At 32.7% G+C, this 57,671-nt stretch carries 51 protein-coding genes and 4 tRNA genes (2 of these 55 cut by a window edge); 15 read left to right on the forward strand and 40 right to left on the reverse strand.

The genetic code is table 11. The features are described 5' to 3' along the window. Both OA93_RS08610 and aroC read right to left on the reverse strand, forming a co-directional pair. On the reverse strand, nucleotides 1–299 hold the beginning of the coding sequence (locus OA93_RS08610; protein WP_039112769.1) for a dicarboxylate/amino acid:cation symporter. It extends 994 nt beyond the left edge of the window; 299 of the gene's 1,293 nt are visible here — the first part of the coding sequence; it begins with the start codon at nucleotides 297–299; the stop codon falls past the left edge of the window. Between the two features lie 58 nt (nucleotides 300–357). Then, a complete protein-coding gene (gene aroC / locus OA93_RS08615) occupies nucleotides 358–1,416 on the reverse strand; it encodes a chorismate synthase (RefSeq protein WP_039112770.1) in 1,059 nt (352 codons plus the stop codon). 189 nt (nucleotides 1,417–1,605) lie between these two features. Here aroC and OA93_RS08620 point away from each other — a divergent pair, with 189 nt between their 5' ends. Continuing rightward, on the forward strand, nucleotides 1,606–2,430 hold the full coding sequence (locus OA93_RS08620; RefSeq protein WP_039112771.1) for a UDP-2,3-diacylglucosamine diphosphatase: 825 nt from the start codon (nucleotides 1,606–1,608) through the stop codon (nucleotides 2,428–2,430). Nucleotides 2,431–2,557: 127 nt separating this feature from the next. Beyond that, on the forward strand, nucleotides 2,558–3,043 hold the full coding sequence (locus tag OA93_RS08625; protein WP_039112772.1) for a hypothetical protein: 486 nt from the start codon (nucleotides 2,558–2,560) through the stop codon (nucleotides 3,041–3,043). A 50-nt stretch (nucleotides 3,044–3,093) separates the two neighbouring features. Here OA93_RS08625 and OA93_RS08630 read toward each other — a convergent pair whose 3' ends face one another. The 8 genes from OA93_RS08630 to OA93_RS08665 form a co-directional block, all read right to left on the reverse strand. Beyond that, nucleotides 3,094–3,519 carry a protease complex subunit PrcB family protein gene (locus OA93_RS08630; RefSeq protein ID WP_039112773.1) on the reverse strand — a complete coding sequence of 142 codons (426 nt, stop codon included), beginning with the start codon at nucleotides 3,517–3,519 and terminating at the stop codon, nucleotides 3,094–3,096. A 23-nt stretch (nucleotides 3,520–3,542) separates the two neighbouring features. Continuing rightward, nucleotides 3,543–4,694 carry an N-acetyl-alpha-D-glucosaminyl L-malate synthase BshA gene (gene bshA, locus OA93_RS08635; RefSeq protein WP_039112774.1) on the reverse strand — a complete coding sequence of 384 codons (1,152 nt, stop codon included), beginning with the start codon at nucleotides 4,692–4,694 and terminating at the stop codon, nucleotides 3,543–3,545. Between the two features lie 289 nt (nucleotides 4,695–4,983). Further along, nucleotides 4,984–5,430: a hypothetical protein gene (locus OA93_RS08640; protein WP_039112775.1), complete on the reverse strand. Its 447-nt coding sequence runs from the start codon at nucleotides 5,428–5,430 to the stop codon at nucleotides 4,984–4,986. A 149-nt stretch (nucleotides 5,431–5,579) separates the two neighbouring features. Then, nucleotides 5,580–6,062, reverse strand: a complete 483-nt coding sequence (locus OA93_RS08645) for a hypothetical protein (protein ID WP_039112776.1) — start codon at nucleotides 6,060–6,062, stop codon at nucleotides 5,580–5,582. 116 nt (nucleotides 6,063–6,178) lie between these two features. Beyond that, on the reverse strand, nucleotides 6,179–6,970 hold the full coding sequence (locus OA93_RS08650) for a (Fe-S)-binding protein (RefSeq protein WP_035620482.1): 792 nt from the start codon (nucleotides 6,968–6,970) through the stop codon (nucleotides 6,179–6,181). Between the two features lie 139 nt (nucleotides 6,971–7,109). Then, the gene (locus OA93_RS08655; protein ID WP_039112777.1) at nucleotides 7,110–8,444 is read right to left on the reverse strand and encodes a (Fe-S)-binding protein; all 1,335 of its coding nucleotides are present in this window, start codon (nucleotides 8,442–8,444) and stop codon (nucleotides 7,110–7,112) included. Between the two features lie 9 nt (nucleotides 8,445–8,453). After that, nucleotides 8,454–9,413, reverse strand: coding sequence for an MlaD family protein (locus OA93_RS08660; RefSeq protein ID WP_039112778.1), 960 nt, complete (start codon nucleotides 9,411–9,413; stop codon nucleotides 8,454–8,456). A 51-nt stretch (nucleotides 9,414–9,464) separates the two neighbouring features. After that, the gene (locus tag OA93_RS08665) at nucleotides 9,465–10,619 is read right to left on the reverse strand and encodes an N-acetylmuramoyl-L-alanine amidase (protein ID WP_039112779.1); all 1,155 of its coding nucleotides are present in this window, start codon (nucleotides 10,617–10,619) and stop codon (nucleotides 9,465–9,467) included. Between the two features lie 82 nt (nucleotides 10,620–10,701). On the opposite strand from OA93_RS08665, the gene OA93_RS08670 reads away from it, so the two are divergent. Continuing rightward, complete coding sequence (locus tag OA93_RS08670; protein WP_039112938.1) at nucleotides 10,702–13,407, forward strand: putative LPS assembly protein LptD; 2,706 nt, start codon at nucleotides 10,702–10,704, stop codon at nucleotides 13,405–13,407. Between the two features lie 49 nt (nucleotides 13,408–13,456). Continuing rightward, nucleotides 13,457–13,837 (forward strand): RidA family protein, encoded by a 381-nt coding sequence (locus tag OA93_RS08675; protein ID WP_039112780.1) that lies wholly within the window; start codon nucleotides 13,457–13,459, stop codon nucleotides 13,835–13,837. On the opposite strand, the gene OA93_RS08680 is transcribed toward OA93_RS08675, so the two are convergent. From OA93_RS08680 to OA93_RS08705, 6 genes are all read right to left on the reverse strand, one after another. After that, a complete protein-coding gene (locus OA93_RS08680; RefSeq protein WP_039112939.1) occupies nucleotides 13,818–14,192 on the reverse strand; it encodes a methylglyoxal synthase in 375 nt (124 codons plus the stop codon). The two genes, OA93_RS08675 and OA93_RS08680, sit on opposite strands and share 20 nt — an antisense overlap. A gap of 164 nt (nucleotides 14,193–14,356) precedes the next feature. Then, nucleotides 14,357–14,731, reverse strand: coding sequence for a methylglyoxal synthase (locus OA93_RS08685; RefSeq protein WP_039112940.1), 375 nt, complete (start codon nucleotides 14,729–14,731; stop codon nucleotides 14,357–14,359). A gap of 14 nt (nucleotides 14,732–14,745) precedes the next feature. Then, complete coding sequence (locus tag OA93_RS08690) at nucleotides 14,746–15,597, reverse strand: N-acetylglucosamine kinase (RefSeq protein WP_039112781.1); 852 nt, start codon at nucleotides 15,595–15,597, stop codon at nucleotides 14,746–14,748. 136 nt (nucleotides 15,598–15,733) lie between these two features. Next, a complete protein-coding gene (gap, locus tag OA93_RS08695) occupies nucleotides 15,734–16,738 on the reverse strand; it encodes a type I glyceraldehyde-3-phosphate dehydrogenase (RefSeq protein ID WP_039112782.1) in 1,005 nt (334 codons plus the stop codon). Nucleotides 16,739–16,830: 92 nt separating this feature from the next. Further along, entirely contained in the window at nucleotides 16,831–17,817 is a 987-nt protein-coding gene (pfkA, locus tag OA93_RS08700; RefSeq protein ID WP_039112783.1) for a 6-phosphofructokinase, read from the reverse strand. Nucleotides 17,818–18,108: 291 nt separating this feature from the next. After that, nucleotides 18,109–22,548: a translocation/assembly module TamB domain-containing protein gene (locus OA93_RS08705; RefSeq protein ID WP_082001798.1), complete on the reverse strand. Its 4,440-nt coding sequence runs from the start codon at nucleotides 22,546–22,548 to the stop codon at nucleotides 18,109–18,111. Between the two features lie 227 nt (nucleotides 22,549–22,775). Here OA93_RS08705 and tsaD point away from each other — a divergent pair, with 227 nt between their 5' ends. From tsaD to OA93_RS08745, 8 genes are all read left to right on the forward strand, one after another. Further along, entirely contained in the window at nucleotides 22,776–23,798 is a 1,023-nt protein-coding gene (tsaD, locus tag OA93_RS08710; protein ID WP_039112785.1) for a tRNA (adenosine(37)-N6)-threonylcarbamoyltransferase complex transferase subunit TsaD, read from the forward strand. A 3-nt stretch (nucleotides 23,799–23,801) separates the two neighbouring features. Continuing rightward, nucleotides 23,802–24,515: a 16S rRNA (uracil(1498)-N(3))-methyltransferase gene (locus OA93_RS08715; RefSeq protein ID WP_039112786.1), complete on the forward strand. Its 714-nt coding sequence runs from the start codon at nucleotides 23,802–23,804 to the stop codon at nucleotides 24,513–24,515. A gap of 71 nt (nucleotides 24,516–24,586) precedes the next feature. Continuing rightward, the gene (locus OA93_RS08720) at nucleotides 24,587–25,225 is read left to right on the forward strand and encodes a DUF4159 domain-containing protein (RefSeq protein ID WP_039112787.1); all 639 of its coding nucleotides are present in this window, start codon (nucleotides 24,587–24,589) and stop codon (nucleotides 25,223–25,225) included. A 10-nt stretch (nucleotides 25,226–25,235) separates the two neighbouring features. Next, nucleotides 25,236–25,730, forward strand: coding sequence for a TrmH family RNA methyltransferase (locus OA93_RS08725; protein ID WP_039112789.1), 495 nt, complete (start codon nucleotides 25,236–25,238; stop codon nucleotides 25,728–25,730). A 158-nt stretch (nucleotides 25,731–25,888) separates the two neighbouring features. Next, nucleotides 25,889–26,845, forward strand: coding sequence for a zinc metalloprotease (locus OA93_RS08730; RefSeq protein WP_039112790.1), 957 nt, complete (start codon nucleotides 25,889–25,891; stop codon nucleotides 26,843–26,845). Between the two features lie 128 nt (nucleotides 26,846–26,973). Then, nucleotides 26,974–28,065 (forward strand): AI-2E family transporter, encoded by a 1,092-nt coding sequence (locus OA93_RS08735; protein ID WP_039112792.1) that lies wholly within the window; start codon nucleotides 26,974–26,976, stop codon nucleotides 28,063–28,065. A gap of 2 nt (nucleotides 28,066–28,067) precedes the next feature. Beyond that, entirely contained in the window at nucleotides 28,068–29,246 is a 1,179-nt protein-coding gene (locus OA93_RS08740) for a class I SAM-dependent methyltransferase (protein ID WP_039112793.1), read from the forward strand. 4 nt (nucleotides 29,247–29,250) lie between these two features. Next, nucleotides 29,251–29,817 (forward strand): hypothetical protein, encoded by a 567-nt coding sequence (locus OA93_RS08745; protein WP_039112794.1) that lies wholly within the window; start codon nucleotides 29,251–29,253, stop codon nucleotides 29,815–29,817. Nucleotide 29,818: 1 nt separating this feature from the next. Here OA93_RS08745 and OA93_RS08750 read toward each other — a convergent pair whose 3' ends face one another. Next, nucleotides 29,819–30,472 (reverse strand): M15 family metallopeptidase, encoded by a 654-nt coding sequence (locus tag OA93_RS08750; protein WP_039112795.1) that lies wholly within the window; start codon nucleotides 30,470–30,472, stop codon nucleotides 29,819–29,821. Between the two features lie 78 nt (nucleotides 30,473–30,550). Here OA93_RS08750 and OA93_RS08755 point away from each other — a divergent pair, with 78 nt between their 5' ends. Continuing rightward, the gene (locus tag OA93_RS08755; protein WP_039112797.1) at nucleotides 30,551–31,126 is read left to right on the forward strand and encodes a hypothetical protein; all 576 of its coding nucleotides are present in this window, start codon (nucleotides 30,551–30,553) and stop codon (nucleotides 31,124–31,126) included. 78 nt (nucleotides 31,127–31,204) lie between these two features. Here OA93_RS08755 and OA93_RS08760 read toward each other — a convergent pair whose 3' ends face one another. From OA93_RS08760 to OA93_RS08815, 12 genes are all read right to left on the reverse strand, one after another. Further along, a complete protein-coding gene (locus OA93_RS08760) occupies nucleotides 31,205–31,666 on the reverse strand; it encodes an SRPBCC domain-containing protein (protein WP_039112798.1) in 462 nt (153 codons plus the stop codon). A 4-nt stretch (nucleotides 31,667–31,670) separates the two neighbouring features. Continuing rightward, on the reverse strand, nucleotides 31,671–32,147 hold the full coding sequence (locus tag OA93_RS08765; protein ID WP_039112799.1) for an SRPBCC domain-containing protein: 477 nt from the start codon (nucleotides 32,145–32,147) through the stop codon (nucleotides 31,671–31,673). Between the two features lie 240 nt (nucleotides 32,148–32,387). Next, nucleotides 32,388–32,690: a hypothetical protein gene (locus OA93_RS08770; protein WP_039112800.1), complete on the reverse strand. Its 303-nt coding sequence runs from the start codon at nucleotides 32,688–32,690 to the stop codon at nucleotides 32,388–32,390. Between the two features lie 108 nt (nucleotides 32,691–32,798). After that, on the reverse strand, nucleotides 32,799–33,437 hold the full coding sequence (locus tag OA93_RS08775; RefSeq protein ID WP_039112801.1) for a hydrolase: 639 nt from the start codon (nucleotides 33,435–33,437) through the stop codon (nucleotides 32,799–32,801). A 55-nt stretch (nucleotides 33,438–33,492) separates the two neighbouring features. After that, nucleotides 33,493–34,131 (reverse strand): isochorismatase family protein, encoded by a 639-nt coding sequence (locus tag OA93_RS08780; protein WP_039112802.1) that lies wholly within the window; start codon nucleotides 34,129–34,131, stop codon nucleotides 33,493–33,495. A 40-nt stretch (nucleotides 34,132–34,171) separates the two neighbouring features. After that, nucleotides 34,172–34,696 carry a YceI family protein gene (locus OA93_RS08785; protein WP_052259411.1) on the reverse strand — a complete coding sequence of 175 codons (525 nt, stop codon included), beginning with the start codon at nucleotides 34,694–34,696 and terminating at the stop codon, nucleotides 34,172–34,174. Between the two features lie 30 nt (nucleotides 34,697–34,726). After that, nucleotides 34,727–35,602 carry a pirin family protein gene (locus OA93_RS08790; protein ID WP_039112803.1) on the reverse strand — a complete coding sequence of 292 codons (876 nt, stop codon included), beginning with the start codon at nucleotides 35,600–35,602 and terminating at the stop codon, nucleotides 34,727–34,729. A gap of 7 nt (nucleotides 35,603–35,609) precedes the next feature. After that, complete coding sequence (locus OA93_RS08795) at nucleotides 35,610–35,900, reverse strand: GNAT family N-acetyltransferase (protein WP_039112804.1); 291 nt, start codon at nucleotides 35,898–35,900, stop codon at nucleotides 35,610–35,612. Nucleotides 35,901–36,175: 275 nt separating this feature from the next. Further along, nucleotides 36,176–36,742, reverse strand: coding sequence for a Crp/Fnr family transcriptional regulator (locus OA93_RS08800; RefSeq protein ID WP_205625774.1), 567 nt, complete (start codon nucleotides 36,740–36,742; stop codon nucleotides 36,176–36,178). 332 nt (nucleotides 36,743–37,074) lie between these two features. Beyond that, complete coding sequence (locus tag OA93_RS08805) at nucleotides 37,075–38,106, reverse strand: hypothetical protein (protein WP_039112806.1); 1,032 nt, start codon at nucleotides 38,104–38,106, stop codon at nucleotides 37,075–37,077. Continuing rightward, the gene (locus tag OA93_RS08810; protein WP_039112807.1) at nucleotides 38,097–39,335 is read right to left on the reverse strand and encodes a hypothetical protein; all 1,239 of its coding nucleotides are present in this window, start codon (nucleotides 39,333–39,335) and stop codon (nucleotides 38,097–38,099) included. Before OA93_RS08810 ends, OA93_RS08805 begins: the two co-directional genes overlap by 10 nt. Nucleotides 39,336–39,576: 241 nt before the next feature. Then, complete coding sequence (locus OA93_RS08815; RefSeq protein WP_039112808.1) at nucleotides 39,577–39,804, reverse strand: TolC family protein; 228 nt, start codon at nucleotides 39,802–39,804, stop codon at nucleotides 39,577–39,579. A gap of 263 nt (nucleotides 39,805–40,067) precedes the next feature. Here OA93_RS08815 and OA93_RS08820 point away from each other — a divergent pair, with 263 nt between their 5' ends. Beyond that, nucleotides 40,068–42,008, forward strand: a complete 1,941-nt coding sequence (locus OA93_RS08820; protein ID WP_039112809.1) for an oleate hydratase — start codon at nucleotides 40,068–40,070, stop codon at nucleotides 42,006–42,008. 155 nt (nucleotides 42,009–42,163) lie between these two features. Here OA93_RS08820 and OA93_RS08825 read toward each other — a convergent pair whose 3' ends face one another. The 11 genes from OA93_RS08825 to OA93_RS08875 form a co-directional block, all read right to left on the reverse strand. After that, nucleotides 42,164–43,441: a RidA family protein gene (locus tag OA93_RS08825; RefSeq protein WP_039112810.1), complete on the reverse strand. Its 1,278-nt coding sequence runs from the start codon at nucleotides 43,439–43,441 to the stop codon at nucleotides 42,164–42,166. A 445-nt stretch (nucleotides 43,442–43,886) separates the two neighbouring features. Next, a complete protein-coding gene (locus tag OA93_RS08830) occupies nucleotides 43,887–44,792 on the reverse strand; it encodes a carbohydrate kinase (protein WP_039112811.1) in 906 nt (301 codons plus the stop codon). Nucleotides 44,793–44,909: 117 nt separating this feature from the next. Then, complete coding sequence (locus tag OA93_RS08835) at nucleotides 44,910–46,601, reverse strand: RagB/SusD family nutrient uptake outer membrane protein (RefSeq protein ID WP_039112813.1); 1,692 nt, start codon at nucleotides 46,599–46,601, stop codon at nucleotides 44,910–44,912. A 21-nt stretch (nucleotides 46,602–46,622) separates the two neighbouring features. Then, the gene (locus OA93_RS08840) at nucleotides 46,623–49,727 is read right to left on the reverse strand and encodes a TonB-dependent receptor (protein WP_039112814.1); all 3,105 of its coding nucleotides are present in this window, start codon (nucleotides 49,725–49,727) and stop codon (nucleotides 46,623–46,625) included. A 232-nt stretch (nucleotides 49,728–49,959) separates the two neighbouring features. Next, nucleotides 49,960–51,567, reverse strand: coding sequence for a glycoside hydrolase family 32 protein (locus tag OA93_RS08845; RefSeq protein WP_039112815.1), 1,608 nt, complete (start codon nucleotides 51,565–51,567; stop codon nucleotides 49,960–49,962). Beyond that, on the reverse strand, nucleotides 51,554–52,888 hold the full coding sequence (locus tag OA93_RS08850; RefSeq protein ID WP_039112816.1) for a sugar porter family MFS transporter: 1,335 nt from the start codon (nucleotides 52,886–52,888) through the stop codon (nucleotides 51,554–51,556). Before OA93_RS08850 ends, OA93_RS08845 begins: the two co-directional genes overlap by 14 nt. A gap of 224 nt (nucleotides 52,889–53,112) precedes the next feature. Then, entirely contained in the window at nucleotides 53,113–55,857 is a 2,745-nt protein-coding gene (locus OA93_RS08855) for a substrate-binding domain-containing protein (RefSeq protein ID WP_039112817.1), read from the reverse strand. A 401-nt stretch (nucleotides 55,858–56,258) separates the two neighbouring features. Next, nucleotides 56,259–56,332: transfer RNA gene (locus tag OA93_RS08860), tRNA-Arg, on the reverse strand. 117 nt (nucleotides 56,333–56,449) lie between these two features. Continuing rightward, nucleotides 56,450–56,523 (reverse strand) — tRNA-Arg (locus OA93_RS08865). Nucleotides 56,524–56,554: 31 nt separating this feature from the next. After that, nucleotides 56,555–56,629, reverse strand: a tRNA-Pro gene (locus tag OA93_RS08870). Between the two features lie 18 nt (nucleotides 56,630–56,647). Further along, nucleotides 56,648–56,731 (reverse strand) — tRNA-Ser (locus OA93_RS08875). Nucleotides 56,732–56,970: 239 nt separating this feature from the next. Here OA93_RS08875 and OA93_RS08880 point away from each other — a divergent pair. Then, a protein-coding gene (locus OA93_RS08880) for an acetyl-CoA C-acyltransferase (RefSeq protein WP_039112818.1) crosses the window boundary here: on the forward strand, nucleotides 56,971–57,671 show its 5' portion. Its footprint extends 478 nt past the window's final position; 701 of the gene's 1,179 nt are visible here — the first part of the coding sequence; its start codon is at nucleotides 56,971–56,973; its stop codon lies beyond the right edge, outside the window.

Genomic DNA, 57,671 nt, shown 5'->3' on the forward strand with positions numbered 1-57,671 from the left:
GCTGTAAAAAACCAAGCCAATGCTTTTCCTCCAATTCTACCTACTGTTTTTATATCTCCCAATTTAGCAATACCAACTACCAAAGTGGTAAATACTAAAGGCGAAATAATCATTTGAACCAAGCGAATAAAGATAGTAGCTAACATCTTTATCTTATTACTAAACTCTACTGCCGCATCATGCGAAATATAATTATGCAATATAATACCCAGTGTTGCACCAAGAAACATTGCAATAAGAATTTGCCCAGTTAAGCCTCTGAAAAAAGATGTTTTTTTGATTTCTGTATTATTGTTCATCAAGTGTTTTTTGTATTATTAATTAAATATAAGACGCTCGCCTGTCTTACGTATCTCTCTAATATGTTTTATTTATCAAATGGAAATCTGCAAGAACTATTGCAGCCATAGCTTCTACAATTGGTACAGCACGAGGAACAACACATGGATCATGGCGTCCTTTACCAGTCATAGGAGTAATATTTCCTTTGTTATCTAATGAATCCTGTGTTTGCATAATTGTTGCAACAGGTTTAAAGGCAACTCTAAAATAGATATCCATTCCGTTACTAATTCCACCCTGGATTCCTCCCGAAAGATTTGTCTTAGTAGTTCCGTCAGGATTATATAAATCGTTATGCTCGCTTCCTTTCATTTCAGAACCCGAAAAACCACTACCATATTCAAAACCTTTTACAGCATTGATAGAAAGCATTGCTTTTCCTAATTCGGCATGCAATTTATCAAAAACAGGCTCACCTAAACCTACAGGCACGTTTTGAATCACGCAAGACACAACCCCACCTACAGTATCACCTTGTTTTCTTATATCTCTAATATATTCTTCCATAGTCGCCGCAGCAGCTTCATCTGGACAACGCACAGGATTACTTTCTGTTTTAGAAAAATCTAATTCCTGATAAGGAGTGTTTAAATGAATTGGTCCTACAGACGAAACGTAGGCATTGATTTTAATAGTAGGTAACATTTGTTTCGCAATCGCTCCAGCAACAACTCTACTGGCAGTTTCGCGGGCGGAGCTACGACCTCCCCCACGGTAATCACGAAAACCGTATTTTTTATCATAAACATAGTCAGCATGACTAGGTCTGTAGTTATCTTTTATATGAGAATAATCGTCTGATTTTTGATTTGTATTCGGAATAATAAAACCAATTGGAGTACCAGTGGTTTTTCCTTCAAAAACTCCAGATAAAAATTGTACATCATCTGGTTCCTTCCGTTGGGTTACTATTGCAGATTGTCCAGGTTTTCTTCTTGACATCTCAAACTGTATTGCTTCTAGATCTAATGTTATTCCTGATGGACAACCATCAATAATTCCGCCTAAAGCTTCCCCATGCGATTCTCCAAATGTTGTAATTTTAAATAGTGTTCCGTAGCTATTTCCCGCCATTGTAATTAGTTTTGAGCAAATGTAAGTTTTATGAATTAAATTAAAAAATTTTAAATTGGTATTATTATCTAAAGGTTAATTTGCATTATCATCACGATTTCTTAAAATTGAAGAACAATTGATAACTATTTATTAAAAACAAATCGGCAGCAGATTCTTTAAATTTGTTAAACACCAAATCAAAACCAATTGAAAAAAAGAAATGTTGAAGTTGTAGTAATATCAGATGTTCATTTAGGAACTTACGGAAGCCATGCCAAAGAACTAAGCAACTACCTATCAAGCATTAAACCAAAAATTTTAGTATTAAATGGCGACATAATTGATGCATGGCAATTTAGGAGATCTTACTTTCCAAAATCCCATTTAAAGGTAATTCAGAAAATTATCGGCTTTGCTTCCAAAGGAACTAAAGTGTATTATGTAACAGGTAATCACGATGAAATCCTAAGAAAATTCAGCGAAATGACTATGGGAAGTTTTGCCTTAGTCGATAAATTAATCTTAGAATTAGATGATAAAAAAGCCTGGATTTTTCACGGAGACGTATTTGATGCCTCTGTACAACACTCTAAATGGATTGCAAAACTAGGCGGAATAGGTTATGATTACCTAATTTTAACCAATCGATTCATAAACTGGTGCTTATCTAAGATTGACAGAGAACCTTATTCTTTTTCTAAAAAAATTAAAGCCAGCGTAAAAAAAGCTGTTAAACATATATCCGATTTTGAAACAACTGCAACAGATTTAGCCATCGAAAAGAAATACGATTACGTAATTTGTGGACACATTCATGAACCAAAAATTGAAAGAAAAGAAAATAAAAACGGATCAACACTTTATCTAAATTCTGGAGATTGGATAGAAAATTTAACCGCATTAGAATACCATAAAAAGCGATGGAAATTATTTCATTATTCTCAAATGAATTTCTCTGAAGAAGAAAACCTTTTTGAAATGGAAGATAGTTTAAGTAGCCAATTAATGACCTCACGCTTTATCCCTAAATAATTTTATCCTGATTTGCATCAAGTATGATTCAGCAAAGCAAAAATGTGAATTATGAAACATTTAATATAATTTCTATAATTTTAACATTTTGTTTATACAATAACTTTGTCTGAATAAATACTTACTTATGAAAAAAATAATTTTGTCAGCTATCATGTTGCTAGGATTAGCATTTACAGCACAAGCACAAGACATTTCTAAAAATGCGCTTGGATTACGTTTAGGGGATAACCACGGATTTGGAGGAGAGATTTCTTACCAGAGGGCATTATCTAAAAATAATAGAATTGAAGCCGATTTAGGTTGGAGAAATAGCAACGATGTAGATGCTTTTAAATTAGTAGGACTATACCAATGGGTATGGAACATAGACCAAGGTTTTAACTGGTACGCAGGTGTCGGTGGTGGTATTGGCAGCTGGGATCATGATTACCATGGCTATAGTGACAGTGGAACTTTCGTATTTGCAGCTGGAGATATAGGTATTGAGTACGGATTTAAAGAAGTGCCAATTTTACTTTCACTAGACGCAAGACCAGAAATTGGTTCTGGATATTACGATGATGATAATTTTGGATTTGATATTGGATTAGGAATCAAATTTCAATTTTAATAAATGTATTTATAAAAAATCCTGTCATACTTAATGACAGGATTTTTTTTTTATTTAATGATAATTTCTTTTTTCGAATTTATTTTTACCACAGCATAAGGATAAGTAATCACTTGCATTACCATACTATCGGGTGCAGGAGCAGTTTCTTTAACAGTTATAATAATATTTTTATCTGTTTCCTCTACTTTTTCAACTCCTATAGAATAACCTCCAGTATTTTTCTCTCCCATATTCAGGACAATATAATTTGCTTTTTTTATATCGTCTTCTTTTATTTTTCCTTTTAAGCTCTCATCACTGGTCAACATCTTGATTTCATTAGGTTCGCTCAATATTTCAAAAAAATGAATATTTCCACCACCATCACTTTGCTGAGTCAAAACTTCATACAAAGCAGTATTTTTATCTCCAGATTTTGTTGCCCCACAAGAAATTACAAGAACTGAAACAAATAAGACTAGTATTTTTTTCATTGTTAACTTTTTAAATTAATATTTTACTGTACTCCTTTGTGATCTTTATAATCGTTAATCGCTTTTTGATATAATGCTTCATACTTTGGCAAAATATTCTTAATATCAAATTTCTTCGCAACCTCCAGAGCATTCGCTTTAAACACATTTAAAGTCGCATCATCCTTAAGAATCTTAAGTGCGTTCACAGCCATTTCTTCAACATTACCTACATCGCTTAAATACCCCGAATAACCATCAAAGTTTACCTCAGGCAAACCACCCGAGTTACTAGAAATTACAGGAACACTACAAGACATTGCTTCAAGCGCTGCCAAACCAAAGCTCTCTGTTTCAGACGGTAATAAAAATAAATCCGTAAAACACAAGATTTTGTCTATTTCGTTACTATTCCCAAAAAAGATTACTTTATCATAAATCCCTAGTTCCTGGCATAAAATCTCGGCTTTCTCCTTTTCAGGCCCATCACCTACCATCATTAATTTTGCAGGAATCTCTTTTTGGATATTATAAAAAATCTTGATAATATCCGGGATTCTTTTTACTTTTCTAAAATTACTAATGTGTGTAATAATACGTTCGTTTTCCTTTGCCATAACATAACGATGACAAGGAGCGTCAGGATCTTTTTTAACCTTATCCAGTTCGATAAAATTAGGAATCACCTTTATCTTATTCTTAATGTTAAACAATTTTAATGTATCATCTTTCAAACTCTGAGAAACCGAAGTCACATAATCTGATTTGTTAATACTAAAAGTTACTGCAGGTTTATAAAACGGATGATTCCCTACCAAGGTAATATCCGTTCCGTGAAGTGTTGTAATCATCGGGATATGAATCCCTTCATTTTTAAGCATTTGCTTCGCCATATAGCCTGCATACGCATGAGGAATTGCATAATGTACATGAAGCAATTCAATCTTATACAACTTTACCATATCTACCAATTTGCTTGACAAAGCCAACTCATACGGCTGGTAGTGAAACAAAGGATATTCAGGAACATTTACTTCGTGATAATGTACATTAGGATTCAAAAGTGCCAACCGAACAGGCTGACTATAAGTTATAAAGTGAATTTCGTGACCACGTCTTGCTAATTCAAGACCGAGCTCTGTTGCTACAACCCCGCTCCCACCAAAAGTAGGATAACAAACTATTGCTATTTTCATGTATTAATTTTAGTCTTACGAAAGTACTTAAAATTAGTGTTGAATTGAAATTTTAGAATGTTAGATTTTTCAAAAAAAGGTTCTGAGGTTCTGAGATACTAAGGTTCAAAGGGACAAAGGTTTTCCGTAGAGGCTCTCAGCAGTACGTCTATCTCACAGAGTTGCAAAAGAACAAAGACAACGTTGCTACATAAACTAACCACATCGTAACCGCAAACTTATCCTCCTGACGCAGGAAGGATCTCTGCTAGACAACGACCTTTGTCAAAATTTTGAACTTTGACAAAGATTATTCAAAAATTCGATTATTAAAATTCGGTATTTTTTCAGCACTATTAAACTCCCAACTACCGTAAACGAAGTCTTCTAATTGCTGCAGTAACTGTTTATCAATTATAATTTCTGTTGTTTCTAAAAAAGCCAAAATACCCGTATACCCAATAATCGTAGGGTTTGTATCTGTAACTGGTTTACCAACTACTGCATTTATAGTAATTTTCCAGAACTCAGAACTACAAGAAAGAGCGAACTCCAAACCTGCTATTAATCCTTTCTTCCAAGTTTCCATTCCTTCACGCCCCACATCTATTGAATGATTACTATATCCAATTCCAGAGTAATTTTCTATAATTTGGTTTTTAATCTCATCTTTTTCAATACTTAAGTTAACTATTGCAAAATATGGTCTACCATTTTTATATTTCATCCAACGATAATCTAAGCCTTGATTTTTCATTTATAATTGAGTCAATTTTACGATTACACTAAATTTTATTTATAAAGTCTAATTATTACAGACAAAGAAAGTCTAGTTTCATTTTATCTCAAAAAAAAAGGCATAAAATCTAAATTTTATGCCTTTTGTAATTTATCTATAATAAAGATTTAAAAGAATCTACTATGCCAGCTATCTGCTGCTGGAACTTCCCACGATTCATTAAATTCTTCAATATTGTTTACCAAATTATTAAAAACGATAGTGTTTTCAGTAACTGCTTTGTCTTTCACCATTTTCTTAAAATCAATCAATGGCTTGTGAGCAATATGTTCTCCTAATTTAAAAGTAACATTCATCTTATCTAGCAAGTCTACATTGTATTTTTTCTCAAGACTTTGGATAAACTCTACCGATGAATCGATAGAACATCCTGTTGCAGCTTGTACATCTTGATCTACAGCAATAATTATAAATCGGTTGTACTTAAGCAAGTATGATGATTCTAAACTAGTTCCGTGTGCTGCCCAAGATTCAAGGAAACCTTGTAAAGCAGTTTCGATTTCAGAAAATTCTTCGTCCGAGAACTTTCTATTGGATTGATAAATCCAAATCTTTGATTCTCCAGGTAAATTTTCAAAAGGAATATACATTTTTTTTTATTTTAGATTTTAAACAGTTAAAAGTTTCATGTTAAAAGTTCAAAACCTTAGAACTTCAGAACCTTTGCAACTTTGAACCTTTTTTTAAACTTTGAACCTTTCCTAAACTACAAATCCTGTGCATTAGCGATTAACTCGGCAATGTCCATTACTTTAGTTTCAGCTTCTTTTTCTTTATTTTTGATACCATCCGTTAGCATTGTATTACAAAACGGACAAGCAGCAGCAATAATATCTGGTTTTACTTCCAGAGCATCTTCAGTACGTAATACGTTTACTTCTTTGTTTCCTGGCTCTGCATCTTTAAACATTTGCGCTCCACCAGCTCCACAACATAATCCGTTTGCTTTAGAGCGTTTCATTTCGACCAACTCAATATCAAGTTTCTCAATTAATTCTCTTGGTGCTTCGTATATTTTATTAGCTCGTCCTAAATAACATGGATCATGAAACGTAATACGTTTTCCTTTAAACTGTCCGCCTTCAATGGTTAATCTACCATCATCCAGCAATGATTTTAAGAATTCTGTATGGTGTACAACTTCATATTTTCCACCAAGTTCAGGATACTCATTTTTTATTGTATTGAAACAATGCGGACAAGCGGTAACTATTTTTTTTGCTTCATAAGCATTCAGAACTTCGATATTCATCATAGCTTGCATCTGAAACAAAAACTCATTTCCAGCACGTTTTGCAGGATCTCCAGTACAACTTTCTTCTGTACCAAGAACCGCAAAAGAAACATCTGCACGATTTAATATTCGTACAAAGGCTTTTGTGATTTTTTTTGCTCTATCATCAAAACTTCCTGCACAACCTACCCAGAATAAAACTTCTGGTTGTTTTCCTTGGGCTAGCATTTCTGCCATTGTTGGCACAACTAAACTTTCTGACATGTTCTTTTTTTGTTTAATCGGTTAATCGTTAAGTGGGCAATCGTTATAAAACAAATCTACCTTCAAACTTTCACTAAAAACCGAAAAATTATTTTATTCTATTAATTAAACGAATTACCGATTAACCAATTAAACTTTTTTAATTTTCGTTTTTCCAGTTCAATCTATCTTGCTGATTGTACTGCCATGGTGCTCCATTATTTTCAATATTCGTCATCATGGCGTTTAAAGGCATTGGCGCAGCACTTTGCTCCATAACCAGGTAACGACGCATATCCATAATAATAGATAACGGACTAATATTTACAGGACACTCTTCTACACATGCATTACATGATGTACAAGCCCATAATTCTTCCGGAGTGATATAATCATTTAATAAAGACTTATTATCTGGAACAAAAACTCCTTTATTAGCATCTATATTTTTTCCTACTTCTTCTAATCTATCTCTTGTATCCATCATAATTTTACGAGGAGACAATTTTTTTCCAGTTTGATTTGCAGGACAAGATGAAGTACAACGACCACATTCTGTACACGTATAAGCATTTAATAACTGAACCCAGTTTAAATCCTGAACATCACTTGCACCAAATTTAGCTGGTGCAGCATTTTCATCTGCCGGAGGTGCCGCTGCAAATGGATCAGCGTTAGGATCCATCATTAATTTAACCTCTTTTGTAACCGATTCTAAATTATCAAATTGTCCTTCTGGTTTCAAATTAGCAAAATACGTATTTGGGAAAGCCAATAAAATGTGTAAATGTTTAGAGAAGTACAAGTAGTTCATAAAAATTAAGATACCTATAATATGCAACCACCAAAATACTTCAAACAACAATACAACCAATTCGTTTGACAATCCGTTAAACATTGGTGCTATAAACTGACTCACAGGAAAACTTCCTGCTTTATGAAAAACTCCTCCAGGAACATTTTGCAAATGAAAGTCAGAAGCATTCATCAATAAAAACAATACCATCAATACAACCTCAAAATACAAGATGTAATTTGCATCATTTTTAGGAAACCCGTTTAAATCTGGATTAATAAATCGCTTTAGTCGAACAATATTTCTTCTTATCCAGAAAACTGATACTGCAACCAGAACTAATAATGCTAATATTTCAAAAGAAGCTATCAATACATCATATACTGGTCCTAAATATGGCGCAAATACTCTGTGCGTACCAAATAAACCATCAATAATGATTTCGAGTAATTCAATATTTATAATTATAAAACCAACATAAACAACAATATGCAATACTCCTGCTATTGGTCTTTTTACCATTTTAGACTGACCAAGGGCAATCATAGCCATGTTTGTCCAACGTGCTTTTGGATTGTCTTTACGATCTACATCTACTCCAAGCTTTATGTTTCGGATGATTTTTTTTACGCTAGACGCAAAAAAACCAAAACCAATTATAAGAAGAATGGCAAATAAAATATTATCTAAATAACTCATATCTTAAGCTTATTTTTTAGAAATCGAATCGTTTACTGGTGCTACGTATGGTTTGTTTTTCTTACCAAAAAGAGAAACATTTACATAACGTGTTGGCGACAAACGCACATCTTGCAACAACAACTCTAACTCTTTAGAAGTTGCTTGTAGGTTATTATAAAGCGCTTCGTCTTTTAGTAATTTACCCATTGTACCTTTACCTGAATTTAATCCATTCATTATACCATCAACTTTAGCCAATGTTTGGTTTAAATTTCTAACCGTTTTTCCTAGATCTGCTTTATTTAATGAATCTGATATTTTAGAAAAATTCCCAGAAACTTTATTAAAGTCAGTTACAATACCGTGAATTTGGTTTTTGTTATTATCTAAGATTGAATTTACACTAGCTGAAGCTTTATGAAATTGAGCCATAGTTTCGCTTAATTCTGCCAAAGTCTTTTTTAAATCTTCTTGCCCTTTTTGATCAAGAATATTGTTTAATCCAGAAACTAGTTTATCTATATTAACTAACATCTTCTCTACTTTATCCTGAACCGGAGCTAATTTATCTGCCAAACCTGCTGTTAAACCAAGTTTAGTAGTTCCTTTTAACATTTGCCCGTCTTCTGCTGGTTCTTTATCATTAAAGTTTGGAATGATTGAAATTTGTTTTCCTCCAATAAATCCAGGCTCATATATAGATGCAGTACTAGATTTAGAGATTGGAAAATCAGTTTTTAACTGTAATTCCACTAATAATTTTCCTGTAGCTTCGTTAATTTTTATACCGTTGATTTTTCCAATTGCTAAACCATTTAGAGTAACAGGTGCAGATGTAGCTAATCCTTCCACATTGTCATATTCAACATAAAATGTTTTGTAGTTTGTAAAGAGGTCTTTGCCTTTTAGAAAGCTGTACCCCCAAATAAATAATAAAATTGATGCGATGACTAAAATAGCCGTTTTAATTTCTCTTGTTAGTTTCAAAATTGTAAGTGTTTGTACAAATTTAATATAAAAATATTGAACTTGTAATTATTATTTAAGCGAGTCTTGGATACTAATTTTTTCTCCATTTTTAAATGCAATCAAAAAAGCAGAGTCAAACCCCTTATCTTTTGCTTCTTGCAAATATTTTTTTGCTTGATTATAATCCGCTGTTTGCTGGTAGGTGTATTTATAAACATTATTCTCATATACTACAGAAACTCCAGATAATCCCTTAAAGTTAGATGGCGCCAATGGAGTCTTTTTTATACTAGCCAAAAGTTGTACCTTATATATAGAACCTGTTAAATTAGGTTTTACTGTATTTTTTTGAGCTGGCGCAGTATTTACATTTCTTACAGGTGTAGAATCTTTAACTGCATTTTCTATCATCTTAGTAGATGGTTTTTCATCAACAGCATCGGCAGAACCAGTACCGAAATATTCTTTTTTATAACTGATAATAGCATCAGCAATTGCTTTTGCATATTCGTTTTGTCCAGCATCCGAATTTAAAATATCTCCTTCTGTAGGATTAGAAATAAAACCTGTTTCTACCAAAACTCTTGGCATATATGCTTTATGAAGTACCATAAAAGGAGCTTGTTTTACTCCTCCATGACGCAATTTTTTCCCGAGAATATCAAAACCTTCTTCTATTTTACTTGCTAATGCAATACTATAATCTAAATATTCTTCTTGCATTAAAGTCATTCCGATCATAGATTCTGGCGAATTAGGATCAAAACCTTCGTATTTACGTTTGTAATCTTTCTCTAAGGTAATAACGGAGTTCTCTTTTTTTGCCGCTTCAAGATTCGAAGCAATTTTATTCATACCCATAACATAGGTTTCTGTACCAAATGCAGCAGTATTTTTATTTGCATTACAATGTATAGACACAAAAATATTAGAATTTGCTCTATTAGCAATATTGGCTCTTTCGACCAAATCTATAAAAACATCCGTCTTACGAGTATAAATAACATCAACATTCGGATAAGACTCTAGTAATTTACCTACTTTTAAAACTATAGCCAAAGCAATATTTTTTTCAATTCTTCCGCTATAAACCGCTCCAAAGTCATGATCTCCGTGACCCGCATCCAGTGTTACTTTAAACACATTGGACTGACTATAAGCAGAAATCGATATTATAGTTAGAAATAAACTAAATATTACCCTAATTTTGCTAAATATATTCATAAATTTAAAAGTTAATTTTAATAAAACACAACTGTTATAATTTTTTCAATTGATTATTTTTGACAAAAAATTATATGTAAGTTTGACATGTCAAAAAACAAGCCATATTTTTACAAAAATAGTATTTAAACCTTTGCATACAAACTTATTTAATATCGTTTTATTATCATTTTTCCTAACGCTAGGATGCGGTAATCTATATTCTCAAGAAACAAACAAAAAAAAGAAAGCTGCAAGCGCTAATAAACAGCCAGATAGCATCAAAACTGCAACTATTGATACCATAAAGGTAGATAGTATAAAACCCAAAAAAGCTTTTTTGGATGGCAAAGTAAAATACAAAGCCAAAGATTACGCAAAGATTGATCAAAAGCGTAAACTTATCACCTTATATAATGAAGCTGAATTATATTATCAAGATGTCGAACTAAAATCGGGTATCATTGTTTTGGATTATGAAAAGAATGAAGTTTATGCAGGTCGATTAAAAGATTCTGCTGGAGTTTATACTCAATATCCAAATTTCAAACAAGGCGCAAGTGCTGTAGAACCCGATTCTATACGGTTTAACTTTAAAACTCAAAAAGCTTTAATTTGGAATTCGAGATCTGAACAAGGTGAATTTAGAATAAAAGCTGGTATCACGAAAAAAGAAAACGACTCTGTTTATTTCTTAAAAGGAGCTCGATTTACTACTGCAAAAGATGTAGATAATCCTGAATACTATTTCCAAACCAATAAAGTTAAATTTATTCCTGGAAAAAAAGTAATTACTGGTTTAACCAATATGGTAATTGCCGATGTACCTACTCCTATCGCCTTACCATTTGCCTATTTCCCGATGACAAACGAAAAAAGTGTTTCGGGTTTAATCCTACCAAGTTATAATGACTCTAACACTCGAGGATTCTCATTACAAAATGGAGGTTATTATTTTGCTTTAAGCGATAATTACGACTTAACAGTCCTGGGAGATTATTACACCAACGGAAGTTATGCCATGCGATTTGAGTCGGCATATGCAAAAAGATATAAATACAGAGGTAATATTAATGTTCGTTTTGAAAACCTGATATCTAGTGAAAGAGGATATCCAGATTACTCTAAACAAAACATCTACAACATTCAATGGTCACACTCTAAGGACACAAAAGCAAGTCCTAATTCAAGTTTCTCTGCTTCGGTGAATATGGGTAGTAGTAAATACTTTAAACAATCTATCAATCAGGCAAACATTGGGTCTAGCTTAAACAATACTTTAAGTTCATCTGTTTCTTACAGCAAAAACTTTAATACGTTACCACAAATACGTACATCGATAACTGCCACGCACTCGCAAAATACGCAAACGGAAGTTATTAATATGACGTTACCAACACTAGAAGCAAGTGTAGACAGGATATATCCATTTGTTGGTAAAAATGGAGTTAAAAAAGGTTTTATCAAAAACATTAACTTTCAATATAACCTGAGCGGAAAAAATAGTATCGTAACAACCGATTCTCTATTTTTTAAACCTCAAATGTTTGATAATGCAAAAATTGGAGCTAAGCACAGCATTCCTATTAGTACCAACTTTAAAATATTTAAATATTTTAGTGCCAGTACAACTGCCAATTATCAGGAAGTATGGCAAACAAAAACTGTCGAAAAACATTACGATACTGACCAAAGTAAAGTAGTAGAAAATGTTGTAAATGGTTTTGATGCCTATAGAACCTACTCTTTTAGTTCTAGTCTTGGTACAACAATATACGGTACTTTTAATTTTGGCGAGGACAAAAAGATAAAATCGATACGCCACGTAATGCGTCCGTCTGTTTCTTACGGATACACACCAAGTTTCGAGAAATATTACGATACTTATGCTACTGATGCTACTGGTACTATAACTAAAGAATATAGCCGTTTTGAGGGTGGTATTTTTGGTGCTCCGGGTAATGCTAATTCTAATATTATAGGATTTGATTTAAGCAATACTTTTGAAGCTAAAGTTACAGACAGAGACAGCACAAAAACAGAGCCTAAAAAAATAATGCTGCTTAACAATTTAAACTTCTCTACGAGTTATAATTTTAATGCCGATGGTATAAACTCATTTGCATGGCAACCAGTTAGAGTTAGTGGAGGAACACAACTTTTTCAAGACAAAATGAATGTCAATTTTGGAGCTACTTTAAACCCATATGCAATTGACAATTCCGGGAGACAAATAAATAAATTCAATATTGATAACGGAGGAAGTTTATTCCGAATGACGAGTGCCAATATGACTTTAAACTATTCTATCTCAAATAAGGACAAGGATAAAAAGAAGAAGGACGAGAACAAGCAAAGTGAGAGAAATGGTGGTCGTGAAGATGACTTGTTTGGAACAAATACCGACTTAAACGACCAACGTAAAAGTCAGTTTGATGGATCTGAAGAAGATGATAATGCAATAACTGAATTCTTTAATGCAAAACTTCCTTGGGATATGACACTTGCTTATTCCTTAACTTATGGAAATACTGCCAGAGAAAATAAAATCATCGGAAACTCTATAATGATTTCTGCTAATATGGATATTACTCCTAAATGGAAAGGTGGTATATCTACAGGATATGATTTTGTACAAAAAGGAGTTACTTTTACCCAACTTCGTTTTGAAAGAGATTTATTAAGCTGGAGAATGGATTTTAACTGGACTCCTCTAGGCACAAATTCTAACTGGAATTTCTTTATCGGAATAAAATCGGGTGTTCTTAGTGATATCAAATGGAACAAAAGAAGTACTAATAACAGATAATATTATCTTGTTACAAACAAAAATACATTTAATTTAAATTGAGATAATCATGAAAAAAATCATTTTTACCGAAAATGCACCAGCTCCAATTGGACCATATAGCCAAGCTATTTTAAAAAACGATACTCTTTATGCTTCTGGTCAAATTGCTATTAATCCTCAAACTGGAGAATTAGTAACAGATAACATTCTTGATGAGACAAAACAAGTAATGGAGAACATAGCTGCAATTTTAAAAGCTGCTGATATGACATTTGAACATATAGTAAAAGCAACCATTTTTATTATGGACATGAATAATTTCGCTGCAATAAACGGCGTATACGGAGCTTATTTTGACGAAAAAACAGCACCTGCGCGCGAAACTGTTCAAGTAGCTTGCTTACCTAAAAATGTAAATGTAGAAATTTCTATAATTGCAATACGATAGCATTAAGTAGTAATTGTGCCGAGGCTTCATTTGTAGCCAACGGCACATTATGTACATCGCACACCCGCACAAGCATATTAATATCTACACCATGTGCATGACTCGCTAGTGGATCTTTGAAAAAGAAAACTATCTGGATTTTACCCTCTGCTACTCTTGCTGCAATTTGAGCATTACCTCCCATAGGCCCAGGAAGCATTTTAACTACTTTAAAGCCTGAATTCTCAACATTCCTTCCTAATATTCCTGTTGCTATAAGCTTCATTCTTTCGTCCTGCAAAATGATTCTATTTTTATCTAAAAACTGAACCATGTCTGCTTTCTTCTTATCATGAGCAATAATCGCGATTACTATATATTTTTTCATGAATTAACACTAAATTTAGTATCAAATTTACGCAAAAAAAGACAACTAAAAATCTAAATCAATAAATACCAATCAATTACACAAAACAAGAAACAAAAAAAACCGTTTCAAATAATTGAAACGGTTTTTATATATTTTTAATATCTTGATTTTTATAATTGCAAAGCGATGGCATTTAATAATAACTGTGCAGATGCTTCATTAGTTGCCAATGGTACATTATGTACATCACAAACACGGATTAACATATTAATATCAACCTCATGAGCATGGCTTGCAAGTGGATCTTTAAAAAAGAAAACCATTTGCGTTTTACCCTCTGCTACTCTTGCAGCAATTTGAGCATCACCTCCCATAGGACCAGAAAGCATTCTTCGAGCTTTAAAACCAGCGTTTATAGCCTTGCTTCCTGTAGTTCCGGTAGCGATAAGTTTAATATTTTCCTGAAGTAAGAGCGTTTTATTTTTATTCAAAAACTGAACCATATCAGCTTTCTTTCCATCGTGAGCAATAATAGCAATCTCCATACTTTTCATGTATCTTATTTATTAGAAATATGATATGCGATAAGTCCATCGATTGGACGTCTCAAAACATTACCTAATTGCAATTCATATTTATCAAAAGTTTCTTGTAACTCATCTTTCAAATAATAAGCAATAGAACCTACAAAATGAACTGGAACTTCTTTACAATTATCAAATTGTTTGATGTAATTCTTAACAAATGATTTCATCCCTTTAAAGATGATTTTTCTACAAAATTCTGAATCTTTATGTTTGATTAAGAACTTTGCAAAAGTTGCCAAATAAGCATTTGGATTTGGCTCTTTATATAATTTGTTTTTAATAAAATCTGGATCCATGTTGTATTCTTTTGCAAATTCAACTGCTAAATCCTGAGGCATTTTATTAAAGTAATATTTTCTAATTAATTCTTTTCCAAAAACATTACCACTACAATCGTCCATCGCGATATAACCTAATGATTGTACTTTTTGGAATAATTCTTTCCCATCAAAATAACTACAGTTAGATCCTGTTCCTAAAATACTAACAATTGCTTTCTCTCCTCTTGGGGTAGTGGCATATACTGCTGCATACGTATCTTCGTGAACATCTACGATTGCATTAACGAAATATTCCTGAAAAATTTGTGATAGAGAAATTTTCATTCTATCTGTACCACAACCTGCTCCATAAAAGAACAAATGTGTAGCTGTATTTTTATTCTGTAAAATATCAAAACGATCATTTAATCGGGTTACGATTTCATCTCCATTAAGAATTTCAGGATTTAATCCTAAGGTTTGTGTTGTGAATAATATCTTGCCATTATCATCAATTGCTATCCAATCTGCTTTAGTAGATCCACTATCAACTATTAATTTCATTTTATTTTATTTAGTTTTCGGTTTAGTTTTTCATCTTACAATATTAAGTGTAATTATTTACATTATTGGAGAGTCAAACAAAATAATAAAAATCCCGCTATCTATTCAATAACGGGATTTTGAAATGTATATAAAATTATTTAAGACCTGCGATATGCACAGATAAATCAATTAATTTGCTAGAGTATCCGTACTCATTATCATACCAAGATACAATCTTGAAGAAAGTTGAATTTAAACCAATTCCTGCATTAGCATCAATGATAGAAGTTCTTTTATCAGAAATAAAATCTTGAGATACAACTAAGTCTTCAGTATATCCTAAAATACCTTTCATTGTAGTTTCAGAAGCTTTCTTTAAAACAGCCATAATTTCTTCATAAGAAGTTTCTTTAGCTACTTTTACAGTTAAATCTACTACAGAAACGTCAGCAGTAGGAACACGGAAAGACATTCCAGTTAATTTTCCATTTAAAGATGGAATTACTTTTCCAACAGCTTTAGCAGCTCCAGTAGAAGAAGGGATGATGTTTATGCTAGCAGCACGTCCACCTCTCCAGTCTTTTCTAGAAGGACCATCAGCAGTCATTTGAGTTGAAGTTGTTGCGTGAACAGTTGTCATTAAAGCTTCAACAATTTCGAAATTATCGTGAATTACTTTAGCTAAAGGAGCTAAACAGTTTGTAGTACAAGATGCGTTAGAAACTACTAAATCAGAAGCTTTTGCAGTTTCATGATTTACTCCCATTACAAACATTGGAGCATCTGCAGATGGAGCAGAAATAATTACTTTTTTAGCACCACCTTTAATGTGCTCATTTGCAGTTTCGATAGTTGTGAAAATACCAGTACATTCAGCAACTACATCAACATCAACTTCATTCCATTTTAAGTCAGCTGGGTTTCTTTCTGCAGTGATACGGATGTTTCTTCCGTTTACAAAAAGTTTTCCTTCTTTTACTTCTACAGTTCCGTCAAAACGACCGTGTACTGAATCATATTTTAATAAATAAGCTAAGTGATCAACATCTAATAAATCATTGATTGCTACAACCTCTACATTATCTCTATTGAAAGATTCTCTGAAAACAATTCTTCCAATTCTTCCAAATCCGTTTATTCCTAATTTTACTTTTGACATTTTACTAAATTTTTATTTATTTTTTGTTATTCTACTTATTTTCAAAGTCTAATTTCCTCACAATAAACTTCAATTTTTTTTATTCTATATTTTTATGTTGACATGATCTCAGAAACGCGTAGCAATTCTCTATCTATTTCAGATTTACCTTTAATTGCTTGTTCCAAAGGCGTTAAAGTAACTTTGTCATTTTGTAAACCAACCATATAATTTGATTTCCCTTCAAGTAAAGATTCTACCGCTTTTACACCTAATCTACTTGCAAGAACACGATCAAAACAAGAAGGAGAACCTCCACGTTGCATGTGTCCTAAAACAGAAACTCTAACATCGTATTCAGGTAAGTTAGCCTCTACATAATCTTTTAGTTCAAATACGTTTTTACCGATTTTATCTCCTTCGGCAATAACAACAATACTTGATGATTTTCCAGATGCTTTACTTTTTTGAAGTGATTCTAATAATCTATCTAAACCTAAATCTTCTTCTGGAATAAGAATTTCTTCTGCTCCAGCTCCGATTCCTGCATTTAGAGCAATATGACCTGCATCTCTACCCATTACCTCTACAAAAAACAGACGGTTATGAGAACTCGCAGTATCACGTATTTTATCAATACAATCTACAACAGTATTTAGTGCCGTATCGTACCCTAAAGTATGACTCGTACCAAAAATATCATTATCAATAGTTCCCGGGATTCCCATTACTGGGAAATTATATTCAGAGTTAAATAATAGGCCTCCGGTAAAGCTACCATCTCCTCCTATTACAACCAAAGCATCAATTCCTGCTTTTACAAGATTCTCATGAGCTTTTTTTCTTCCTTCTGGAGTTTTAAATTCTAATGAACGAGCCGATTTTAAAATCGTCCCTCCTTTATTCACAATATTATTTACACTTCGAGGTCCCATTTCTTTGAAGTCACCTTCAATCATTCCTTGATATCCTCTATAAATTCCGATACATTCGATGTTATGATAAGCACAAGTTCGAACTACTGATCGAATGGCTGCATTCATTCCTGGTGAATCTCCTCCTGATGTAAGAACACCAACTTTTTTTATTGTTTTTGGCATTATTTAAGTATTAAAGTGTAAAATTAGCAAACATTCACCACTATTCGGGCTATATTTATAATAAGTTAATAAAATATGTTAAATTCAAACGTTTTCGTTAATAAGTTTTCGGATAGTAAAAAAAATCAATAAAATAAAAAAAGACATTTATTTTAATTGATAATTTAAAAATAACAATATACGGTTGAAGTGTTACAAAAAATGGGATGTAACTAAACTGAAAGATAAGGAAATTGTAAGGCTAAAAAAAATCATTAACAAAACTAAAACACATTAGTAACTTAAAGTGTGTTAATCTTCTTCAGGAATATATCCCTGATCATTAGTTTTTACCTTTTCTTTTTCCTTTTTATTATTCTTTTTTGATTTTGAGAAATCAATATAATCTGGATTTATAGCAGAATCGGGAACATCATTATTCTGGTTCGAAGTTTTAATCGCACGTTCTAGTTTATGGTCTTTAAAGATTTTATTTACCAATTCTCTAAAAGTATCAAAATCTACTTCATAAGAAACTCCTATACCTTGTGTATAACCAACTCCCTGACCTATATAATTAATATCGTTTTCTCGGTTAAATAAACGCAAGTTCATACTTCCGTCTTCATTAACTCTGTATTGCACCTCTACGTCGCCCACAATTGCCGATTCGTTGATTCCTCCTACTGGTACTCCTACTTTACCGTTTATGGTAATTCTCTCATTGATCTGAGATGAAATTGTCGCTGCAAATTGACCATCGGCTTCCTGACCAAGTCGTCTGTCGGCAGAGGTATATGTAAAACCAATATCTATCTTATCACTATCAGAATGAATTATTCCTCCCAATAAATTAGTTGCTGTTTCGAATAAACTACTAGAAAAATCAGATTGACTCACTCCCTCAGGACTTAAGAATCCTCCTGAAGACAGCAAATAAAGCGCTTGTGTTTGTCGCACATCTTTATCGACTAATTTATATTGTATTTCAGACTTTAATACATTACTTACCGTTGGGAACTCAATATTAAAATCTGGCTCTGGGCTCGTTAAATCTCCACGAATACCAATAACTACCTCTACAGGTACTTTTTTGCTAAATGAAGAATTCTCTAATAATACTGCAGGATTTGCAGATGTTTTATAAACTGCTTCAAGATTTAACTGCGCTTTCATCGGGTTACCTTCCCAAGAAATCGAACCTCCTTTTTTTACAACAAATTTCTTATCGATTAATCCACCATACTTAAAGTTATAGGTTCCTTCGTATGCCTGGAAATCCCCCCACATATTAAATTTACCAAGTGTATTAATTTTAAATAATAAAGATCCAAATCCTTTTCCTTTCATTCCGTGTCCAGAATTTCTATCTAAAATTACTTCAACCTCGGCGTCTGGAGTAATATCAAAATCAAACTCTAGTTCCAGACCATTATAGTTTCTTGTCTTTTCGACAATACCATTAGCAAGATTGTACTTTTCTTTGGCTGTGATAAAATGAATAAAATTATTATCACTCATTGTTTGCGCATCATTAATCGGGATCTTCACAGATGTTCCTTTCTCTGATTTTGCATCTACTTTTATAAATAATGCCGTAGTTGGTCCTTTAATGGTTGCTCTACCATTAATAAATGCTGTACCAAAATAAGCCGCATCTTCACTGTCTTTAGTATCTAATGCTAACAATCTTTTTGAACTGATATCTAAATCTAATTTCCAATCGCCAAAATTATTATGCTCGACTGTACCATTTAAAATCCCTTTAGTTCCGTATTTAGAATCGGTGATAGTATTATTTCGTAACAAGAATTTCTCATCGGTTACATCGACAATAGTTTTATCACTCAGCTCATAATCTATGTTTAAATAAGGAATAGTCATTCCGGCTTTATCCAGATATAAACGTCCATTAACATCAGGTCTTTTTAAATTCCCGATAATAGCCGCGTTACCCGAAACATAACCTCGAATATTAGACAATACTTCTCCTCCCAAAGAACTAAGCGAGGCTAAATTAAATGTGTCAAATTTAAGCTGTAAATCGAGTATTGTTTCTTTATTAATAATTTCGAAGCTTCCAAATAACTTAAACATCTCCAATTTATCATTTTCGATAGAAGAATTTATTGTAAACTTTCTAAGGTTTTCATCACCTACAATATCAAATTTTAGCCCTCCTAAATCGGTCTTATTTACATTTAGCTTATCGATAAAGATGGAAGCAGTTGGCTGGAAGACATTCTTTTTCTGTTTAAAATTAATCTCTCCGTTAATATTACCGTTTAAAACAAGTTTATCATTGGTTGGTGTAATTTTATTAAGATCTACATCTTTAAAACTTAGTTTCAAATCTTTAAAATCGGCATCTTTTATTTGCCCTACCAATTCTATCTTTTGGTTTTCATGAGATAGAATAATATTATCTATGTCAAAATTCTTGAATTTTTTATCAAAAACGATTTTATTATCTGGTTCGTCATTTTCATTTAAATACCACAAATAGTCTTTAAATTTCAACTCGGATTTATTAATTCCGACAACGTTGTTCTTATCTTTATCAATAGTATGATATAAGTTGAAGTTAAAATAATCTTCTCCTTTTGAACCTCCTTTAAACTCAGACCTTACAAATAAGGTATCTTTCATGGTTACGTTTATCAAACTAAAATCACGTACCTTATAATACTTCGTTTTAATACTATCTAACTCGATATAGGTATTATACAATGGATTTTTATTATCTACAGCAACTCTTATATTGTCAAATGTATTTTGTGCTGCTTTAATTTGAGGGGAATTAAACTTAAACTTGAATTCATCCTTATCGGCATCGATTTTCCCTCTCACAACCGTATTGGTTGCTACCTCTATCTCAGGATAAAAGATTTCGATAATCTTATTGTATATGGTAAAATTAAAATGTAAAAACTGTCCTTTACTTACTTTAAGTGGTTTATAATTGGCATATAAACTACCTACAGAATTTGTGACTAAATTTTCTAATTGATTAAATTTAAACTTCCCTACAATTTCACCATCAACAACATCGGTAGAGCTTATTGTTATTGTACGTATTTTATCGGCATCAAAATTTGAGCTTACTTTTACCTGATCAAAAACATAAGTCGATTTTGGATTTTGATAAACCGCATCATTAATCTCAATATCCCCCTGAAGGTTTTCGATTGTATTTCCTGATACATGAACTGCTACATCTCCTTTAAAAACAGATATAGAATCTTTTATGAATTTAAGTTTGTGTAAATCGGCATTTTCTACCTTAATATGAAAATCATAATCACTATCTTTTCTACTTAAATCTATCAAACCATCAAATGTCATACTCAGGTTAGGATCATTCACAGAAAGCTGTCCTTTATAATGTGGCAATTTAAAATTACCATTTAAGACTATATTATTATAGGTATAGTTATTATAATAAAATTTCTGAACATCTCCTTTTATAACTGTGTTCAGGTATTTCTCGGTAAATCCTTTTCCATCTACATCCAGATTAAGGGTTGTTTTACCAATATCTTTTCGACCAAGCAAAGTACCTATATCAAAATTCTCTAAGACAATATTTCCCGAATACGAAGCTTTATCGATAACATCGATATTATTCATATTCAAATCAATAAGCCCATTCCCTAAATCAGTTATCATTGTAAAATCAGTATCCAAAGCTGTCTTAGATACTTTAGCTCTACCTACAATCGAGAACTTACCAATACGTTGTAATTCTTTAGGCAATTTTTTCCCTAATACATTTGGCAACAAAACAACCAAGTTATCATAACTAGACGAAAGCTTATCGAATTTACCATTCATAAGAAACTCTTGTCCGTTTTTACCAAAAAGATTTTTGAAATTTATATCTCCATTTATAGTCGATTTATGCAAATCAGACAATCTAAGATGTTTTAAATTTAAATCGTTTAAAGTTCCGTCAATTTTAGATTTAACACGGAAGTATTGGTCTTTTCCTAGTTCTTTATAAAAATAACGAATATCGTTAGACCCAATATTAGCAGAATCTAAAACTACATCAAACTGAACTTTATCGGTAAACTTAGCAAAATCTTCTATTCGATAATTTAATGTAGCCGCTCCGTATATTTTAGAGTACTTGGTAAGAATAGACAATTTTTCAAGCTTCATTTGCTTTTTGGTATAGCTAAATCTTGATGTTAAATTAGCTACATACAAACCTCTATGATCTAAAAACGATAATTTATGAATCCTTGTACTTACATCGGGTCCATAAAGTTTAAAATCACTTATGTGTGCATTAAGTTTTGTAAAATCGACATCTTTAGGAACTACTCTATTTTCGTCTGTTAGAATAAAATGTCCGTTGGTAATGTAAGCATCTTTTGCGGTAAGCAAGAAACGTTTTTTTGAAGGTTTTTTTGGTGGTCCAGTTTCGAAAGCCTGAATGAATACATCAAGATTGGTTTTCTTTTCATTTTTATAGGTTTTTAAATTAAAAAGTAAACCTGTCATACGAATTTCGCCAAAAATCAAATCGCCATCAAGAACTCTCTTAACGGCCAAAATATTAGTTTTAATTAAATCAGAATAGATTAAAGTATCTTTATGGTGATCCATTATTAATACTTTCCTGAGTTTTACTCCACCAAAAACACTTACTGAAACTTTCTCTACAGATATATGTGTACCAAAATCTGAGTTTAAAGTATCGGTAATATAATTTGCAATTTTTGTCTGAACGACCGGTAGAGACAATGCGATAGCCAGTACTAACAAAAGTAGAATTAGTCCGATTAAGGAACGAGATACTATTTTTTTTATTTTTCTGATACTGGTTGTTTTTTAGTTTTTCTTTAAATTTAATTTTAGAGCAAACAAAGGAAGGTTCCTTTGATAAAAATTCTTTAATTTTGGCTTCTGCTTTTAAATAAAAAAATTTAAAATTTGATTCGTCAAATATAATTCAAAATTCGTGCCTTTACATGCAAAATCCTGAGGTTTTTATTCTAGCTATCGAAAGTTCTTGTGATGATACTGCAGCGGCTGTTTTACATAACGATAAAGTCCTGTCAAATGTTGTTGCCAACCAACTGATACATACGCAATATGGCGGTGTAGTACCCGAACTTGCGTCTAGAGCTCACCAACAAAATATTGTTCCTGTGATTGATGCTGCTCTTCGCAAAGCAAATATAAAAAAAGAACAATTATCTGCAATAGCATTTACACAAGGTCCCGGACTTATGGGGTCATTGCTAGTAGGAAGTTCTTTTAGCAAATCGATGTCTTTGGCTTTACAAATTCCCTTAATTGCTGTTAATCATATGCATGCGCATATATTAGCTCATTTTATTGATGAAGATGGTTATGACAAACCTACATTCCCTTTTTTAGCATTAACAATAAGTGGTGGTCATACTCAGATTATTAAAGTAAATGGCTATTTTGATTTACAAATTATCGGAGAAACTACCGATGATGCCGTTGGAGAAGCATTTGATAAAAGTGCCAAGATTCTTGGACTTCCCTACCCTGGCGGGCCACTAATAGATAAATACGCACAATTAGGAAACCCAAAAGCTTTTGCATTTACAAAACCAAAAGTACCTGGATTAGACTTTAGTTTTTCTGGTTTAAAAACGGCTATTTTATATTTTATTCAGAAGAAAAAACTAGAGAACCCAAATTTCATCGAGGAGAATCTTAATGATATTTGTGCTTCTATACAATATACAATTATCGAAATTTTAATGGATAAATTAAAATTGGCGGTAAAAGAAACTGGAATCAATCAAATTGCGATTGGCGGTGGTGTTTCGGCTAACTCGGGCATTAGAAACAGACTGAAAGAAAGCGAACAAAAATACGGTTGGAAAACTTACATTCCGAAATTTGAATACACTACCGATAATGCTGCAATGATTGGAATTGTAGGTTATCAAAAATTTTTATCAAAACAATTTGAAACAGCTGCTGTTGTTTCTAAAGCACGAATACAATTTTAAACTATGCAATTATTTTACAACCCAAATATTGACGAAACAACTCAGGAATTTTCTTTTGATAAAGAAGAAAGTAAACACATTATAAAAGTATTACGAAAAAAAGATTCTGATATATTACATGTAACAAATGGATTGGGTTATTTATTTGAAACCGAAATTACACTGGCTTCTGATAATAAATGTACTGTCAAAATAATTTCTGTTGAGAAAGCTCAAGATCCAAAATACCGTTTGCATCTTGCAGTTGCTCCTACCAAAATGAATGATCGTTATGAATGGTTTCTGGAAAAAGCTACCGAAATAGGTATTCATGAGATTACTCCAATTATTTGCGATAGATCAGAACGTAAAGTGATTAATATAGAGCGTTTCGAAAAGATCATTTTATCGGCAATGAAACAATCAAATGAATTGTATCTTCCTAAACTTAATGAAGCTATTTCATTTAAAGAATTTGTAAAACGCAAAAACGAAGGTTTACAATTAATTGCGCATTGTGAAGAAACAGATAAAAAATCATTAAAATCAGTTTTAAAACCAAATGAGAACGTAACATTACTTATTGGTCCTGAAGGTGACTTTTCGGAAAAAGAAATTGCTTTGGCTATCGAAAATAATTTTCAGCCAGTATCTTTAGGAAACACAAGATTACGTACTGAAACTGCTGCAATGGTAGCTTGTCATAGTGTTGCTTTTTTTAATGAGGTTCCTAATTAAACATAATCTTGTCATTTCGATGAAGGAGAAAAAAAGCGCATAAAGGATTGCCCCATAATTATACTATTATTATGAAAAAAATATTTTATTTATTATTACTCATTTCTGCTTCTTCTTTTTCGCAAGAAATTGCATTACTAAAATATAGTGGTGGTGGTGATTGGTATGCAAATCCTACTTCATTACCCAATTTAATCAAGTTTTGTAATGCTAATATTGATACCCGTATAAAAGCAAAACCCGGAACTGTAGAACCAAGCAATCCCGACTTGTTATCCTATCCTTTTGTACACATGACTGGACATGGAAATGTAGTTTTTAGTGATGCTGATGTTACTAATCTTCGTAATTATTTATACGGTGGAGGATTTCTTCATATTGATGATAATTATGGAATGGATCAATACATTCGAAAAGAGATAAAAAAAATATTCCCAAACAATGATTTAGTAGAACTCCCTGCCAATCATGCTATTTTTCAGAAACCGTTTCTTTTTCCTGCTGGTTTGCCAAAAATTCACGAACACGACGGGAAAAGACCTCAGGCATTTGGGATTTTTATCGAAAATAAATTAGTGTTACTTTATACATTTCAGTGTGATCTTGGTGATGGCTGGGAAGATGCCGAAGTGCATAACGACCCTCTCGAAGTACGTCAAAAAGCGTTAAAAATGGGTGCTAACATTATCAATTATATCTTTACCAATTAATTTAAGTCAAGTGCAATTAACACACGAAGAAATACAATTCGAAAGAAAGACTTTCCCAATAACATTAGTTTGCGATCATATTTATTTTCAACAGAACATAGGTTCACTTTTTAGAATAAGTGAAGCTTTTGGAGTTGAAAATATTATTTTTTTAGGCAAAGATATTCCGCTTAACCCAAGAAAAATCAATAAAACTTCCCGTAATACCCATCTTCATATTCCATATACAGTAATTGAAGAAACACAAGATTTAGTTACTCATCTGGTTGATTTAAAATGCGAAATCATTGCATTAGAAATTACAAATAGTAGCAAACCTTTAAAAGAAGTTATACTACCTTCCGATAAAAAAATCGCATTAATAATTGGAAGTGAAATCAATGGAATTTCAGAAGAATTATTAAAAATTTCGAATCAAATAGTTCATATTAATATGTTTGGAAAAAACAGTAGCATGAATGTTGTACAAGCTGCCAGTATAGCTTTGTATGAATTTACATCTTAAAAAATAAACCTCTTTTTTTGTAAGAACTAAGCTATGCAAGGGTTTCTAAAATTCTGACAAACAAAATAATAATAAAATTTTGTCTGTTAGAATATTTGTTATAAAATTGCTTTAATTATTAACTAATCTAAAATTTTATAACAAAACCCCAAACTATTATGAAAAAGATTGCTTTATCCGCATTTGCAGCGCTGCTGCTATTCTCGTGTCAAAACAACGACCAATCAGAATCTACTACTCCAGAAGCTTCAGCAACAATTACTCAACGTGGTTGTGCAACTCAAGATGTTCTTGAAGCTCAATTAAAAGCCGACCCTACTCTGGCTATTAGAATGAATGAAATCGAAGCATTTACACAAAACCAAATATTAACTGGTAAATTGGTAAATGGAAAAGTTCAAATTCCTGTTGTAGTTAATGTATTATACAGAACTGCTGCAGAAAATATTTCTGATGCACAAATCCAAACACAAATTGATGTCTTGAACAAAGATTTCAATGCTGCTAACTCTGATTACAATAGCGTTCCTGCATTATTTGCTGGAGTAAAAGCTAATGTTGGAATTAGTTTTGTTTTAGAAAAAATCAATAGAAAATCTACAACAAAAACTTCATGGGGAACTAATGATGCCATGAAAAAAACTACTTCTGGTGGTCTTAACCCAACATCTCCAACTACTAAGCTTAACTTATGGGCTTGTAAAATTGGTGGTGGAATATTAGGTTATGCTCAATTTCCTGGTGGATCTAATGCTACAGACGGAGTTGTAATTGATTCTCAATATTTCGGATTATCTGGATCTGGTGCTGCTCCTTATAACTTAGGAAGAACTGGAACTCACGAAGTGGGTCACTGGATGAACTTACGTCATATTTGGGGAGATGCTAATTGCGGAAATGACCAAGTAGCTGATACTCCAGTTCATAACACTGCTAACTATGGTGTACCTGCATATCCTCATTATAGCACTTGTACAGGAACTCCTGTAGAAATGACTATGAACTACATGGATTATACAGACGATGCTGGAATGTATATGTTTACAACAGGTCAAAAAAACAAAATGGCTGCTATTTTCTTAACTGGTGGACCTAGAGCTGCTTTTGGCATCTAATATTAAATCATATAACTAAACAGGTTAATAATTATTAAAAGCGAGATATTAAATCTCGCTTTTTTTGTTTTATAAATGTAATCTTTCCCTGCTTTTTTCTATATTTATGCTCTAAAGAAAAACAGACTATGATTACATCTAAAGTAATTTCAAACGGGATTTTAAGAGCTATCGCAACTATTTTGGGAGTATCGCTAATATTGTATTTTTTATATCAAATACAAACTGTGATTGTTTACTTGTGTGTTTCTCTCATACTGTGTTTAATAGCAAACCCTTTTGTGAAATTCCTGAAGGAAAAATTAAAATTTAATAGTTCATTTGCAGCTATAACTACTATCGTATTTTTTATATTATTAATGATTGGGTTCATACTTTTATTTGTACCGTTAATAATATCTCAGGCTAATAATTTATCACTTCTTGATACTGATAGTCTTCAAAAACAATTTATGCTGATAGAACGTGATTTCGAAAATTATTTCAACTTGCAACATCTCGATTTACAAGCACTTTTAAAAAAACCTGAAATAACGTCTAAACTGGATTTTAGTTATTTTACGGCTTTTATAAACTCAATCCTAAACATGCTTGCAGGTTTTGGAATGGGATTAGTATCTGTTTTCTTCATTACTTTTTTCTTTATCAAGGATCAAAACATTTTTAAAGAAAATGCAAAAAGAATACTTCCTGATAACAATGAAGACAAAATTATAAACTCGATTACTAAAATAAATCATTTGCTAACACGCTATTTTGTAGGCTTGTTGCTTCAATTAACAGTTGTATTTATTCTTTATTTTATTGTGCTAATAATTTTTGGTAGCCAGAATGCATTTGTAATTGCTTTTTTATGTGCTGTCTTAAATATCATTCCTTACGTTGGACCTATTATAGGAACCATTCTTGCAGCTATATTAACGATGTTGAGTTTAATTGGCGGAGATTTTCAAACAGAAATTTTGCCTAAAACTATATATATAGTAATTGGATTTTTATTGGTTCAGGCAATTGATAATAATGTTAGCCAACCTATTATTTCCTCAAAAAGCGTAAATTCGCACCCGCTGGAAATATTCTTAATTACTTTAATTAGCGGAATAACTTTTGGAATCGTCGGAATGATTATTGCAATCCCATTTTATACTTGCCTTAAAGTTATTGCCAAAGAATTTTTTCCTAACAATAAAGTTGTTATTGTATTAACCGAAAAAATATAACCTTGAATTTAGCCCTTTTACATAATTCTGTTCAGGATTTTATAAATAAAAAAGTAAATGAATCTATTTCAAAATTAGCACTTCAAAAAAATCCTTTTCCAGAAATAGAATGGATTGCAATTTTGAATCAGATTGAGGCTAAAACAAAAGCTAAGGATAAATTACCAACTTGGTTTGCGACCGAGAATATAATTTATCCAAGTAAAATTTCGGTTGAACAAACCTCATCAGAGAAAACAGCTCTGTATAAAGCCAATTTAGTTTCGGGTGAGAGCTTAATAGACTTAACCGGAGGTTTTGGTGTAGATGACTATTATTTCTCCAAAAAAATAAAAAATGTAGCACATTGCGAGATAAACACCAATTTATCGGCAATTGTGCAACATAATTTTAAGCAATTAAAAATTGACAATTGTACTTGTTATCCCGAAGACAGTTTTGATGTTCTTAAAAAACTAAACCAAAAATGGGATTGGATTTATATAGATCCTTCCAGACGAAATGATGCAAAAGGCAAAGTTTTTATGCTAAAGGATTGTTTGCCAAATGTACCTGACTTGTTAGATTTCTACTTTGAAAACTCTAACTCTATTTTAATAAAAACAGCTCCTTTATTAGATATTTCCGCAGGTCTTTCGGAATTAAAAAATGTAAAAAACATTCATATAATTGCTCTCGATAACGAGGTTAAGGAATTACTGTGGGAAATTCATAAAGGCTATTCTGGGAAAATTACGCTAAAAACGGCTAATATATTAAAGGATAAAACGGAAACTTTTGAATTTGCTTTAAATGAAGAACCTGAGTTTGTAAGCTACAGTTTACCTCATAAATATTTGTATGAGCCTAATAGTGCAATTATGAAATCGGGAGGATTTGACGAAGTAAGTACGTTTTATAAAACAGATAAGCTACATAAACACTCTCACTTATATACCTCGGCGGATTTAATTACATTTCCTGGAAGAACATTTGAGATTCTGGAAACCATTCCTTACTCTAAAAACGAAATAAAACTCCATCTTTCTAATAAACAAGCAAACATTACTACTAGAAATTTTCCTGATAGTGTAGAAACCATCCGAAAAAAATGGAAAATAAAAGATGGCGGAAATTTGTATTGTTTTTTTACAACTGATAAAAATGATAATAAAATAGTTTTAATTTGCAGAAAAATATAATAAAATGAAACAACTAATTACTTTAACTTTATTCTTATTAACTTTTAATTTATTTGCACAAAAAGATTGTGAATACACTGTAAACGTTACCGATTCTATAGGAACATACAAATCGACTAAAGAAACCATGATTTCCGAAAAAAACTTTGCAGGAACTGCGAGTTATATCTTTTTCTCTTTAGCACAAACAGATGGTCTGCCAACACTTAACGTACAATTGATTAAAAAAAGTAAAGAGTTTACAGCCGCAAATTGCTTTGATAAGAATTCGAAATTATTTTTACAATTAAGCAATGGAAAAATTGTTACACTTATCCATATTGACCAAGAAAACTGCGGAACATTAATTCGTGATGACAAAGGATTTGATAATCGCGTTACTCCAGGTATTTTTATGTTCTTAAAAGATAATTTTGAGGATTTAAAAACTTCACCTATCTCGATGATTCGTATTAAATACTTGTCAGATACTGAAGATTATGTTATGAAAAAAGAATTCACATCTGAACTAAATGATAAAACATACCGACCTGAAACATTCTTTATTGATAATATAAGATGTGTCGAATAATCTAATTACAATCCCATTTTGTATTAGAAACTTTATCGTTTAAACCTGCTTTTAAATTATAATGCCACCACTCTGAATCGAATGAATTAAAATTATGTTTTATCATTATTTTTTTCAACAACAGGCGATTGGCTTTAATAGTATCAGATAAATTTATATAGCTATGACTGGCTTCTTTTCCAAAAAAATCAAAAGAAGTTCCCATATCTAACTCTTTACCATTACGGTCTACAAGAGTAATATCTACGGCTCCTCCTCTATTATGGATGGAGCCTTTTTTTGGATCAGCCACATATTTAGGATTAGAAACTATTTCCCACATTCTTTTTTGGATAAATAGAGGTCTGTAACAATCAAACAACTTGATTTTATACCCTTTCTTCATAAAGCTTTTATTAGCTTCTACTAGTGCTTTTACTGTTTTTAAACGCAAGAAACATTCGGCACAATCATACACTTTTGCTTTAAGAAAATTATCTTCTGTAGCATATTTCATATCATACACAAAATCGTTACTATAATCTTTTAAATTAACAAAAGTAGTATCTGCAATTACCTGATTGGTTTCGCTTGCATATGACTCATTTTGAGCATTTGAAGAAATTATTCCCAGAATAGAGAATAGGAAAAATAAAATTCTATTGAATTTTGGCATGAAATTGGTATTTTAAATTGTACAATTTTTCTCAAAAGTAAATATAGACAATTAATAAATCAACAAAAACAGTGCATTATGAAAAAAATTACTTTGTTATTATTTATCCTCCCGTTTTTAGGAATCTCTCAAGAAATAAGCTATTCTGAACCTTCTCAATTTATTGAAAAAGCAGGTTCTGTTCAAATTAATTTGGTCGAAAGTGAAAAGACTATTTTTAAATCTGGACTCGGAGAAACGGTATCATTTTATCCAGTGGAGATTATTGATTTGAATCAAAATCAAAAAAAAGTAAGCGGAATAGAAGTTGAAAGTACTTTTATTACAAAAGAATATCAGAACAAACAAGACCAATATACCAAAGAAACCGCATGGATAGGTATTGATGAACTTCCTGTATTAATTGATTGGTTTGAAAGTTATGTAATTCCTAATTTATCAAATCCTGCCGGAACAAAAAAGACAGTAAAATATATCCATAGCACTAAAGAAATTCAATTTAAATTTGACGTTTATAATGCTACTCAAACTTTTACGATTGCAGTAAAAAACACAAATCATAAGGATAAATATTTTTGGACAGAATCACGCACAAAAGATATTCCTAGCATTTTAAAAACACTAAAATATATGCAAACGAGAACTCTCAACTAATAGTATTCAACAAAAAAACGGAGCCAGTAACGGTTCCGTTTTTATTTTACTTTTTACTGGAAAACTAATTCTTTTAAATTACTTACTTTCTACTTCTTCTTTTAAATTTGGTTGTCCTTTACCTGTAGTAATTAAATTGTATAAACTATTTTGTATGTAATTGGTCCAGGCGTTAAAGCAGATATCGTAACATTCATAATCTGGAACTAAGCCTTGATGTGTTAAACGAACTTCCGTTTTATTGTCTTTCTGATTAATTTCAAAAATAACTTTTGTACCTACCCATTCGCTTTTATCTGTAGTAAAATTAAAATCATTTTCTAAGACATCCCAAACTATTTTTTTGTTAGGAATAACTTCTATTAATTTCATTTTACAAATATGAACGTCTTTATAATGGTACTTAAATACATCACCTAGTTTTGCTGTACCTCCTTCTATTTCTTCCGACCACCATCCTCTAACATTCGTTATAGCATCAAATGCTTCTTTGGGACTTTGGTCTACCAAAATACTTGTGGTAAAATCTTGATTATCCATGATATTATTTTTTAATTGATTTATCTTCTATTTCCCGATTCAATACATTCAGATTTCCTTTACCAGTAGTTATCAAACTCAATAAACTATTCTTTAAGAATAGATTCCATCCATTTGAGCAATCGCCAAAACATTCTATTTTTGGCACTAATCCTAAATGAGTAAACTGAATTTTTGTTTTATCATTTTCTCTAGAGATTTCAAAAACAATTTTAGTATCATTCCATTCTGATTTATTTTTGAGGAAACTCAATTGACTGGCCGTAACGAGCCAAACAATCTTTTTTTCGGGTATTAACTCAACTATTTTTTGTTTGGAATAATGAACATCTCCAAAACGAACTTCAAATTCATCATTAAGCTTTTGTGAATCTCCTTTAAAATCTTCCGACCACCAACTCCGAACTTTCATAATAGCATCAAATACTTCTTTGGGAGTTTGGTCTACCAAAAAAGTTGCATTAAAATCTTGATTATCCATGATATTAATTGTTTAAAAAATTAAAACCTCATTTGAACTAAACAAAGTTAACAATCTCATTTACAATTAATAGGGCGTAAAATAGACTTTTACAGGGTTAATTAAGACATATTAACGTTTAACTTAATCTTCTTGAGTTAAAATTTTATTTTTAAACTAAAATTATCCAAACAATCTAACAGTTATCCGCTTTATATTTCAAAATTATAATCTAAAAACAAATTCTCTTTTATTGATACTTTAGATTGTCTTTAATTTATTCAGCATTTCATTTGTAATGTCATCTGAATAAATTCCATAGCCATTTATTAGTATTCCTTTCAAATTATACTTTTCCGATTCTATAGCATACAAAATGGACTGATCTGAAGGATCTTCATTTACATCAAAATGAAATGATTTGTTAATTACAAACTCCTCATGAAAGATTTTATATTTTCCGTTTCGGCATTCAATACAATTTTGTTTTAAATTAAAATCTTCTACATAACCTTGAGCCCTCAAAGCATCTATTCCTTCTATAAGTGTATCGTACGTTTCCATTTCTTTATAATTAAGCTTTATTTTAATTAATTTCAGCTCTTTATTTATAACACCAAAACAGCATTACAAAATGTAATACTGTTTTAGGCTTATTAAAAATAAAAAGAATTATTCTCTATCATAAGAAAACTGAATTCCTGCTGTACCTCCTGTTTTAATAAACAATTGCATAAATTCCTGAGCCGTTTCAGAACGTCCCCAGTCGCGTTGCAATTCACAAAATAATTGTGGCGCACTAACCAGAATTGCTCCGGCTTGCTCCATTCTTCTTAATGCTGCATTATGCGCCTCTAAAGAAGTTCCTCCTACAGCATCAACTACTAAGTAAACATCATAGCCTTCTCTTAAAGCATCTAGTGCAGGAAAAGAAAGGCAAGCCTCTGTCCATAAAGCGGTCATTATTAGTTTTTTCTTTCCGGTTGCTTTAACAGCTTCTAAAAATTCTTTGTCTTCCCAAGAATTTATAGTGGTTCTGTCATAAGATGGTATTCCTTCTAATTCTCTTTTTAATTGAGGAATTGTTTCTTTATTAAATCCAGTTTTTACATTCACCGTCGAAAGTACAATCGGCAAATCATAAACTTTAGCCATTTTGGCTACACCACAAATATTATTAATAAGTATCTGTCTATCCATTGAAGCAATGGAATTGACTTGTACTGGTTGATAATCGATAATGATTAATGCTGCATTTTCTGGTGTTAACAGATGATCGCTTTTCTGATCACGAATTGGTAAACTGCTCATAATTTCTATTTTTTATGTTAATCTTAATTTATTATTACTGCCTATTACAATCTCTTTACTTTTTAGATGTTCCTATGCTTTCTGCTTTTAAGAAACTTTCGATTACTGCCTGATAATTTGGCATAACCGCTGAATACGCTTCTGCAAATTGTAAAGCATCTGGACGATTCCATGTTTTTTGAATTTCGCTACAAACAGCTGTTGTTGTGATTGGAACTACTCCTGCAAGTGTTAATCTGGCAAGTGTTGTTTGTGATGATAAAGGACTCATATCGCCAGAAGCATCAATGACAGCAAATACTTCATAACCTTCTGTTACTGCCGAGATAGAAGGAAAAGCTACACATACGCTAGTTAATACACCTCCAATAATTATTTTTTTCTTACCTGTTTTTTTTACTGCTTCAACAAATGCTGGCGTATCCCAAGCATTAATTTCACCATTACGAGGCACATAAACAGCATGTGGAGCATATTTATGAATTTCTGGCATTAACGGTCCATTAGGTCCATTAGGCTCAGAAGCTGTTGTTATTACAGGAATATTTTCTATCGCTGCAATTTTAGCTAATGTGGTTACATTGTTACGCAATGAGGTAACATCAATGTCTTTTACGGTTTGAAACAAACCACTTTGATGATCGATAAGTAAGATTACTACTTCGTCTGAATTTATTCTAGTTACTACTGACATGTTTTTTAAGTTTATTTGTTATTATTATGTTTATCTTAATTTATTCCTTTGGAAATTCTCCATCCATTTTTATTAGTACATCGTCCTTAAGTCCATCAAAAGGTAAAATCAACCCTACTTTAAAATCAGAACGTTTTAACGTTGCCAAAACCTGAAATCCAGATGTGATTTTGTTCGAATTCGGATTAAGCATTGTTCCTCGATAAATAAAATCTACCGTAACTTCTTTTGTAAAACCATGCATACTAAGATTGCCAGTAACTTTATAATTATCTTTGCTGCTTTCTTTTATCGCATTACTTTTAAAATTTAGAGTAGGATATTTTTCCGCATCAAAAAAATTGGGACCGCGTAAATCTTCGTCTCTTCCTTCTGAATTTGTAAACACCGAATTTATTTCTGCTGATAATTCAAAAGAGGCATCACTAAAATCTGATTTGGTCGTTACTACCGTCAAATCAAAATTGTTAAACTGACCTACAATATCATTAATCATCATATGTGTTACCGTAAAGCCAAGTCTTGAATGCTCATGATCATTTCGCCATATTGTTTGATTTTCCATATTCTTATTATTTAATTCTTAATCTATTAATTACTCTAAATACCCGAACCTTCCCATATTTACATCATCGAATGCCTGAATGATTTCTTCCTGGGTATTCATAACAAAAGGCCCATGAGCAACTATTGGCTCATTTATCGGTTCCCCACTCAATATCAACACTATTGAATCTTCAGATGCTTTAATTGTAAATTCTTCGCCTTCATTTGCAAAAAGCAAAAAATTATCTGCAGGTACATTTCCACTATCATTAACCCTAATACTTCCCTCTATCACTAAAAGTGCTGAGTTGTGATTAGCAGGGAAATTAAAAGTTGTAGTAGCTCCTTTGTTCAATTTTGCATTAAACAAATTCACAGGAGTAAATGTTGTGGCTGTTCCTGGAGTACCATTATATTCACCTGCAATAACTTCTATAATACCATCGTTGTTAGGCAGTTTATGCTTATTGATTTCGCTATTAATAATCCCCTGATATTTGGGTTTTGTCATTTTATCCTTGGCTGGAAGATTTACCCAAAGCTGTACCATCTGAAAATCACCTCCTTCTTTGCTAAACTGCTCTTCGTGATATTCTTTATGTAAAATTCCAGAAGCAGCAGTCATCCATTGTACATCTCCTTCACCAATTACACCACTGTTTCCAGAACTGTCATGATGTGCTACTTTCCCTTTGTAGGCAATCGTAACTGTTTCAAAACCTCTATGAGGATGTACTCCAACACCTCTTAACTCATCTGTTGGCGAAAAATAAAATTTAGAGTTATAATCCATCATTATAAATGGACTCATTCTCTCCATGCTCATCCCTTTTCCGTAAGGAATAAAATTATGTACTCTAAACCCGTCTCCTACCATATGTGGTGCAGGCGGTGTTAATACTTGTTCTATTTTTTTTGTTTTCATTTTAATGTTATTCTTTATTATGAAACAATGAGTTTGCCTGATATTCAGGATGCTTATCGATATAGGCTTTTATGTATGGACAATAAGGTTTTACTTTAAGATGATTCTCTTCTGCATAATCCAAAACATATTTAGCGATATAAGCAGCTATGCCTCTTCCTCCTAATTCGGGTGGAACTTCTGTATGGATATAAGCAATACCGCCATCAAACAATTTGTATTGTTCAAACGCTATTTTTCCATCTAAATGAATCTCAAAACGTTTGTCTTTTTCGTTATTTATAACTGTGTATTCCATGATCTAGTTTTTTAGTATTGTAAAATTAGTGAGGATAAAAAACTAAGTACTTGATCTATGATAAGAAATATAAAAAGGGAGGATAAAAATATAAATCAATGATTATCAACTTATAAAAACACAGAAATATGACAGTATAGTGCTTCAAAGTTTAATTTGAAACAAATACTCTCTATTGTAAAGAATCGGCTCTGAGCCTAAAAAATATTATGAAGATGTTATTGTATTAACAATAATTATTAATAACAACTATTATGGAGTCTGTACTGAATAACTTAGTACTTGAAGTTTTTTCTGGCTAGTTCTTTTCGGACTCTACTCAAACTTTCGGGGGTAATGCCAAGATAAGAAGCAATCATTTGAAGTGGTAATCTAAAGGTAATTTCGCGATGCGTTTCTATAAAATCTAAATATTTTTTCTCAGCGGTGGCTGCCAATAAATAATTTATTCTTTTCTGCATCTGGCGAATATTTTTTTGCAAAGCGAGGGTATTAAAAGAAACAAAATTTACAGAGATTTTCTCAGCATTTTTAAGAAACTCCTTTTGGATATAAATTATCTCTGCATCTTCAATTACATCAATAAATAAATCTGATGGCTCATCAAAGTAAAAACTGCTCCTGTCTGCAATCCACCAATTTTCTGAAGCAAACTGGATAATATGATCCTTTCCCATTTCATCTACAGTATAGGAACGTAACAGACCTTTACACACAAAGAATGCTCTATCGCAAATTTGATTTTCTTTTAATAAAATTGTTCCTTTTTTTATTTTAAGAGAATGTACCAAATGCTCTAACTCTTTATACTGTTCCTCTGATATATCAGTATTACTTAGCATATATTTTTTAAATTGTTCCAGCATTTGTATAAAGAGATTAATTTGTAAAGTGAATGTATACAAAATTAATTAAAATGATAAAGACTTATAAATAATACCTAGTTTAATTTAAGAAAGTAACTCCATAACAATAGGGACAGAGGTAATATTTCAGGTTTTAGGCATTCTCTGTTTTAACTAATCTTTACACATCATTTCTTCTAAAATCAAAAAAAATTAAATCTTCTAAGCATTCCAATTAAAGATTAAAATATTAGATAAAACAAAAAAGCCCACTCGATTGAGTGGGCTTAAATATGAATATTTTCAATAAAAAAATATTACAATCGTTATTATCTTTGTTCTGTAATTGCAGATTGGTTAAGTTTAATAACCCTAATTTTTTGGTTTGTATTATCCGATAAAAAAAGACGGTCATTAAGTTGTGCTGTACTTACAATAGTTCCAAAATTATTTTGTCCCATAACATCCGAAGCATTTACTCTTGGATTGTAAATCTTGTCCATAAATTCTCTTCTAGGATAAATACGCAAATAATTTAAATCCTTAACATTTTCTGAGGTAATAGCCCAATCTGCACTAATAGCAAGTGCAAGAGGTTTTGCCTCTCCAAACGGGATTACTGTAGCTTGTATAGGAACTGTAAGCGAAGCCGCTCCATTGGCACGAATACCTGCAATATTGTAATATAAATACCCCTTTGCATTTCTTCCTGCTACAACTAGATTTCCATCTGCAACATCCATTGAATATACCTCATCATAACCTTTTAAAGTATTTAACTTGGCCATAGGAGCTAAATTCCAATCGCTTTTATCCGTAATTTGCGATGTCTCAAAAACTTTAATACTCGTTTCTTTTTCTTTAACGAATACTAATCCGTCTTTTACTACAACTCCAAAAACGTGCACAAAAGTTTTCCACCATTGACCGTTTCCTACTGTACTAATCCCTGCATTTGTAACTTCATCTATAACAAAAAGTCTAGACTCGACACTACCAATATAAATTCTGCCATTATCTACACATACCGAAGAAAGTTGCGTTAGCGGAATAGTGGTACTTCCTTTAGTATAATTTGCAATTGTTTTTATATGAGCCAATGTTTGAGCGTTAAAAATATCAAGTACATCACCATTACAAACATACAATTTGTCATTTGCTACAGCGATACCTTTAGGGTTAAATGTCCCTTTTCCGTCTCCAATTTGACTTACAGTAATTGATGCTTCGTCAGTAGGATAATAATAACTATGATTAGGAGAAGCCCCCTCAAAAGAATCCTTACTGCAGTTTGTAAAAATGCAAAGCAGTAGTATAAAAAAAGCTATTTTATTCATTGTAGTTTTAGGTGTTAATTCCATTTTCCGTCTCCTTTATATTTTATTAAGAATGGATTTTTGGGATCAATTTTAAAAACAGGTTTTTTGTAAGTTCCTGTTAAGTAGTTTGTTTTAGTATATCCTTTTAAAACATCTGGATCTGTAAAAGGAAGATCGTTTAGGTAAATCAAGTATTTGTAAAAATGAGTCAACATCTCTTGTTGTCCCCCACCTTCGCCACTATTGGCTAAATTACTACTATGGCTAAAACCGATATGATGTGAATATTCGTGTGACCAAACCGACATATCACCTTTCCAGTGTCCAGTTACATAACTTGACTCCCATTGAGAAGCCAAAGCTCCGCCACCCCAAGCAGATCCTCCGCCTACCATTGCCATATCAACAGTTCTGCTATCAAGATAATTCCAATATATTTTCTCTATTTCAGCTTTAGAAAGATAATCATAAGCACCACCAACATCATCAACATTTCCATGCCAATAAGTAGCTCCATTTATTGCTGTACCAGCTTGAGCAGCTTGTTCTTGCTTGTATCTGTCAAAATTAATAAAAGTGTCATAATATATTGGATGACTTAAAGCATACGAATAGTTGATAATCATTGCTATTGCTTCTTTAGCCAAAACAGGATTCATAGGTAAGTACACATAAGACGCATCACCACTAAGATGATACCAATCGTTAAATTGAACTAAATGTGAAGACTTAATCTTTTTGAATTTTGCAAATAATGGATCGCTAGATTCTACTGAAAATTCGATTGCTCCAGAAGAGAAACCATCAATTTTATCAATTGTTACCGCATTACCACTTTCTAATAAATAATCATTTTTGCCAGCAACCAAAGGAAGTTGGTGAAACGAACGATGAAAAGCTGGAACTTTACTAAAATTATAAATTAAGAATCGCTTATCATAATTAGGCAATTTTGCATAGATTCTTACATCTGTAAGTCCAACAGGAGAGTAAAGAGAAATTTGTACAGAATCTTTTCCTTTTTGTATTACTTGCATTGGTTGATTTACTCGAAACCAACGATCTTTTTTGTCATACATTTTTGAAGGACTTTCGTCGTCTTCAAACATAGTCATAGCTCGATTACCTGGTTGTAAATTTGTTGCATCAATGCTTGGCAAATAGTTGGCTTCATAAGCCGTAGATTGGTCATCCTTATCACAACTTGTAGATATAAGAAAACCAGTAAGTAGTAAGCTGGCATAGAGCCACCTCTTGATGTTTGTAATCATTGCTTGTAGGTTAATTAAAATTGTTTTTAGTCTTTGGGATATTAGATTTAAAAATCTAATGGGTGCAAATATCTTTTATTATTTTTTAAATAAAAATTTATTTTTATTATTTATAAAAAAGGATAATCTTTAAACAATTCTTGTCAGAAAAACGATACTGTTAAGACCATTTACAAAAAACAAAACCCGCTAAATTAGCGGGTTTGTATTTTGACCTTTATTATATTATTACATTAATTGCTTATTTCCAACCACCTCCTAAAGCGCAATACAAGTCTACAACAGCCTGTAACTTTTGTAAATTATCATTTACTCCGCTCAATTGTGCTGCCAAAAGATTTTGTTCAGAAGTCAGTACATCTGTATAATTGGTAGCCGAACTGTATTCTAAAAGTTGTTGTGCAAAGTCAACTGATTTTATCAATGCTTCAATTTGTTTCTCTCTCGAATCTTCTTTTTCAACTGCCATCTCATAAGCATACAAAGAAATGTTTAAAGTTATCGTCGATAGATGGATAAAATAAAAGACGACTATCCAAAATAGGCAGATATACCACTAATCCTTTCTACATCAATCAGATTAATCAAATCCTAGGCTGACTTTGTAAAACGCCCGATTATGTTCTGTTCGAAAAGAAGAGAAGCTTAAATTTAACGAAAGAGAAACCTTATTTCACATTGTCTTTTAGGAGAAAATACTTAACTTTATTTGATTCTTAAAATAACAATCAAATGAAAGGAATCACATCTAAATTCGATAAAGTTTTGAATGCATCTACAGAAAAAGAGAAAGTAAATCATGAACCCGATTCTAGCAAAGAGCAGCAACGTAATACTCCAGAAAAGTCCATGCCGTTTTCAGATCAAATTGGAAACTATCAACGTAACATAGGAATACCTACAAAATCCTATAAAGACAGTAAAGTCTACATTATAGGTAGCGGAATAGCTGGTATGGCAACTGCCTATTACTTTATTCGTGACGGACAAGTTCCTGCCAAAAACATCATATTTCTAGAACAATTACCTATTGATGGAGGCTCACTAGATGGTGCCGGAAATCCTAAAGATGGTTACATCATTAGAGGTGGTCGGGAAATGGATATGACTTATGAAAACCTTTGGGATATATTCCAAGACATTCCAGCTCTAGAAATGCCTGCTCCATATACTGTTCTGGATGAATACCGTTTAATAAACGACAATGACTCTAATTATTCCAAAGCTAGACTTATACATAACAAAGGCGAAATAAAAGATTTTAGCAAATTCGGTCTAAACAAAAAAGACCAGTTGGCCATTATCAAACTTTTGCTAAAGAAAAAAGAAGAACTAGACGATATAACCATTGAAGGCTATTTTAGTGAATCTTTCTTAAGTAGTAACTTCTGGACATTCTGGCGTACCATGTTTGCCTTTGAGAACTGGCACAGCTTACTTGAGTTAAAACTTTATATGCATCGTTTCCTCCATGCTATTGATGGATTGAACGACTTATCATCTTTAGTATTTCCAAAATACAATCAATACGACACCTTTGTAACACCTTTGCGCAAGTTTCTACAAGAAAAAGGAGTTAGTATTCAATTTAATACACTCATAAACGACCTCGATATTCATATCAATACCGATGGAAAAGTAGTAAAAGGAATTATTACAGAAAAAGACGGTAAAGAAGTCATTATCCCAGTTGAGAAAGATGATTATGTAATTGTAACTACAGGATCTATGACAGAAGACACCTTTTATGGTGATAACAAAAAAGCTCCTATCATAACTATAGACAACAATACTAGTGGAAAAAGTGGAGGATGGAAACTATGGAAGAATCTTGCTGCAAAATCTAACGTTTTTGGTAATCCAGAAAAATTCTGTAGTAATATCGAAAAATCATCTTGGGAATCAGTTACTTTAACTTGTAAGCCTTCTGCATTAGTAGAAAAACTAAAAGAGTATTCTGTAAATGATCCATATTCAGGAAAAACAGTTACCGGAGGAATTATTACTATTACAGATTCTAATTGGTTAATGAGTTTTACTTGCAACAGACAACCTCATTTCCCTGAGCAACCAGATGATATTTTAGTACTTTGGGTTTATGCATTGTTTATGGACAAGGAAGGAAACTACATTAAAAAGAAAATGCCACAATGTACAGGAGATGAAATTCTTGCTGAATTATGTTACCATACAGGTATTATCGATGAGTTAGATAATGTTATTAAAAACACCATCGTACGTACAGCTTTTATGCCCTATATTACTTCGATGTTTATGCCTAGAGCCAAAGGTGACCGTCCAAGAGTAGTACCAGAAGGATGCAAAAACCTGGGGTTAATAGGACAGTTTGTAGAAACCAACAATGATGTAGTTTTTACAATGGAAAGTTCTGTAAGAACAGCAAGAATAGCCGTTTACGAATTATTGAATTTAAACAAACAAGTGCCCGATATCAATCCTTTGCAATACGATATTCGTCATTTGCTAAAAGCGACAAAAACACTAAATGACAATAAACCATTTTTAGGAGAAAGCATATTGCGAAAAGTACTAAAAGGAACTTATTTTGAACACATCTTACCTGTTACTGAAGAAGAAGAGGAAGAACATGAGTCTTTTATAACAGAACAAGTAAGCAAATTCAAAGATTGGTTAAAAGGCGTAAAAGGCTAATAGTCATTTGAAACTCATAATAAAACAGAAATCCTCAAAATCAAAAATTTTGAGGATTTTTTTGTGATCACGGTAGGATTCGAACCTTAAACCCACCCAATTTTAATCAAGAAGGTCTTTCGGGTGAGCACGTGTTTTTATAAAATAAATCTCTGTTATGCTTTTGGAGGAGTTCCTTCTGCATTTGCTACAACTACATCAATTTGGACTAACGCATCTTTAAGCAAAGCTGATACACCAACAGTTCTTCGTGCAGGAATACCTTTTGGGAAGAAGGTTGCATAAACTTCATCTACAGCTTCAATGTCTTCGATGTTTTTAAGAAAGAGATTTACTTTAACCACATCGTCCATAACATGGTCGATGCTTTCTAGAATTGCTTTAATATTTTTTAAGCACTGTCCTGCTTGCTCTTTTACACCGCCAGCTACCAATTTACCCGATTTTGGATCCAAAGGTAATTGAGCTGAAATATGATTGTAATGAGAAAATGCTACCGTTTGTGTAGACAAAGGACACTTTGGTGCATTTTCGGTATTGTTTGCCTTAATGACGATTCCATGTCTATCTTCAATAGCTTGTGGAGGTGTACCATCACCGTGTGACACTACTGCTTCAATTTGTACCAAAGCATCCATAGGTAAAGCTGAAACTGCGACTATTGTACGTGCAGGAACATAAGCTACAGCTCTGGCAATAGCCGAGTCTGGGAAAAATGTTGTGTAAACTTCATTTACAGCTTCAATATCCGAAAGGTTTTTAAGGAAGATATTAATTTTGACAATATCATCAAAAGGAACATCGATACTTTCTAAAATTGATTTAATATTTTTTAAGCATTGTCCCGCTTGCTCTTTTACACCGCCTACTACCACTCTACCCGTTTTTGGATCAATCGGTAATTGAGCCGAAAGATTATTGTAATGAGAAAATGACACCGTTTGTGTAGATAAAGTACATATTGGTGCATTTGCTGTGTTATTGGCAAGCTTAATAAGATTGCCTGCTTGTGGCGCATTTGGAATTGTCCCCTCACCGTTTGAAACAAGTGCTTCAATTTGTACCAATGCATCCATAGGTAAAGCCGCAACAGCTATTACAGTTCGTGTAGGAACATAAGTTGGGAAGAATGTTTTATAAACCTCATCTACAACAGCAATGTCTTTAATATTGGTAACAAATACAGAGATTCTAACCACATCACTCATAACATGGTGGATGCTCTCTAGAATTGCCTTGATATTTTTAAAACACTGTTCAGCTTGTTCTTTTACACCACCAGCTACCAATTTGCCCGATTTTGGATCAATTGGTAATTGAGCCGAAAGATTATTGTAATGAGAAAAAGCAACTGTTTGTGAATATGGACCAATACTTTTTGGAGCATTTTCAGTATTCCTTGCTAACAATGAATTTACTTTATTTGAAATCATTTTGTCTATATGTTTATCTAATTAATAATTTAGCTTTAAAATTTTAGCTAAATCAAAATTATTCTGATTCCAATTTAAAATCATTCACAGCAAGACATAAAAATATAGTCATAAGACTTTCTTGCAAACACAGAATTCTGAGGCTTTCAATAATGGATAAATATCTATAGCTTCTTTTTTTTTAGAAAGTAGAAAAAGTGAATCAATGAAAAACTAATTAATCGGGATTAGAAATCGGAATACTCTATCTGAATGAACTATACGCTCGTTTATTTCCAATAAAAAAACCACTCGCTTGAGTGGTTTTCTGTGTGAAGGCAGAAGGATTCGAACCTTTTACTAGATGTAAAGTGATCTAGTTGTAACATCATGTTTTGATTTCTGCATTGAAAACCTTGTTTAGAGTATTGAAAAACATTCAACAATTAAATTCTACTTTAAAATGTTATACTTTAAACTTGAAAATCATATTTTCAAGTTTAGAATATGAAATATCTGGATTTGCTCCTGGTGCCTCGGCCACTAAAGCTCCAACTGCACAGGCAAAATCTATAGCTGCCTGAGGTTCTTTTCCAGTAAGTAATGAGGTGGTTAATGCAGCTAAAAATGAGTCACCTGCTCCCACTGTATCTGCTACTTCAACAGGATAACCTCCATTTTCATAGAGTTTTGCTTCCCACATTAACAATGCACCGTGTTTACCCTTAGTTACACACATTGCAGTAACATTTGTTTTTTCTGCGATAAAATGCATATTGTCTTCCAAACTTGTAAAAGGCGACTCCATCGCTGCAGTAATCTCTAACAATTCTTCATCATTAAACTTTATAAGATTCGCTGAATACATTAATTGCTCCAAAATCTCATAAGAATAATGTGGCTTTCTTAAATTAACATCAAAAACTTTATAGACTTTTGTTTGTAACAGTTCTTCAAGAGACCTTCTCGATACTTCGTCTCTGCAAACCAAACTACCGTAAATTAACACATCAGCATCAGCTACTATTTTTTTAGCCAAATCATTCAATACGATTTTATCCCAGGCCGATGGATAGGCAATATCATAAGTAGCAGAACCACGCTCGTTTAATGTAACATTTACCAATCCGGTTGGAAAATTTTCAGATTGCATAATCGCATCCGTTTCAAGTCCCAGACTTTTGACTTGATTGATAATCGCTTCTCCATCATTATCTTTTCCTGTACAACTAATCATGGCTACATCACAACCTAATGTTTTCATGCGCAAAGCGACATTAAGAGGCGCTCCACCAATCTTTTTTTCATTGTCAAAAACATCCCAAAGCACCTCTCCATAGGCTACTGCCTTAAGAATTTTTCCGTTATTCATTCTAAAATCATTTTATATTAATATTGTTTTTATTGGAAATTTCTTTAGATTACTCAACCAAAAAAAATTTGCCCTTGTAGTTATTAACTTCCAATAATTCTTTATGCCAAAAATTAATTAATATCCTGGATTTTGTTTGTACAATCCCTGACTGAAATTAATTTGCTTTAACGGAATTGGGCAATACTCTTCTTTATGTGCATCAAAAAAAGCATCCTGATAATAGGTACGTTTTGTTTTTTCTTCTGTATAAAATTTATTCATCACTTCATCAGTTACACCCCAGCGCACTAAATCAAAGAAACGATTTCCTTCCATCGCCAGTTCTAAACGACGTTCCCAACGCAATGCTTTACGGGCAAAATCTTGTGTCCAATTGCAATTGCTTCCGTCTACATAAGTGTTGATCTTAAAGTTTTTTGCATACGGAAGTCTTCCTGTACTTTGAGCTGCTCGTTCCCTGATTTGATTGACTAATGGCAAAGCTTCTGATTGTCTTCCTAATTCAATCAGGGCTTCAGCACGCATTAAGATTACATCAGCATAACGAATTTGTATTCTGTTTTTTGAGTTTCCATAAAACGGATCAATATTGACCACACAACTACAACTTGGTGCTACGTTTTCTTTTAATGAGGCAAAATAACCATACGTTCCTGGAGATCGTACCCAGGCTTCTACGTATAAAAATTCAGGATCGTATTTATATGGCAGACCTGGCATTGCAACTGTATGATATAATCTGGGGTCAACCGTATTGGCATCTCTATCTTTATAATCAAAATCCTGATCGTTATATGTATCAAACTCAGGTAAACCATTCATTCCTGTTTTAAAAGCATTTACTAGGTTCTGGCTTGGTTTATGAAAATCGCAACATCCTAAACCTTGCGGAGTAGAAAGCACATCTGAAAAATTTAATCTTCCGTATAAAGTTCCATCGTTATCAGAAAATTGAATCGAAAAAATTGATTCTGCTCCATTTTCAAAAGCTCCTGGTAAAAAGTTATTGGCAAAATCAGGTTCTAAACTCGCTTTTCCTATTACTTTATCTGTAGCTGCGATTACTTCTTGCAAATGCTGTTGGTTAATCCCTGTAACCTTATAGGTTTCATCTTGTGTATAGGCCTGATACAAACGAGTCTTGGCTAAATAGGCATAAGCCGCTTTTTGAGTCGCACGCCCCACTTGTGGCTGTATTTCTGGTAAAGCAGTGGCTGCAGCCTGAAAATCTTCGGCAATTTTATTCCAAAGCTCTTCGTTTGAAAGTACTTTGTTTGAGATGGTTTTATAATTTTCAATCGGAATATCTTCTGTGATATAAGGAACGCTTCGGAACATAATTTTCAGCATAAAATAAAAATGTCCTCTCAAGAAGCGCATTTCTGCCATTCGTGTTTTTTTCAACGGATAATCTGCCTCTGAAATTTTCTCCAATGCTTTCAAAGCTTTATTAGCCCTTGAAACTCCGACATAACTGATGTACCAAAAATTGTCCAGTTCAGCAAAATCTGGTCTGATATTATTAGAGACTTCAAAAAAGTGAAAATCCTGAAGATCATTTGTACCGCTTCCGCCTTTGTATGCATCATCTGACCGAACATTCCCAAAAGGCCATAAACTGTATGGCGAATCATAATGGTCATTCCCTAATTGTGCATAAGCAGCATTCATAAATCCTTCGACAGTTGTTGGCGTAACAATATCTTCCTCTGACAGTACTCCACGAGGATCATTCTCCAGAAAATCTGAACAGGAAGCAAACATTCCCAGTATTAAAAAACCTGTTATATATAATATCTTTTTCATGTTTTTTGATTTAATCTTTTATTATAAAGTAAAATTAAGACCAGCAGTAAAAGTCGTTGGCTGTGGATATCCAAATCTTGCATTTTCTGGATCTACACCAGTAAAACTTTTAGCATCAATGATTAATAAATTTTGCCCGCTGATATAAAACCTAAAACTGTCAAAATTCATTTTTTTTAATAAATCTTTCGGCAAACTGTATCCAAATTGTAAGACACGAAGTTTAAGATAGCTTCCGTTTTCTACATAATAAGTTGAAAATCTAGACTCTGCATTTCTATCTACGGTTGTTAATGCCGGAATAGTAGAATTTGGATTATCTACAGACCAAGCGTTTAACAAACGAGTTCCTTTGTTAGAACCTACATCATCTACGCTCCAGAAATCAGTTTGATACTTGGTATCATTAATCACATCAACATTACTTGCTCCTTCCCAGAAAGTAGTAAAATCCCAATTTTTATACCCTAGCCCTAAATTAAAACCATACAATAAACCTGGGTTTGGATTTCCTATCCAGGTACGATCCTTATCTGTAATAACTCCGTCTCCGTTTAAATCTTTGTAACGAATTCTTCCTAGGCCTTTTCCTTCCTGATAGGCTGAATTATCTACTTCGTCCTGACTTTTAAACAATCCGTCAGTAACATAACCGTACATGGAATTGATTGGTCGTCCTAAAATATTATCATCCAATCCGTCCCCTCCGTAGTTATTTCTTACTTCGTCTGGTAATTTTGTAATCTTGTTTTTATTAGTAGAAATATTTGCTGAGATATCATATTTTAATCCAAATGATGTTTCGTCATGGTATCCTAAAGTAAATTCCCATCCTTCATTTTGCATCGAAGCACCGTTTACCCAACGATTTCCTCCTTCGCCAATTACACCTAAATAAGCTGGTAAAACCAAAATATCATCTGTTTTTTTGATGTAATAATCTACAGAGCCGCTTAATTTTTGTTTGAATAATCCAAAATCTAAACCAATATTGGTTTGCGTAGTAGTTTCCCATTTTAAATCATCATTTCCTGACTGAGTTGCAATAAAACCAGACGGAAGTAATCCGTTTCCGTTTCCTGCAATATCATAAGCAGTACCATAAGACGTTGCCCATGTTGGGCTTCCGCCTGCATAGCTAGCTAAGTACAAACTATAAACAGCAGTATTACTGATTTCCTGATTTCCTGTTTGTCCCCATCCTGCGCGTAATTTTAAATCAGAGAAAACAGGCGCATTATTTTTGATAAAATTTTCATTGCTGATTCTCCATCCTGCTGAAACTGCGGGAAAAGTTCCGAATTGATTGTTTTTACCAAAACGAGATGATCCGTCACGACGAATAGTAGCCGAAAGTAAATAACGGTTATCAAATTCATAATCAACTTTTCCGAAGAAAGATAACAAAGAATATGCTGTCGATGTTCCGCTTGTAAACGATTCTCCTGTTCCTGCATCAGGATACATATAATCTGGTGTTTCAATCAAAAAATCATTTTTGCGCAAAGTAGTTGTGTCATAAACATCTTTGTACATCTCCGTTCCTGCCATTAAATTCAGGTTACTTTTTCCAAATTTCAAACTATAAATTGCAGTATTAGTCCATGTCCATTTGTCGCTTACCGACTCATCAATTGTAACTGATGTCTGATCGTTTTGCAAATAACCTGATTGGTAACTTCTTTGCAAAGTGCGTTTTTTATAAAACCCGTAATCGATACCAAAACTACTCTTAATATGAAGGTTTTTGATAATCTCTAAATCGGCATACATATTTCCGAAAAGACGCAAATAATCGTATTTATTATCTTTATTATATTCTAAAATGCGAACTGGATTTTGTCTGTCATTCATTCCACCAACTGGACCTCCCCATCCTTTTCCGTCAACAGTATGTACTGGAATTATGGGTAAGGCACGAAGCGCAGGATCTAAAACTAAGGGATCTGTAACTTCGTTGGTACGGGTCATGGAGAAATTTTCTCCAATAACCAGTTTTCCGTCAAAATATTTATAAGAACCATTCATTCTTGCAGAAATTCTTTCAAAATCGGTTGTTTTTACAACACCATCATTTCCATAATATCCCAAAGAGAAAACATAACTTCCTTTGTCTGATGCGTTTGAAACTGATAAATCATATGAATTTGCAATTCCTGTTTGCGAAATTGCATCGTACCAATCTGTATCCGAAGCTTTCAGCGTCTGAGCAGCATCTAAATATTCTGGAATCAAAACTTTGTTTAATTGTGGTTTGTTATTATTTACTGACCAGTCAAACTGATAGCGTAAATTATTGTTGTTCGGGTTTAATCCGTCGTTGATATTTGCCTGCCATAAGGCCTGACCAAATTGATTAGCATTCAATACATCAAGCTTTCTCGAATAATTAGAAATAGAAGTATAAGTACTAAAATTAATTCTCATTTTACCTTCTTTTCCTTTTTTGGTCGTAATGATAATTACACCGTTTGAAGCGCGAGAACCATAAATACTAGCTGAAGAAGCATCTTTTAAAACCTGAATCGTTTCAATATCATTTGGATTTAACTCGTGCATTCCGGATTTAGTGGGCATCCCGTCAATAACATACAAAGGATCGGTGTTGTTTAAAGTTCCTACACCGCGAATCACTACTTTAGTGTTTCCTCCGCTCGGCGAACCGTCAGACGTAATTTTTACCCCCGCTACTCTTCCTTGTAGCGCTTTTATTGGGTTGGGTTCCGGTTGTTTCATGACTTCCTTCATGTTTACAACCGCAACAGCTCCGGTAATATCCGTTTTCTTTTGTTTTGAATATCCTGTTACAACAACTTCATTAAGTTGATTGCTATCAACTTTTAAAGTTATATTTAATGTTTTTTGATCCTTTACGGAAATGGATTGTGGTGCATATCCGATAAAAGAAATAACAATTACAGCATCTGAATTAATCTTCCCAAAAGAAAAATTTCCGTCAAAATCTGTTATTGTACTGGTATTTGTACCTGAAACAATTACAGTTGCTCCCGGGAGCGGCATTCCATCATCAGATGAAATTACTGTTCCTTTAATCCCGCTTTCCTGTGCTGTCATCACCAGCATGTGAAAGAAGAAAAATAGAAAATATATGATTTTATTTTTCATAGTTAGTGGTTTAGTTTTTAGTTATTCTATCTTTAATTGGCTAATTACGAGATCACTTAATTCGATCGTTCCAAAAAATTTTGCTTAACACATAAAAACATAGTTTTCTTTCTTTTGAAAGAGAGTAAAAAGAAACACGTTTCTCACACATAGCCATGTGAATTTAAACAAGTGAAACGCCTACTTTTTTAGCGTACAAAATCTATATTTCTATGTGTTGAAATCAATTATATTAATTTATATTTAATTGGTTAATTTCTAAATTACTCAACTCAACCCCACTGTTTGAAGAAACAGAAAAAGAGGTATAAGGCTGGTTTGGAAAAAAGATTTCAGTGATTACTTTTTCGCCATTGTTGTAAAATATTTCAATCGATGTTTTGTCTAAAATGATTTTAAAGACACCTTCTTTTTGATTTCCGTCTAAAGCTGCTTTAGTTATCGTTGAAGCAAACTTATCCGAGAAATCAATTTTTCCAGATTTCGAACGATCCACAAATAAATTGTGATCTGCATTATTAATCCCGAAAGTCAACGATTCTCCTCCTGCATTCGAAAGTGTAAATGTGTACGTATCCTGTTTAAGATTTTTTATATTAAAATTAATTATAGCCTTTGTTAGATCGATTTTTCCTGCTTCAGCAATCGATATTTTCCCTTTTCCTTTCAGGCTTTTAACTTTTATTGTTTTAGTAATATATTTATTAATTTCTTTTACAGGATTATTGATTAAAACGTAATCATTTCCTTTTTTGATTACCTCAAGTTCACGTGCAATTGTCGTAGCACTTCGCCAAGATTGTGTCGGAACTTCTTGTGCATAATCCCAATTTGACATCCATCCTATAAACAATCGTCGCCCATCTGCAGCAGGAACATTATTCCATGTCACACCTGCATAATTATCTTTTCCGTAATCCAGCCACGCCGCTTTTTCGATAGCTATTTTTTTAGCAAAATTAGATTCAAGCGTAAAAGTTGTTCCGTCGAAATCACCAATAAAATATTGTGTTCCTGAACCTCCGTTGGCGCCACCCGGATTTAAATTCTGAATTAAAACCCATTTGGTTTCATTGGTTCCTTTTACTTTTATCTCAAAGAAATCAGGACATTCCCAAACACCTCCGTGAGCACCAATATTTTTTCCGAACTCAGATAAATAGTTCCAGCTTTTAAGATCCTTAGACGCATAAAATTGATTTCGGTCCTGTGCTGCCAAAGCCATGATCCATTGTTTATGAGTTTCATCCCAGTTTACTTTTGGGTCACGGAAATCACGAATCCCGGGGTTTTTCAAGACAGGATTTCCTTCCTCAAATTTCTGCCATGTAAAACCGTTGTCGTTCGAATACGCAATATCCTGCTGTTCAACATCAATCTTGCCTTCTTTTTCTTTTGTCATATCATGTAGCGTGTAGATCGCCACAATTGGAGCTGTTTTTCCGGTACCTAAACCTGAAGTGTTCTGTGTATCTACAACAGCACTTCCAGAAAAAATGTATTTGTCTTTGTCAGGATAAAGTGCAATTGGCTGCTCTTTCCATTTAATTAAATCTTTACTAATTGCATGCCCCCAATGCATGGGGCCCCAAACACTTTTTTCAGGATAATGCTGATAAAACAAATGATAATATCCGTCTGCATAGAACATTCCGTTAGGATCATTCATCCAACCCTTTTTTGGTGTAAAATGAAAATTAGGACGGTACATATTTTCCTCAGCTGGAGCTGATACCGAAACAGCAGTTGTTTGCGCAACAGCAGAATACGGTTTACAACCTCCTATTGAAAGTACGATTGCACTATAAAATGCCAGCGGTAGATGTTTAATTGATTTCATGTTTTTTTATTTTTTTTCTGGTTAAATTTTCACTTAATACTTCTAAAGAAATTCCTTTAGTTTCTGGCATTATAAAAATGACAAAGAGTAATTGCAGCACCATCATCAATGCAAAAATTAAGAATACTACATCCGGTCCAATTTCTGAAAATAACATTGGGATTAAAGAAGGTATAATCGCAGCCAAAACCCAGTGTACTGAACTCCCAAAAGCTTGTCCCGAGGCGCGAATGTGATTTGGGAAAATTTCTGAAATGAAAACCCAGATGACGGCTCCCTGACCAATAGCATGTGATGCGATAAATAAGAAAAGAAAAGTAGGTACTGATAATCCCCCCCAATTGTAATAAAATGAAGCAGAAACCAATCCTAAGGAAATAATATATCCAATTGAACCTATGTACATTAACAACTTTCTTCCTAATTTGTCAATTAATGCAACTCCGATTAAAGTAAATATAAGATTGGTTATTCCGATTCCGATACTGCTCAGTAAAGCTGTATTTTGTCCTAAACCTGCTTCTTCAAAAATTCTTGGTGCGTAATATAAAAAGGCATTAATTCCTGAAAACTGATTAAAAAATGCAATAAAAAAAGCCAGCATTAATGGAAAACGGTATTTTTTCATGAAAATATTCTCATGCTTGGTAACTCCATTTTCTCTTGAATCATCCATGATGTCTTTAAGATCTGCAGTAGGATCAATTTTAAACAAGACTTTTCGGGCTTCTTCATCACGATTTTTAGACAATAACCATCTTGGACTTTCCGGAATTGTAAGTATAAAAAGAATATATATAACAGATGGGATTGCCTGAACACCTACCATCCAACGCCAGGCATTTTCTCCTACATCTTTTAAAAAATAGTTTGATATGAAAGCAATTAAAATTCCCAATACAATATTAAACTGATACAATGCTACTAATCGGCCGCGTTTATCAGCAGGAGCAATTTCAGACACATAGGCAGGAGCTGCAATAGTGGATGCTCCAACACCTAAACCTCCAATAAATCTGAAAGCAGCAAAAACATAAGGGTCATTTGCAAAAGCGGCTCCAATGGCAGAAATAAAATATAAAATTCCAATCCAGAACAATGTTTTTTTACGTCCTATTTTATTGGTCGGAATCCCTCCAAAAATAGCTCCAATAACAGTTCCCCACAATGCCATTGCCATAACAACAGATCCGTGAAAAGCATCAGATGAATGCCATAAAAGCTGTAATTGTTTATCAGCTCCAGAAATAACTACGGTATCAAAACCAAATAGAAAACCTGCTAGTGCAGCAGTAATAGACCAAATCAATATCTTATTCATTGTAGATGTATTAAAAACTTGTCGCTAAGATATTCGCAAAAAAAACAACTTATTTTTAATGATGTTACAATTAAATTCTATAATTATTGATGGTTTGATACTTTAAAGTCAAGCGACTCATTCACAAGTTCTTATGTAAATTAAAATTAATTTACGAAAACCGTGTAGTTTCGATTTTGTTACATTTAATACAAAATTGATACATGAAATTATACGTTTTTCTACTAATTTGAATTAGAGGATTTGTATTCTTTTGGCGAAATTCCAAATTTATTCTTAAAAGCAGTAGAAAAATAGTTTGGAGTAGAGAACCCAAGTGAGTACGCAATTTCAGAAATATTCATCTCATTTGATTTTAAAAGCTCTGCAGCTTTCTCTAATTTGACATTATTAATATGATCACTAATATTTATACCAATAATTGCTTTTACTTTACGGTACAACTGAACTCTGGAAACACTTAGTTTATCTGCCAAATCCTCAACAGAAAATTTAGGGTTTTCGACATTCATCTTAATAATATCATTCATTTTGGTAATGAAAGTTTGTTCCTGATAACCAAATTTTGATTCAGGTTCGATGCGATAAATGTTATTGGTATAATAATAACGTAGTTTTTCCCTATTGAAAAGTAAACTCGAAATAGATTGTTTTAGAATAGAAAGACTAAAAGGCTTGGTAAGATATTGATCTACACCGCTCTGCAATCCTTTTAATACTGACTCTTTATTACTTTGCGCTGTTAAAATAATAATTGGGATATGAGAAGAACGTAAATCCTTTTTCAATTCTTTGCTAATTTCATAACCGTCTTTATCGACTAGATTAATATCGCAAATGATGATATCTGGAACTATTTCCATTGCTTTTTCAATAGCATCGCTTCCGTCAGAAGTATGAACGATATATTCATTTGATAATTTAGCTTTTAGAAAAGTAACCAAATCATTATTGTCTTCTATAATCAAAATTGAATGTTTCTCTGCGTTAGAAATGATATGTACATCATTTAAATCCGATTCTATATCTAAATTATCTGTTATTAAATTTGGACCTATATTTAAATTTTCGGCTTTATTTAGTATTTCTGAAGGCTGTAAATGACTATTTCCTTTTAATAAAGTGATTACAAATTCACTTCCCTGCTTCGATTTTAGTTCGATAGTACCGTGATGCAAAAGCACAAATTCTTTAGATAAATGAAGTCCGATTCCTGAACTATTTTTATTATTATTTGAAGCTTTAAAAAAGGGACTAAACACATTAGATATTTCATTTTCAGGAATTCCGATTCCGGAATCCTTGCAACTAATTTTAACAGTATTATCTTGATTTTCAACAATCGAAATAATAATTTTTCCGTTGTCTGGTGTAAACTTAAAAGCGTTAGAAAGCAAATTAAAATACACTTTATCCATCAATCCATTATCGATAAAAAGCTCCAGATTTTTATTTTTACAAATGAGCTGAAAATCAATATTTCTACGAACTGCTTCTCCTTTAAAATTGATCATTATTTCACTAGTGAAATCATAAATCTTAGTATTTGAAGCTCTTAACGTAAATTTTTGCTCTTCTATTTTTCTAAAATCCAACAACTGATTTATTAATCGCAATAATCTGTTCGAATTTTTATGTATGAGTTTTACTTCATCAATAAGTGTCGTTCCTTTAATTTTTTCATTCTCAATTAACGACTCCACATAACTCATAATAAGCGTTATAGGGGTTTTAAATTCATGCGACAGCCCAGTAAAGAAATTCAATTTGGCTTCGTTACTTTTTTCAGCAACTTTAGCCATTTCCTGAATTTCATTATTTTGATCTACTACAGTCTGATTGATACGTTCTAGTTGTTTTTTCTTTCTTGAAATCGAAATCGTCGAATAAATACTGTAAATCGTCAAACTTAAAATAATCACTAAGAAAAAACTCAGTAACCTTACCAGATTATTCTGCGACGCATATTCTCTTTCCTGCACTTTTATTGCTCCTTGCTGTGATTCAATAACTACTTGTTGCTGATCGACTTTATCCATTTGGTTTTCGATAATTTCAGCATTATTGTGGTCAATCACAATGGTATTAAGGATATTATTTTTAGAAATTGGTTCTTTATTGTCCAGTTTCAAAGCCAGTTTCAACGCTTCGTTTCCTCCTGTCGGGTATAAAATAGTCCCGTCTAAAACCCCACTTTTAACTAATTCGATTCCGCCATTGACAGAATTTAATCCGTCGACACCCAAAAATCTTATTTTATTTTCTAACCCTACAGTTTTGGCCGTTTCCCAAGCACTCAATGCCATGCGGTCATTATGGGCAAAAATATATTCAATGTTAGGATTTTGTAAAAGAATGTTTTTTAATGGTGCATTAACGGATTCTTTTTCCCAATTGCCGTGAATCACACTTACAACATTAAAACGCTTATTTTCTCTAATAATCTGATCAAATCCAAGGCTGCGTTCATATGCCGGCGATGAGCCGCTTGCACCAGTAATTTCAATAATTCTACCAGACCCTTTACTGTGCGAAATAATGTATCTGGCAGCAATTCTTCCTATTTCGATATTATCAGCTCCTAGATAAGCAGTGTAGTTTTCGCCATCAATTTTGCGGTCTACTACCAGAACCGGAATTCCAACTCTTATCGATTTTTCTACAACGGCAGTTAAGGGTTTTGATTGAATTGGTGATACAATAATTACATCTACTTTATCAGCTATAAACCTTTCGATATCTTCAATTTGTTTCCCAACATTATTATTGGCATCGCTAATCTTTAAATCGACTTCAGGGCGTAATGATGCTTCAATTTTCATTGAGCTCGTCATTTGCTTGCGCCAATCATCTGTAGTCATAGCCTGAGAAAATCCAACCTTTATTTTATCTCCTTGTTTTTGACTGCAGGAAACTAAACTTAATGATGCTAAAAAAAGCAGCAAAATATATTTTACAAGTGAATACATGAAATTATGAGTTTATGTAAATGAAAATGAGTTTCAAAAATAAATACCTTCTTAGACCAACAACCTGTCAAAATAATTAGGAAGGATTATTTTGTACTGACAAGCGGGAAGGCAATATATAATTGGGTAAAATTAAACTTTTATTTGATGTACACAAATCTTATCAGATATCTGTAAACAAAAAATACCAAACGATTAAAAACCTGTTACCAACTCTAGAAGGGCATTCAAAAAAAACATCAATTTGATTTGAAATAAATTAATTTAAATAAAAATTAATAAGCATAAAACAAAAAGCTCAAAAATGAAAAAATTTAAATACATCTAACCAGTTTTATTAACACAGAAGAGTTCAAAATTTCATATAAACAAAAAAAACCACTCGATTGAGTGGTTTTTCGTGAAGGCAGAAGGATTCGAACCTTCGACCGCCTGCTTAGAAGGCAGGTGCTCTATCCAGCTGAGCTATGCCTCCATTTTATTTCTAACTTAACCTAGACTTAACTTATTCAAAATAAGCATACTTTTATCCAGCTAAGCTATACGTCCTTGTATTTTAACAGAAAACCCGCTAATTTAGCGGGTTTTAGTGTGAAGGCAGAAGGATTCGAACCTTCGACCGCCTGCTTAGAAGGCAGGTGCTCTATCCAGCTGAGCTATGCCTCCATTTGTTTTAAAACTCAATGGAAAGTTTTTGTCGGGGTGGCAGGATTCGAACCTGCGGCCTCCTGCTCCCAAAGCAGGCGCGATAACCGAGCTACGCTACACCCCGAAGGCAAAATTTTAATCGCGGAGAGACAGGGACTCGAACCCTGGCACCGATCACTCGATGACAGTTTAGCAAACTGCTCCATTACCACTCTGGCACCTCTCCAACGCTCAAGAAACGTGTTCTGTTTTGCGGTTGCAAATCTAAGACATCATTCCGTATCTCACAAGTATTTCGGAGACTTTTTTCAATATTTTTTCATCTTTTTTCAAAAGCACTTCACTATCAAACAAATAGAATTATATAAATTTTACTAATAATTTAAAAACACAATCAAAACACTCAAAATTTGAATTTGTTTAAATAAACATTAAATTTGCTTCATTAACTAAATCACACAGAAAATGAACAAAAGAGTTGTTATTGTTTCTGCCGTTAGAACCCCTATCGGAAGTTTCATGGGAGGATTATCTACAGTCTCAGCCCCAAAATTAGGTGCTGTCGCTATTAAAGGAGCTTTAGAGAGAATACAATTAGACCCAAATTTAGTTGATGAAGTATTCATGGGTAACGTAGTACAGGCAGGAGTTGGTCAGGCTCCAGCACGTCAGGCAGCTTTATTTGCTGGATTATCTAATGAAGTAGCTTGTACAACTGTAAACAAAGTTTGCGCATCAGGAATGAAAGCAGTAATGTTTGGTGCTCAGGCAATTGCTTGTGGCGATGCCGAAATCGTAGTTGCTGGAGGAATGGAAAACATGAGTTTGATTCCACATTATGTACAAATGCGTAACGGAACTAAGTTTGGTCCAACTACAATGGTTGACGGAATGCAAAAAGATGGTTTGACAGATGCTTACGATAACAACGCAATGGGAGTTTGCGCTGATTTATGTGCGTCTGAATATAACATCAGCCGAGAAGATCAAGATAATTTTGCCATTCAATCATATGAAAGAAGCGCAAAAGCTTGGGACGCAGGAAAATTTGATTCAGAAATTGTTCCAGTTGCCGTACCACAACGAAAAGGAGATCCGATAATCGTATCAAAAGACGAAGAATACACTAATGTTAAGTTAGACAAAATCCCTTCATTAAATGCAGT

It is taken from the genome of Flavobacterium sp. KMS, from assembly GCF_000813005.1.
Classification (GTDB): Bacteria; Bacteroidota; Bacteroidia; order Flavobacteriales; family Flavobacteriaceae; genus Flavobacterium.

Bases quoted from the DNA above. Each gene is read 5' to 3' on its own strand.
- OA93_RS08625 (WP_039112772.1), top strand. From the start codon at position 2,558: ATGAAAAAAATAATTTTGTCAGCTATCATGTTGCTAGGATTAGCATTT.
- OA93_RS08770 (WP_039112800.1), bottom strand. From the start codon at position 32,690: ATGGAAACGTACGATACACTTATAGAAGGAATAGATGCTTTGAGGGCT.
- OA93_RS08820 (WP_039112809.1), top strand. From the start codon at position 40,068: ATGAAAGGAATCACATCTAAATTCGATAAAGTTTTGAATGCATCTACA.
- aroC (WP_039112770.1), bottom strand. From the start codon at position 1,416: ATGGCGGGAAATAGCTACGGAACACTATTTAAAATTACAACATTTGGA.
- OA93_RS08845 (WP_039112815.1), bottom strand. From the start codon at position 51,567: ATGAAATCAATTAAACATCTACCGCTGGCATTTTATAGTGCAATCGTA.
- tsaD (WP_039112785.1), top strand. From the start codon at position 22,776: ATGCAAAATCCTGAGGTTTTTATTCTAGCTATCGAAAGTTCTTGTGAT.
- OA93_RS08760 (WP_039112798.1), bottom strand. From the start codon at position 31,666: ATGGATAATCAAGATTTTACCACAAGTATTTTGGTAGACCAAAGTCCC.
- OA93_RS08810 (WP_039112807.1), bottom strand. From the start codon at position 39,335: ATGATTACAAACATCAAGAGGTGGCTCTATGCCAGCTTACTACTTACT.
- OA93_RS08720 (WP_039112787.1), top strand. From the start codon at position 24,587: ATGAAAAAAATATTTTATTTATTATTACTCATTTCTGCTTCTTCTTTT.
- OA93_RS08715 (WP_039112786.1), top strand. From the start codon at position 23,802: ATGCAATTATTTTACAACCCAAATATTGACGAAACAACTCAGGAATTT.
- bshA (WP_039112774.1), bottom strand. From the start codon at position 4,694: ATGAAAATAGCAATAGTTTGTTATCCTACTTTTGGTGGGAGCGGGGTT.
- OA93_RS08650 (WP_035620482.1), bottom strand. From the start codon at position 6,970: ATGTCAGAAAGTTTAGTTGTGCCAACAATGGCAGAAATGCTAGCCCAA.
- OA93_RS08830 (WP_039112811.1), bottom strand. From the start codon at position 44,792: ATGAATAACGGAAAAATTCTTAAGGCAGTAGCCTATGGAGAGGTGCTT.
- OA93_RS08755 (WP_039112797.1), top strand. From the start codon at position 30,551: ATGAAAAAAATTACTTTGTTATTATTTATCCTCCCGTTTTTAGGAATC.
- OA93_RS08640 (WP_039112775.1), bottom strand. From the start codon at position 5,430: ATGAAAAATCAAGGCTTAGATTATCGTTGGATGAAATATAAAAATGGT.
- pfkA (WP_039112783.1), bottom strand. From the start codon at position 17,817: ATGCCAAAAACAATAAAAAAAGTTGGTGTTCTTACATCAGGAGGAGAT.
- OA93_RS08645 (WP_039112776.1), bottom strand. From the start codon at position 6,062: ATGTATATTCCTTTTGAAAATTTACCTGGAGAATCAAAGATTTGGATT.
- OA93_RS08750 (WP_039112795.1), bottom strand. From the start codon at position 30,472: ATGCCAAAATTCAATAGAATTTTATTTTTCCTATTCTCTATTCTGGGA.
- OA93_RS08735 (WP_039112792.1), top strand. From the start codon at position 26,974: ATGATTACATCTAAAGTAATTTCAAACGGGATTTTAAGAGCTATCGCA.
- OA93_RS08765 (WP_039112799.1), bottom strand. From the start codon at position 32,147: ATGGATAATCAAGATTTTAATGCAACTTTTTTGGTAGACCAAACTCCC.
- OA93_RS08745 (WP_039112794.1), top strand. From the start codon at position 29,251: ATGAAACAACTAATTACTTTAACTTTATTCTTATTAACTTTTAATTTA.
- gap (WP_039112782.1), bottom strand. From the start codon at position 16,738: ATGTCAAAAGTAAAATTAGGAATAAACGGATTTGGAAGAATTGGAAGA.
- OA93_RS08665 (WP_039112779.1), bottom strand. From the start codon at position 10,619: ATGAATATATTTAGCAAAATTAGGGTAATATTTAGTTTATTTCTAACT.
- OA93_RS08855 (WP_039112817.1), bottom strand. From the start codon at position 55,857: ATGTATTCACTTGTAAAATATATTTTGCTGCTTTTTTTAGCATCATTA.
- OA93_RS08850 (WP_039112816.1), bottom strand. From the start codon at position 52,888: ATGAATAAGATATTGATTTGGTCTATTACTGCTGCACTAGCAGGTTTT.
- OA93_RS08675 (WP_039112780.1), top strand. From the start codon at position 13,457: ATGAAAAAAATCATTTTTACCGAAAATGCACCAGCTCCAATTGGACCA.
- OA93_RS08805 (WP_039112806.1), bottom strand. From the start codon at position 38,106: ATGGAATTAACACCTAAAACTACAATGAATAAAATAGCTTTTTTTATA.
- OA93_RS08630 (WP_039112773.1), bottom strand. From the start codon at position 3,519: ATGAAAAAAATACTAGTCTTATTTGTTTCAGTTCTTGTAATTTCTTGT.
- OA93_RS08835 (WP_039112813.1), bottom strand. From the start codon at position 46,601: ATGAAAAAGATATTATATATAACAGGTTTTTTAATACTGGGAATGTTT.
- OA93_RS08815 (WP_039112808.1), bottom strand. From the start codon at position 39,804: ATGGCAGTTGAAAAAGAAGATTCGAGAGAGAAACAAATTGAAGCATTG.
- OA93_RS08655 (WP_039112777.1), bottom strand. From the start codon at position 8,444: ATGAGTTATTTAGATAATATTTTATTTGCCATTCTTCTTATAATTGGT.
- OA93_RS08780 (WP_039112802.1), bottom strand. From the start codon at position 34,131: ATGTCAGTAGTAACTAGAATAAATTCAGACGAAGTAGTAATCTTACTT.
- OA93_RS08730 (WP_039112790.1), top strand. From the start codon at position 25,889: ATGAAAAAGATTGCTTTATCCGCATTTGCAGCGCTGCTGCTATTCTCG.
- OA93_RS08795 (WP_039112804.1), bottom strand. From the start codon at position 35,900: ATGGAATACACAGTTATAAATAACGAAAAAGACAAACGTTTTGAGATT.
- OA93_RS08775 (WP_039112801.1), bottom strand. From the start codon at position 33,437: ATGAGCAGTTTACCAATTCGTGATCAGAAAAGCGATCATCTGTTAACA.
- OA93_RS08800 (WP_205625774.1), bottom strand. From the start codon at position 36,742: ATGCTAAGTAATACTGATATATCAGAGGAACAGTATAAAGAGTTAGAG.
- OA93_RS08825 (WP_039112810.1), bottom strand. From the start codon at position 43,441: ATGATTTCAAATAAAGTAAATTCATTGTTAGCAAGGAATACTGAAAAT.
- OA93_RS08785 (WP_052259411.1), bottom strand. From the start codon at position 34,696: ATGGAAAATCAAACAATATGGCGAAATGATCATGAGCATTCAAGACTT.
- OA93_RS08685 (WP_039112940.1), bottom strand. From the start codon at position 14,731: ATGGAGATTGCTATTATTGCTCACGATGGAAAGAAAGCTGATATGGTT.
- OA93_RS08690 (WP_039112781.1), bottom strand. From the start codon at position 15,597: ATGAAATTAATAGTTGATAGTGGATCTACTAAAGCAGATTGGATAGCA.
- OA93_RS08840 (WP_039112814.1), bottom strand. From the start codon at position 49,727: ATGAAAAATAAAATCATATATTTTCTATTTTTCTTCTTTCACATGCTG.
- OA93_RS08790 (WP_039112803.1), bottom strand. From the start codon at position 35,602: ATGAAAACAAAAAAAATAGAACAAGTATTAACACCGCCTGCACCACAT.